The 46,769-nt window shown below is 68.2% G+C and carries 44 protein-coding genes and 1 pseudogene; 16 read left to right on the top strand and 29 right to left on the bottom strand.

Annotated elements, in window-relative coordinates; genetic code table 11:
* Window positions 1–119: 119 nt before the first annotated feature.
* From ACFWF2_RS19310 to ACFWF2_RS19325, 4 genes are read right to left on the bottom strand one after another with little or no spacing between them, the layout of a single operon-like run.
* Window positions 120–611, bottom strand: a complete 492-nt coding sequence (locus ACFWF2_RS19310; protein WP_379308799.1) for a DNA-directed RNA polymerase subunit beta — start codon at window positions 609–611, stop codon at window positions 120–122.
* Window positions 612–615: 4 nt separating this feature from the next.
* Window positions 616–1,338 carry a class I SAM-dependent methyltransferase gene (locus ACFWF2_RS19315; RefSeq protein ID WP_379308800.1) on the bottom strand — a complete coding sequence of 241 codons (723 nt, stop codon included), beginning with the start codon at window positions 1,336–1,338 and terminating at the stop codon, window positions 616–618.
* A complete protein-coding gene (locus ACFWF2_RS19320; protein WP_379308801.1) occupies window positions 1,335–2,015 on the bottom strand; it encodes a B3/4 domain-containing protein in 681 nt (226 codons plus the stop codon). The genes ACFWF2_RS19315 and ACFWF2_RS19320 overlap by 4 nt, the downstream gene beginning before the upstream one ends.
* A gap of 43 nt (window positions 2,016–2,058) precedes the next feature.
* Window positions 2,059–2,550, bottom strand: coding sequence for a hypothetical protein (locus ACFWF2_RS19325; protein WP_379308802.1), 492 nt, complete (start codon window positions 2,548–2,550; stop codon window positions 2,059–2,061).
* A 193-nt stretch (window positions 2,551–2,743) separates the two neighbouring features.
* Here ACFWF2_RS19325 and ACFWF2_RS19330 point away from each other — a divergent pair, with 193 nt between their 5' ends.
* From ACFWF2_RS19330 to ACFWF2_RS19340, 3 genes and pseudogenes are all read left to right on the top strand, one after another.
* Window positions 2,744–4,018 (top strand): XRE family transcriptional regulator, encoded by a 1,275-nt coding sequence (locus ACFWF2_RS19330; protein WP_379308803.1) that lies wholly within the window; start codon window positions 2,744–2,746, stop codon window positions 4,016–4,018.
* A gap of 45 nt (window positions 4,019–4,063) precedes the next feature.
* Window positions 4,064–4,640 (top strand): annotated as a pseudogene (locus ACFWF2_RS19335) (transposase).
* Between the two features lie 33 nt (window positions 4,641–4,673).
* Window positions 4,674–5,801: a DUF4365 domain-containing protein gene (locus ACFWF2_RS19340; RefSeq protein ID WP_379308804.1), complete on the top strand. Its 1,128-nt coding sequence runs from the start codon at window positions 4,674–4,676 to the stop codon at window positions 5,799–5,801.
* 224 nt (window positions 5,802–6,025) lie between these two features.
* On the opposite strand, the gene ACFWF2_RS19345 is transcribed toward ACFWF2_RS19340, so the two are convergent.
* The 3 genes from ACFWF2_RS19345 to mobF form a co-directional block, all read right to left on the bottom strand.
* Window positions 6,026–6,673, bottom strand: coding sequence for an HAD family hydrolase (locus ACFWF2_RS19345; protein ID WP_379308805.1), 648 nt, complete (start codon window positions 6,671–6,673; stop codon window positions 6,026–6,028).
* Window positions 6,674–6,975: 302 nt separating this feature from the next.
* Entirely contained in the window at window positions 6,976–7,509 is a 534-nt protein-coding gene (locus tag ACFWF2_RS19350) for a hypothetical protein (RefSeq protein WP_379308806.1), read from the bottom strand.
* Between the two features lie 230 nt (window positions 7,510–7,739).
* Window positions 7,740–11,852 carry a MobF family relaxase gene (gene mobF, locus ACFWF2_RS19355; RefSeq protein ID WP_379308807.1) on the bottom strand — a complete coding sequence of 1,371 codons (4,113 nt, stop codon included), beginning with the start codon at window positions 11,850–11,852 and terminating at the stop codon, window positions 7,740–7,742.
* Window positions 11,853–12,266: 414 nt separating this feature from the next.
* Between mobF and ACFWF2_RS19360 the strand changes: the two genes are divergently transcribed.
* Window positions 12,267–12,830, top strand: coding sequence for a GNAT family N-acetyltransferase (locus ACFWF2_RS19360; RefSeq protein WP_379308808.1), 564 nt, complete (start codon window positions 12,267–12,269; stop codon window positions 12,828–12,830).
* 142 nt (window positions 12,831–12,972) lie between these two features.
* Here ACFWF2_RS19360 and ACFWF2_RS19365 read toward each other — a convergent pair whose 3' ends face one another.
* Window positions 12,973–13,548 (bottom strand): ferredoxin, encoded by a 576-nt coding sequence (locus ACFWF2_RS19365; RefSeq protein WP_379308809.1) that lies wholly within the window; start codon window positions 13,546–13,548, stop codon window positions 12,973–12,975.
* 576 nt (window positions 13,549–14,124) lie between these two features.
* Window positions 14,125–15,681, bottom strand: coding sequence for a recombinase family protein (locus tag ACFWF2_RS19370; protein WP_379308810.1), 1,557 nt, complete (start codon window positions 15,679–15,681; stop codon window positions 14,125–14,127).
* Between the two features lie 210 nt (window positions 15,682–15,891).
* Here ACFWF2_RS19370 and ACFWF2_RS19375 point away from each other — a divergent pair, with 210 nt between their 5' ends.
* Complete coding sequence (locus tag ACFWF2_RS19375; RefSeq protein WP_379308811.1) at window positions 15,892–16,809, top strand: hypothetical protein; 918 nt, start codon at window positions 15,892–15,894, stop codon at window positions 16,807–16,809.
* A 4-nt stretch (window positions 16,810–16,813) separates the two neighbouring features.
* On the opposite strand, the gene ACFWF2_RS19380 is transcribed toward ACFWF2_RS19375, so the two are convergent.
* Window positions 16,814–18,034, bottom strand: a complete 1,221-nt coding sequence (locus tag ACFWF2_RS19380) for a cytochrome P450 (protein ID WP_379308812.1) — start codon at window positions 18,032–18,034, stop codon at window positions 16,814–16,816.
* 153 nt (window positions 18,035–18,187) lie between these two features.
* Between ACFWF2_RS19380 and ACFWF2_RS19385 the strand changes: the two genes are divergently transcribed.
* Window positions 18,188–18,649 carry a PaaI family thioesterase gene (locus ACFWF2_RS19385; protein ID WP_189023235.1) on the top strand — a complete coding sequence of 154 codons (462 nt, stop codon included), beginning with the start codon at window positions 18,188–18,190 and terminating at the stop codon, window positions 18,647–18,649.
* A gap of 58 nt (window positions 18,650–18,707) precedes the next feature.
* On the opposite strand, the gene ACFWF2_RS19390 is transcribed toward ACFWF2_RS19385, so the two are convergent.
* Genes ACFWF2_RS19390 through ACFWF2_RS19415 form a run of 6 tightly spaced genes read right to left on the bottom strand, consistent with a single transcriptional unit; the run spans window position 18,708 to window position 23,677 of the window.
* The gene (locus ACFWF2_RS19390) at window positions 18,708–19,550 is read right to left on the bottom strand and encodes an acyl-ACP desaturase (protein ID WP_379308813.1); all 843 of its coding nucleotides are present in this window, start codon (window positions 19,548–19,550) and stop codon (window positions 18,708–18,710) included.
* 3 nt (window positions 19,551–19,553) lie between these two features.
* Window positions 19,554–20,387 (bottom strand): SAM-dependent methyltransferase, encoded by an 834-nt coding sequence (locus tag ACFWF2_RS19395; RefSeq protein WP_379308814.1) that lies wholly within the window; start codon window positions 20,385–20,387, stop codon window positions 19,554–19,556.
* Window positions 20,384–20,647, bottom strand: coding sequence for an acyl carrier protein (locus ACFWF2_RS19400; RefSeq protein WP_379308815.1), 264 nt, complete (start codon window positions 20,645–20,647; stop codon window positions 20,384–20,386). The genes ACFWF2_RS19395 and ACFWF2_RS19400 overlap by 4 nt, the downstream gene beginning before the upstream one ends.
* Window positions 20,644–21,189: a PaaI family thioesterase gene (locus ACFWF2_RS19405; RefSeq protein WP_379308816.1), complete on the bottom strand. Its 546-nt coding sequence runs from the start codon at window positions 21,187–21,189 to the stop codon at window positions 20,644–20,646. The genes ACFWF2_RS19400 and ACFWF2_RS19405 overlap by 4 nt, the downstream gene beginning before the upstream one ends.
* A complete protein-coding gene (locus ACFWF2_RS19410; RefSeq protein ID WP_379308817.1) occupies window positions 21,189–21,977 on the bottom strand; it encodes a ferritin-like domain-containing protein in 789 nt (262 codons plus the stop codon). The genes ACFWF2_RS19405 and ACFWF2_RS19410 overlap by 1 nt, the downstream gene beginning before the upstream one ends.
* Window positions 21,977–23,677, bottom strand: a complete 1,701-nt coding sequence (locus ACFWF2_RS19415; protein WP_379308818.1) for an AMP-binding protein — start codon at window positions 23,675–23,677, stop codon at window positions 21,977–21,979. Before ACFWF2_RS19415 ends, ACFWF2_RS19410 begins: the two co-directional genes overlap by 1 nt.
* Before the next feature lie 212 nt (window positions 23,678–23,889).
* Here ACFWF2_RS19415 and ACFWF2_RS19420 point away from each other — a divergent pair, with 212 nt between their 5' ends.
* The 4 genes from ACFWF2_RS19420 to ACFWF2_RS19435 are packed head-to-tail and all read left to right on the top strand — an operon-like array spanning window position 23,890 to window position 28,932.
* Complete coding sequence (locus ACFWF2_RS19420) at window positions 23,890–25,128, top strand: cytochrome P450 (protein WP_379308819.1); 1,239 nt, start codon at window positions 23,890–23,892, stop codon at window positions 25,126–25,128.
* Window positions 25,125–26,348, top strand: a complete 1,224-nt coding sequence (locus ACFWF2_RS19425) for a cytochrome P450 (protein ID WP_379308820.1) — start codon at window positions 25,125–25,127, stop codon at window positions 26,346–26,348. Before ACFWF2_RS19420 ends, ACFWF2_RS19425 begins: the two co-directional genes overlap by 4 nt.
* Window positions 26,345–27,643 (top strand): FAD-dependent oxidoreductase, encoded by a 1,299-nt coding sequence (locus ACFWF2_RS19430; RefSeq protein ID WP_379308821.1) that lies wholly within the window; start codon window positions 26,345–26,347, stop codon window positions 27,641–27,643. Before ACFWF2_RS19425 ends, ACFWF2_RS19430 begins: the two co-directional genes overlap by 4 nt.
* A 32-nt stretch (window positions 27,644–27,675) precedes the next feature.
* Window positions 27,676–28,932: a cytochrome P450 gene (locus ACFWF2_RS19435; protein WP_379308822.1), complete on the top strand. Its 1,257-nt coding sequence runs from the start codon at window positions 27,676–27,678 to the stop codon at window positions 28,930–28,932.
* Window positions 28,933–28,974: 42 nt separating this feature from the next.
* Here the strand turns inward: ACFWF2_RS19435 and ACFWF2_RS19440 are convergent, their stop codons facing one another.
* Entirely contained in the window at window positions 28,975–29,856 is an 882-nt protein-coding gene (locus ACFWF2_RS19440; protein WP_379308823.1) for a LysR family transcriptional regulator, read from the bottom strand.
* A 166-nt stretch (window positions 29,857–30,022) separates the two neighbouring features.
* On the opposite strand from ACFWF2_RS19440, the gene ACFWF2_RS19445 reads away from it, so the two are divergent.
* Window positions 30,023–30,964, top strand: coding sequence for an SMP-30/gluconolactonase/LRE family protein (locus ACFWF2_RS19445; protein WP_379308824.1), 942 nt, complete (start codon window positions 30,023–30,025; stop codon window positions 30,962–30,964).
* Window positions 30,965–31,048: 84 nt separating this feature from the next.
* Here the strand turns inward: ACFWF2_RS19445 and ACFWF2_RS19450 are convergent, their stop codons facing one another.
* From ACFWF2_RS19450 to ACFWF2_RS19485, 8 genes are all read right to left on the bottom strand, one after another.
* Window positions 31,049–31,492 (bottom strand): PaaI family thioesterase, encoded by a 444-nt coding sequence (locus ACFWF2_RS19450; protein WP_379308825.1) that lies wholly within the window; start codon window positions 31,490–31,492, stop codon window positions 31,049–31,051.
* Window positions 31,489–33,207 carry a fatty acyl-AMP ligase gene (locus tag ACFWF2_RS19455; RefSeq protein ID WP_379308826.1) on the bottom strand — a complete coding sequence of 573 codons (1,719 nt, stop codon included), beginning with the start codon at window positions 33,205–33,207 and terminating at the stop codon, window positions 31,489–31,491. Before ACFWF2_RS19455 ends, ACFWF2_RS19450 begins: the two co-directional genes overlap by 4 nt.
* Window positions 33,204–34,433, bottom strand: a complete 1,230-nt coding sequence (locus ACFWF2_RS19460; RefSeq protein ID WP_379308827.1) for a cytochrome P450 — start codon at window positions 34,431–34,433, stop codon at window positions 33,204–33,206. Before ACFWF2_RS19460 ends, ACFWF2_RS19455 begins: the two co-directional genes overlap by 4 nt.
* The gene (locus ACFWF2_RS19465; RefSeq protein ID WP_379308828.1) at window positions 34,430–35,320 is read right to left on the bottom strand and encodes a class I SAM-dependent methyltransferase; all 891 of its coding nucleotides are present in this window, start codon (window positions 35,318–35,320) and stop codon (window positions 34,430–34,432) included. Before ACFWF2_RS19465 ends, ACFWF2_RS19460 begins: the two co-directional genes overlap by 4 nt.
* Window positions 35,317–35,580, bottom strand: a complete 264-nt coding sequence (locus tag ACFWF2_RS19470; protein ID WP_379308829.1) for an acyl carrier protein — start codon at window positions 35,578–35,580, stop codon at window positions 35,317–35,319. The genes ACFWF2_RS19465 and ACFWF2_RS19470 overlap by 4 nt, the downstream gene beginning before the upstream one ends.
* An 8-nt stretch (window positions 35,581–35,588) precedes the next feature.
* Window positions 35,589–36,515: an acyl-CoA desaturase gene (locus ACFWF2_RS19475; protein ID WP_379308830.1), complete on the bottom strand. Its 927-nt coding sequence runs from the start codon at window positions 36,513–36,515 to the stop codon at window positions 35,589–35,591.
* Between the two features lie 119 nt (window positions 36,516–36,634).
* Window positions 36,635–37,618, bottom strand: a complete 984-nt coding sequence (locus ACFWF2_RS19480; protein ID WP_379308831.1) for an alcohol dehydrogenase catalytic domain-containing protein — start codon at window positions 37,616–37,618, stop codon at window positions 36,635–36,637.
* A gap of 73 nt (window positions 37,619–37,691) precedes the next feature.
* On the bottom strand, window positions 37,692–38,087 hold the full coding sequence (locus ACFWF2_RS19485) for a hypothetical protein (protein ID WP_379308832.1): 396 nt from the start codon (window positions 38,085–38,087) through the stop codon (window positions 37,692–37,694).
* Between the two features lie 147 nt (window positions 38,088–38,234).
* Between ACFWF2_RS19485 and ACFWF2_RS19490 the strand changes: the two genes are divergently transcribed.
* Complete coding sequence (locus ACFWF2_RS19490) at window positions 38,235–39,455, top strand: DUF418 domain-containing protein (protein ID WP_379308833.1); 1,221 nt, start codon at window positions 38,235–38,237, stop codon at window positions 39,453–39,455.
* Window positions 39,456–39,529: 74 nt separating this feature from the next.
* Here ACFWF2_RS19490 and ACFWF2_RS19495 read toward each other — a convergent pair whose 3' ends face one another.
* The 3 genes from ACFWF2_RS19495 to ACFWF2_RS19505 all read right to left on the bottom strand — a co-directional run bounded on the left by ACFWF2_RS19495 (window position 39,530) and on the right by ACFWF2_RS19505 (window position 42,054).
* Window positions 39,530–40,207: a class I SAM-dependent methyltransferase gene (locus ACFWF2_RS19495; RefSeq protein WP_379308834.1), complete on the bottom strand. Its 678-nt coding sequence runs from the start codon at window positions 40,205–40,207 to the stop codon at window positions 39,530–39,532.
* Window positions 40,208–40,281: 74 nt separating this feature from the next.
* Entirely contained in the window at window positions 40,282–41,262 is a 981-nt protein-coding gene (locus tag ACFWF2_RS19500; RefSeq protein ID WP_379308835.1) for a zinc-binding dehydrogenase, read from the bottom strand.
* Between the two features lie 90 nt (window positions 41,263–41,352).
* Window positions 41,353–42,054, bottom strand: a complete 702-nt coding sequence (locus tag ACFWF2_RS19505; RefSeq protein WP_379308836.1) for a TetR/AcrR family transcriptional regulator — start codon at window positions 42,052–42,054, stop codon at window positions 41,353–41,355.
* A 91-nt stretch (window positions 42,055–42,145) separates the two neighbouring features.
* On the opposite strand from ACFWF2_RS19505, the gene ACFWF2_RS19510 reads away from it, so the two are divergent.
* From ACFWF2_RS19510 to ACFWF2_RS19525, 4 genes are all read left to right on the top strand, one after another.
* On the top strand, window positions 42,146–43,615 hold the full coding sequence (locus ACFWF2_RS19510; RefSeq protein WP_379308837.1) for an MFS transporter: 1,470 nt from the start codon (window positions 42,146–42,148) through the stop codon (window positions 43,613–43,615).
* A 61-nt stretch (window positions 43,616–43,676) separates the two neighbouring features.
* Window positions 43,677–44,327 (top strand): urease accessory protein UreF, encoded by a 651-nt coding sequence (locus ACFWF2_RS19515; RefSeq protein ID WP_379308838.1) that lies wholly within the window; start codon window positions 43,677–43,679, stop codon window positions 44,325–44,327.
* Window positions 44,328–44,364: 37 nt separating this feature from the next.
* A complete protein-coding gene (gene ureG / locus ACFWF2_RS19520) occupies window positions 44,365–45,072 on the top strand; it encodes an urease accessory protein UreG (protein WP_379308839.1) in 708 nt (235 codons plus the stop codon).
* Window positions 45,062–45,739: an urease accessory protein UreD gene (locus ACFWF2_RS19525; RefSeq protein WP_379308840.1), complete on the top strand. Its 678-nt coding sequence runs from the start codon at window positions 45,062–45,064 to the stop codon at window positions 45,737–45,739. Before ureG ends, ACFWF2_RS19525 begins: the two co-directional genes overlap by 11 nt.
* A 60-nt stretch (window positions 45,740–45,799) precedes the next feature.
* On the opposite strand, the gene ACFWF2_RS19530 is transcribed toward ACFWF2_RS19525, so the two are convergent.
* Entirely contained in the window at window positions 45,800–46,609 is an 810-nt protein-coding gene (locus tag ACFWF2_RS19530; protein ID WP_379308841.1) for a hypothetical protein, read from the bottom strand.
* Window positions 46,610–46,769: the final 160 nt, after the last annotated feature.

A 46,769-nucleotide genomic window follows, 5' to 3' on the forward strand; every position in this document is an offset into this window, starting at 1 on the left:
GCTGCGACCTCCGGGGGAACCTCCCCACCCTCGAGGCCGATCGGCCTCGAGGGTGGGATCGCTGACGGCCTCGAGGTATTCGGGTGGTTTCGGTGACCGGGGGTGCGGTCAGGTGTCGGTCAGTAGGGGCCGTGGTTTCGGGGCTTGGCCGCGTCCAATAGTTCGCGCACGCAGGCCAGCAGGGTCGTACCGGAGGGACGGAACGGGGTGGTGGCGGCCACGACCCAGGTCCGGGCGAGCTGGTGGCCCGGCTCCGGGGACGGCAACGTGATGTCGCCGTCGCGGACCACGACCACGTGCGCACGCCACAGTTGAGCCACCACGGCCGGGTCACCGATCGGCTCCATGTCCGCGCGGACGAGGTAGGACCATGTTCCGGCACGTGGGTGGCCGATGATCGGGCACGGCCCCACGTTGCGGCGGTGCAATTCGATCTTGACCCGCTGGGCGAGGTCGGCGGGCATCATGACCGCGCCGGTTGATCCGGCCGACATCATGATCCGGCCCGTTGTCGGGTCGACGAAGGTCGGCAGGCCACAGACCTTGCGGTAGAACAGGCTGCGTGACTGCGGCGAGTCCCCGATGTCGGCTGCCGTGTGTGCGTGCGTCACGAACTCACTCCTGCGAGGTGTGGCCGGGGATCGCGGTGGCGAGGGCGACGATGCGGTGGATGTCGGTGACTTCGCAGCCGAACTCGGCGGCCTCTAGTAGGTCGGTGAGTTCACCGATGGTCAGCGGCCATTCGCCGTAGGTCGACAACAGACCGACCGCTTCGGCGTGGGGTAGGTGCGGGTAGAACGTTTCGGCCACGGCCGCCCGCATCGCCTCGACCGACAGAGGCGGATCGGGCTGGACCTGGTCGGCCAGGATCAACCGGCCGTTCGCGGTGAGCACACGCCGGAACTCGGCCAGCACCGCCAACTGCTGGGTGGGTGGGACGTGGTGGAGGGTGAACGTCGACACGACAAGATCGAACGCGCCGTCGTCGAACGGCAACGCGCACAGGTCGGCGTAGACGAACGACAACGCTCCCCGCGGCTTGCGGGGTGCGTGCAGGCGCGCTTGGTGCAGCATCGCCGGTGACAGGTCGCAGCCGACGATCTCGGACTCGGGGTGCAGGCCCTGGATCAGTCGTGCCATCGTCCGGCCGCTGCCTGTGCCCGCGTCCAGTGCGACGCATCGGCCGGTGGGCAGCTGCCGCGATATCTGGTCGAGTACCTGTTCCCGCACGGGTGCCTGGGTGAAGTCGGAATCGAACCCGTCCGCCCGGCGGTCCCAGTGTGCTTCGCGCGCTTCGATTCCCGGGTCCTCGGTGGTGGTGTCGTATTCGGTACTCATGCCAGGGCCTCGAGGTCGATCGACGATCGCGCGCCGAGGTGTTCGCTCAACAGCGCGGCCAACCTGTCGCGCGCGTCGGTCAGGTCGCCGGGTTCGCGGCCGGGGCCCGCGTGGACGATGAACAAGGCGTCGGTGGTCGCCGAGGTGGCTTTGGACTTCTCGCACTGACGGACCTCGAGGCGACACAACACGTCGGTGTCATCGAGGTAGGCGTACTCCCCGGCGGGCACCGGTACCGGTTCGGTCGCGCCGAGGGGCACGAACCGTTCGGTGCCGGTCGTCATCGCCAACCGCACATCTCCGGTGATCGTCGTCAGGTCGTGTGCGCCGAACGCCAATCGGGTCTGTGCCGAGATCAGGTTGTAGATGTCGACGAGGGGGTTGATGCGGGGCAGCCGTCCGGCGCGGTGCATCAACCGGTGCAGAGTTTCCGGTGCGGCGACTTCGCTTTTCGCGGCTTTGCCGACCAGTGCGTGTACGGTTCGGAAGGCTTTGAACTCGGGTTCGGTCTTGAGGGTCTTCGGATCGGTCGCGGCCAGCAATGCCTTTTCGGCGGTCTCGATGGTGTGGTTGAGTTCGGGGCTGGACTCTTCGGGAACGGTGATGCCGCCGACGACGAACGCGATGGCGTGGATGCCGAGGTCGCTGACCTGTTGATCGATGCTGAACGCGGTCACTACATCTCCTGACTGGGTTGGACGAATCGGTGAAGGGGCTTGATCAGGCTCGGGCGATCCGGCCAGTTCGCGAGTTCCGCGTCAGCCGGTACAGGCGGGCCAGCATCGAATGTTGTTGCGGTGCAGTAGTTGTGATGGCGAGACATGGTGGTAGCAAGGCGGAGGCCGCAGCGCGGGGCGATGGTTCGTCGAACCTGTCGTCGTGGTCACCGGTGCCGGGAGACGATTCATCCCGGCACCGGGACGGTTGTGCGGCCCACTCGCGGACGGCGGCGGCAACCCGGGACAACTGCGGCACCGGAGCGCCGATGTAGTCGGTTGGGGCGGGGCCGAAACCGGCGAGGTGGCGGCCGGGATTGCGCTGCGGCAGCGGGTCTGAATGGATCAGGCCGAGATCCTCGAGGCTCTCCAGCAACTCGGCAAGCTCGCGACTGCCTTCGCCCTGGGCGGACGCGGATTCGATAGAAGGCGAAGGACCCAGCGGCCCAGTCCGGACCGTGTTGGTCTGACATGCTGACGGGTCGGGCTCGTTCATCGTTCCTCCGTGTCATCCATCTCGGATGTCCGTTTTTGTGACGAGGCGGGCTGCTGGGGAAGCTCAGCGGAACCGCGAGACCAACATTGACCGATTGCAACGGTCGAAAGAAGGACAAACAAGAGGACATATAGCGGCCGTGGAGAAAACTATCACTCGTCAAATGTCCTGGTAGCGGACTACTCTCGCTCGCATGGCAAACAATGGGAATGCAGCTCTGCGCGCAGCCCGCCAGGCGCTGGGGTACCGATCCCAAGCGTCTTTGGCCGACGCGTTGACCGACGCTGCACGCGCGATCGGACTCCGCATCGAGGTAGCCGCCCGCACCGTACGCCGCTGGGAGTCAACAGACCCACCGTGGCCGCATCCAGAACACGCCGCCGCCCTGGAAGCGTTGTTCAAACGCCCAATAACTGAACTTGGATTCACGCCACCGTGGCCGAACGGCGCAGAGGGGCGAGGGTTCCGAGAATCATTGGGCACCAACGGAAATCAGAAGCCAGGACGCTATCGGCGCGTCATGGGCGGCACGGAGCTGCCAGCGACAGTCGCGAAGAACTACGTGGCGATCACGGTTGCTCATCGCGGGATGTACTGGTCACTGCCAGCGAAGCAGTTGCAACGGTCCGTCTCCGATCATGCTCGGCTGGGGGCCGATCTCATCCCACAGATTGACGTACGCGCAACGACCTCCCTGGCCAGAGCCGTGTCAGAATCGGCGCTGCTCGCGGGCCGCCTCGAGTTCTTCGACCTCCAGCAACCCGAGGAAGCACAAACAAGTTTTGTTCTCGCCCTCCAGGCTGCCCATGAAGCGGCCGATGCCTTGCTGGGCTGTGCGGTGCTCGCGCACATGGCTTTTATCCCCGCATTCTCCGGGGAAGCCAAGCGAGCCGAGGAAGCAAGGGAGCGCGTTCGTGCGGCCCGAGCATTCGCACGGCGGGGCGACGGAAACCACGAACTGACGGCCTGGCTCGATGCGGTTGAGGCCGAAGTCGAGACGCGTTTCGGCAACACTCGCCAGGCACTGAGCCTGATCCGACACGCCGAACAGTCCTACGCCCAGCACGATCCGCAGGATCGGCCGTCGCCGGAATGGCTGGATTGGTTCTCCCCGACGCGGCTCGCAGGCTTCAAGGCCAACACCCTGATATCGGCGGGTGATGGCCGCCAGGCCCTGGAAACGTTGCGGCAAGTGCTCGACGAACTTCCTGCCGAATCGGTGAAACAGCGGTCGGTCTACCTCGCCGATGCCGCCGCTGCGTGTGTGTTGGACAAGCTTCCCGAGCAAGCATGCCGCTTCCTCGAGCATGCGTTGGACGGGATCGGCGAGTACTGGTACGCAACGACTTTGGACCGAATCAAAGTGGTCCGGCAGGACTTGCGAAAGTGGGACTCCCTGCCCGAGGTGAGGGCGCTTGATGAGCGGTTGTACGACTGGCACACAACCGTCAACTCGCTGTCCGGCTAGGTCGTGTCTCCTAATCGGAGGTGAGGTGTCTGACGGTCGGGCATCATGAACCGTCGTGGCGGCCGGAACCGGGTTCTGACGGATGCGCAGTGGGAGTTGCTGGAGCTGCTGCTGCCGAGTTCTGATGGGCGGGCGGGGCGTCCGTTCGCGAACAATCGCCTGGTGGTCGAGGGGATGCTGTATCGGTTGCGGACCGGGGTGCTGTGGCGGGATCTGTCGGAGGTGTTCGGTCCGTGGCAGACGGTGTGGAAGCGGCATCGCCGGTATGCCGGTGACGGTACCTGGGATCGGGTGCTGGTCGCGTTGACCGCTCTGGCCGATTCGGGGCGTACTCCTCAGCCGCGAATCGGGCATTGTTGCGGCGCAGACGGATCCGCACCGTCATACCCGAACGCGCCGACCCGGTCGCCAACCGTCGCCGGCGAGGCTCTTCCGGTGGCCGGGGCCCGCCTTCGACTGTGCCGCCTACAAGCGCCGGAACGTGGTCGAACGGGCCTTCAACAAGGCCAAACACTGGCGCGGGGTCGCCACTCGCTACGACAAGCTCGCCCTCACCTACCGCGCTGGGATCGTCATGGCGCTCGCCGTCGAATGGCTCAAACTATTAGGAGACGCGGACTAGACCAGTCACGAAGCCCCGTGCAACGATGTGCGCGTGCAGAGACTTGGCTCAGCTACTACAGGTAGGGCGGGCGTACATCAGGTGGGTTTCACCATCGAAAGCGACCTGAACTGGATCTTCCGTGAGCAGTCGATCGAGGACTACGGAATCGATGCGCACATCGAGATCGTCGCAGGCGAATCGCCCACCGGAAAGCTACTCGCAATCCAAATCAAGAGTGGCGCAAGCGCATTCGGCAGTCCAACTGGTTCCGGTTGGTGGTACTACCTCAAGCCCGAGCACGTCGAGTACTGGATGAAGCATTCGCTCCCTGTCGCGATCGTTCTTGCCGACGTCGACAACCGCTCAGCATACTGGGAGTTGGTGGACTCCGACTCACTTCAACGAACGAGCGGGAAGGGCTGGAAGATCCTCGTCCCACGCTCGAACGTCCTCGACACCGATTCGCGATTGCGACTTGCAGAAGCGGCAAAGGCGGATGCGACGTGGCTGCTAAGCGGCGAGAAGTCCGAGATTGGCGCACTTCCCAAGGTGCCGGCAACAGACGCAGAGCTCCACTTGCTCTTGCGTGACCGTCCAAACGGTTGGGAGATACTCGCATTTGCTGGGGTCATCAGACTAGGACGCGCGAAACTTGCCAGCGAACGCCGGGACCACCGGCTCGGCTACGCCCGCGCGAACGGCACACGGCTGGACAGCCAGCAGGCTCTTGCGCGAATACGCGAACTTGATCGCGACGTTGGACGAATCGAAAAGTCATTCGCGAAGGTGCTCGATCCCGCAGCTACGCGCGCTGCGTTCGGCGAACCGCCCGGCGAGGAAAGCGCACCGGTGCCGGGCGATGCGGACAGCATCGTGCACATCGGCGAGAGATTGGTAGACGTTTACAGTCAGCTCCTCGAAGTCGCCGCTGAACTCCGCGGGCTGAGCGTTCCGTCCGAGCTGGACAATACATTCGAGATCGCCGCCAGGCTCACCGACAAACCACTGGACAACCTCGATAGCTTCATCGATTCATACATCGCCACTGCTGAATCCATTCCAGCGAAAATCGCGACTGGCGAAAATGTCAACATCGAGATGGTCGCACCTCTGCATTTCTCAGACGAAGTGCTCGGCGAGTTGGTAGCTGAGCTCCGCAGAGTCGGTGTCTTGGATTAACTCTCACCCAAATACTGGCGGTGCATGGCACCACGGCAGCCTCGAGCGATTCTTGCACGTCTGATGCCGCGGCCAGGCGCACCACGAGCATGCAGGGCAACAGCAGCTCCAGCAACTCCCACTGCGCATCCGTCAGAACCCGGTACCGATCACCCGACAACACCGCCACAACGGTTCATGATGCCCGACCATCAGGCACCTCACCTCCGATTAGGAGACATGATCTAGCGCTCAGCCTTCACGATGTCGGGGAGCTCGGACAGGCTGTCGATTCGCCAGTCCGAAAGCTCCTTGACATCCTGGCGGTCCCGGTGGATCCATCCCCAAGGTCCGCGCTGGATGTAGGCGGTCCGCATGCCCACCTTCACAGCGGGAGTGATGTCGTTGTCGATGCGGTCACCGACGTAGATGATCTGTTCGGCTGGGCATCCGGCGACCTCGACGACCTTCTCGAAAAACGCGACATCGGGTTTAGCCACACCCCAGTCATCGGAGGTCGCGATGAAGTCGGTCGGCAGATCGAGCCCACGCAGCAGGCCGCCAGCGCGCACAGTCTGGTTCCCGACGATGCCCACCCAGACTCCCATCTCACGGAGTTTCGACAGGGCGGGGCGGACATCCGGGTAGAGGTCGTCCTCTCCGAACCACTCGGGTTTACCCGCATCCGCGCGCGCCTGGCGCTGCTGATCCAAATCGAAACCGGGCTTGAACACCTGGAACGTCTCCCGGTAGTCGAGCCCCTGGGCGATCACCGCGCCGAATACCGAGACAAAGGTGTGGCGCGGAACGCCCAACCAGTCAGCCCAGGTGCCGTACTCCCTGGTCTCGTCTACAAGGGTCTCGCCGACGTCGAACACCACAGCCCGGATCACCACAACTCCTACCTCGACCGCCAATCGCGCGGCACCGACCTTGCCCGAGCCAGTGTAGGGCGCTCAGGAGGGACGAGTGTGCCCCGATCTACGCCCGTTGTCGCCGGGCCTAGAGAGCCGACCGCGAGATAGGTGGAGAACTCGTGCCCTGCACTGCCTGCCTGTGCCTGCGTTCTTGTCGAATGTCGAGCCGCTCGTCTCGACCAGTGGATCGACGGTGCAACTCCCTGAGCTGATCGGGCAGGGAGCTGGTACAGGCATCTATTGTTTGGTCGGCCCTCAGCGAGGGGTAAGCCAAGTCGCTATCCGCTCGACGGCGGCAACCGCGTGGGTGATCTGATCAAGTAGATCGCCCCGGAGTAGACCTCGTCGCGGGCGATCTCGATCTCGCTTCGGTAGTATCGGACGAACGCCGAATCGACCGGAATATCGACGACACTTCGCGGATCGAACGGGTACCGGTGGTCCTCGTCTCGGTCCGACCATTCGCCAAAACTCCTGGCAGGGAGAAGGTAGAGGCCGGGCGATTCGTCCCGATGGAGATACGCTCGGAGATAGTCGATGCCTGCGGCCACGGACTTCGGCGAAGGCAGAGTCGAAGTCACCTCTAGCGGGAGTACCAGGCACGCAGCGATACCAGGACGATTCGGCCAGTCGACGCCCCTGCAAAGCGCATCAAAGGCACTCGAGCTGCTTTCAAGCAACCTGGAAGGGTCTCGCATGATCTCCGCGTCCAGCCCGAAGTCATGAATATGGCGGGAGAACAGGCGCTGAATCGCTGCGGCGGAAACCTTTTCGGCCCACTGCTCGATCGCGTCCAGATCGAGATCTACCAACAACCCACCGTCCGTTCTGCTCCAGCACCGCGCTGGATCATGCCATCGCTGGTAGTGGTGGTCGACCTGATTTCGTTCCGCCCGACTGATTGCTAAGTGCGGGGTGGGCTGACCGCCCGCCACGACGCACCCGATGCGGTGGAGATTGAAGATGTACAGGGCAGGTCTGGCCTCGACCAACCGTCTCGTTCCATAGCAAGTTCGTTCGTCCTCGCTGGGCTCTGCGGCGGCTACCAGTCCAGGTCGTAGCCCGCTCCACGCTGATAACGCTGATCGTTTCCGGGCTCGAAATCGGTCCCGAAATCGGCATCGGTTGCGCTCACGCCATCACTGAACGTGGCGTTGACCGCAGCGTCGATGGCTGCGCCGGGTGCTTCAGTGGGGGTGGTTTCGCTGGGTTCCAGGCTGGAGGGATCGATGTCTAGGCGGGTCCAGAGTGCGGCGGCGGGCATCTCGTCGGGCAAGGGTTGGGTCCGGCCGGCCTCGGTGAGCTGGTGTTCGATGTCGATTCCTGCCTGGGCGGCGGCGTCGATGTGGGTGGCGATGACAGGCCAGGTCGGGTCGGTGCTGATGCGGGGGTCGATGCGGTCGACGGTGGCGGCCCATCGGTGTTGCGGTAGGCGGGTGTTGCCGTCGGCCTCGAGGATGCGGCGTTGCAACCGTTGTTGGTGAGCGCGTTCGATCGCGCTGTGTCGGGTGGGTCCGGTCGGCCGGTGGTCGGCCTCGGAGACGTGTAACCCGGCGCGCCAGATGGCGAGGTCTGCGAGGAGTTCGGGGTCGCGGCCGATCAACGGTCGCGCCCACTTGGGGGCCGTCCCGGGAGTCCATGCACGGGCAGCGTTGCTGACCTGTTGGGCGAGTTCGGCAACGATCCGTTCCCGAGCGTGTACCGGTGCGAGGGTGGCAGGGTCTGTGGTTTCGGTCGCGGTGGTGGGTAGTCCGGGTGTCCACGCCAACGGGCCGGGCCCGGCCGAGTGGTTGCCGGAGGTGTCGAGTCGCCAGTCCAGGACGGCAGCGGGGTCGGTCACGGTGTCGAGTTCGCGCGCGGTGATCGCGGTGCGGAGTTCGGTGATCGGATCGGCCCCGGACAGTGCAAGCATCGCCAAGTGTTGGCGTAGTACCGAGTACGCGGGACTGTCGGTCAGGCCCGGAACCAGTCCTTCGGCGATGCGGTCGATGGTCTCGAGTCGCCGTATGCCGATGACGTTTTCGGCGGTCATACCGAGGGTGTCTAGGTAGATGTCGACCGCGCGGCCGATCCTGCGGGCGGGGTCCAGGGCGTCGCGAAGCTCGGTGTGGGCGGATTTACGCGTCCCGTCACGGTCGAGCACATGGGTCAGATGTTCGACAGCGGTGCGGGGATAGTGGGCGTCCACTGTGTAGATGTCGCCTTCGGCGCCGTCGAGCGCGGTGGCGATATAGGCGTGATTGGTCTGGCGCCCGCGCGTCATCGCGACATAGAACTGTTGGCGCGACTCGCGCCCGGACAGGGCGACATGGCAGGAATCCGCGGTGATGCCTTGCGCGGAATCGATCGTGGCGGCGTATCCGAGGTGAAGGTGGTCACGCACATATTCACCCGGCAGGCGCACGATGTCGGCGGTGTCGCGGCCGTGTTCGCGCCGGATGACGGTCACCGATTCGTCGGAGTGAACCTCGCGGATGGTCCATGTGTAGCCGTTGCGTACCCAGTCGTGGTCGCTCAACCGGAGCCGGGGATCGTTGCGGCGGGTGCGCACGGTGTCACCGACTGAGGCCACCAACCCGTCACCGAGGAACACATGAGCGTCGATAGCGGGGCGCGTTCGCGGGTCGCTGTGGGCAATCCGGTGCGCGCGGGCACGCACGTTCAACGCGCTCACGATGTCGTGTGTAGGTGCGAGCATGACCGCATCCGATCCGTTGGCGGTGTCAGCCGCCCATGCTTGGTAGGTGTCGTCGTAGACGCTGCCCATGTGCCCGGCGTGAATTCGGCCGTTGTCCAGGTACCACGCGAGTGCGGTCGGGTCGCCTTCGCGGAGTCCTTTCGATGCCAACGCTTCGCCGCGATGAGCGAAGCGGACGACTTCGGTCAGGGTCGTTTCCGGGGCCGGTGAGGCGTGGGCCATGTCGGCATGGACGCCTCCGGCGTCGATCGCTGAGAGTTGCTGGTCGTCGCCGATGCATCGCACTGTCGCGCCCCGCCCGGTCAGGTACCGCAGTAGTTGGAGGCGTTTGGCGGTGGGCACGGTGACGTGTTCGTCGACGATGACCAACGTGGTGTGGTCGATGTCGAGTACCCATTGCGGCAGGAACGGCAGATGCTCACCGGTCATCGCGGCGGGCCGGTGGGCGTCGATGACGTGCAGTAGCTTGTCCACGGTCTCGGCGCGTGTGCCGATCGAATCACCTAAGACGGCTGCTGCGGCGGCGGTGGGTGCCATGCCGAGCACGGTTCCGCCGCTGGACTGCCACGCTGTGGTGAGCACGGCCATGGCGGTGGTCTTGCCGGTTCCGGCCGGGGCGTTGGCGGTGTGCACGAACAGTCCGGCGGTCGCGAAGGATTCGATGACGCGGATTTGGCCGGGGTTCAGGGGCTCGTCGGGGTGGGCGTTGTTGTAGGCGTCGACGGCGTTGAGGATGTGGGCGGGGTTCAGGATGCGTCCGCTGGTTTCGACCGAGAGCGCGATGAGTTCTGCTTCGTCGGCCAGCACCGATTCGGTGGTGTAGATCTGGGAGTTCGCGCGGGTGTGCATCGGGGTGCCGTCGTGGCGGCGTAGCCAGGTCGGGACTGCGCGTAGGCCGGGTTCCTCGGTTACGTCCGGGTCACCGCGCGCGACCGCCGAGTTCGGTGAAAGTGCTTGCATGACAACTTGATCAGCGACGCATGACCAGTCTTCGGGAGCGACGGTGCCGCGAATCTGGCGTTCGACTTCGGCGCGGAGGTTGAACTCACGCCAGGTCGCGCGCCGCTCGGAAACCGCTGCCAGTACCTGGTCGGTGACGTGGGTGATGAACGCCTGATCCGGGACCGGACGCGCCGGGGCGGGCGCGGCAAGCACACGCGGGAGTATGGCGTCTACCGCGTCAGAGCCACCCAATAGTTCTTCGGCTTCGGCGCGCCAGGCGGCGAATTGCTCGGCACGTGAACCCGGAGCATGTTTCTTCGGTCGGGTTTCCAGGGTCGCGCGCTGGGCTAGATCGTGCACTTGGCCGGGGCCGGGTTCGTGCCCGAACTTGGCTTGCCACTGGGCGGTGAGGGTGTCGAGTCGGTCGGTGATCGCGGCTGCGCGCTGTGACCAATGCTGGATTAGCTCGAGGGGAACGCCGACGATATCGCGGACTCGGACTTGGTCAGGGGTGCGGTCGGGGCGGGTTTCGAACCGCATTCCCAACGCGACTTCCAGGTGATGCTCTACCCGGGTGTCGAAGATTTCCGAGGCCGTGACCGTACCTTCGTAGAGGATTTTGCCGTCGATGGTGCGCCACTTGCCGTCCGAGGTCAGCACCCGATTACTGATCAGGACATGGATATGGAAGTCGGGGTCACCTGCGCGGGAGTCGCGATGTTCGAACGTGGCCGCGATCATGCCTTGCACGTCGACTTGCCGGACACCGTTACGGCCCAGACGGGTGAACAACGCGTTGTCCTCCAACCAGGTCAACGCCTCGTTGAGCGCATGGCGGATCGCGCCCTCGATAATTGCCCGAATCTCCGGTGTCCCGATCGCCCACAGCACTGCAACGCTCTTCACGGCACTGAACGTGAAGTCGAACCCGGCGACCGCTGTGCGGTCCGGGCGTGTGTTCTTGGCGATCCATCCCGAGAGTTCGCGCGCGTCCAGCGGTGGCCGTTTGTACTCGGTGGTGAACATGGTCTTGGCTGCCTCGGTGCGGATGCGGGCTCGGATGTCGTCGGGGATGTGGGCGGTGACGCACGCGCCTGCCCCGATGTTGTAGTCGCGGTATGCCTGCCCTTTGGCCCGCCGGTAGTCGGAAACCGTTGTGTAGACGGCGTATCGGTTGCCTAGTTTGGTGGCCTTCTCGGCGCGGCGGGCTGCTTCGGCCGGCCGGATTCCGGCGTTGAGGTGCTGGGTTTCGACGCGTTCGCGGACCTGTTCGGCGTTGGGGTGCATGCCCGCTCCGAACAGGTTGCGCATCTGGTCTTCGGAGACTTCGGAGCCCTCGGTGATGCCGAGCGCGGAAAGTCCGGTGCCGTGCCAGGTTCCGGGGGCTTCGCCGTGTTCGTTGTAGTAGTCGGCCAGCGAGGCGCGCCCGCGCGCGGTTCTGTCGTTGGCGGCGGTTTTTCGCAGGTAGTACTCGTAGCCGTTGCCCGCGGCGACCTTGTGCACAGTCGCGACCATGCCTCCATGAAGCAGCCGTCAATTCGCCTGCCGCAAGGTCGAATTGATGCGACCCAGGTCACATTTAGCCGTGATGGGCAACTTTCGACAACTTTGGACAACTTTCGACTCAGGCGTGACCGAATTGTGTCTTGCTCCCGGTCCGAGAAGCGTTGGAAATCCGACCCATTCGAACAGTTCCAGCGGGTATGCTGCGGTCACTTTTCCGCTCACAGTGCGGGGTTAGCCCTGAGATGCAAGATGTCTGCTCGTGTATGAGGGGAGCATGGGGGTGGGGTATGGGTGGGCTGTGTGCTCGGGTGCAGGTTGCGGTGTTCGGGGTAGGTTGCGGATGGTGTTGCGGAGTTCGGATGTAGTTCGCGGGTTTTGAAACGCGTGATCTGATGGATCAACGCCAAGCAAGGGGAGGGCAACATGAACCAGTTGCCGACGCTGTCCGCTGTCCAGATCGCCGCGGAGCGGGTCCTGCTGCGCAAGGCGCGCGACTCTGATCGGGAAGGGCTCATCGAGCTACAGACTGACCCGGAGGTCTGGGCCTACATCGGAGTCCCGCGGCTGCGGGAGGACGCCGAGCAGCGCCTCGACGCGATCGGCGGCGCAGCCTACGCGACCGCCACTGCCGGCCACTTCATCATCGCCGATAAGGCCACCGACAACCTGATCGGAACATTCGAGCTCAAACGGCGGGCCGCCGACGAACCCGGCCACGTGACCGACGGCGGCGAGGAACTGGAACTGGGTTACCTGATGCGGCGCGAGGCTTGGGGCGCAGGACTGGCGTTCGAGGCCGCCACCGCCGCGTTGCGCGCAGCCGCAGACGAGCTCCCAGACCAGCCGGTCCTCATCGTGACCCGGACCGCCAACAAACGCTCGCTCGGACTCGCAGCACGCCTAGGATTCCAGCCGGTCAGCACCTTCGAATGGTTCGACGCCGGGCAGACCCTCTGCCTAGCCAGCCTGCACTCGTTCAAAGCCTGAATGGCAGGTGACGTCACCCTGGCCCTCCGCAAGATTGGTCCGAACACCCACGCCGCCGAACTGTTCGGCCAACCTTTCGGATCGCGGGTCGGCCTTCGCGCGATCCGAAAGGTCCACGTAGTTGGCGGTGGAACCGGATAAGTCAGCTGCTCAGACTCGGCAGCGCCTCGTGTGGTTGCGCGGTGCGGCGGTTATCGAGCCAGAACGCATAGTTCTGCAAAGAGGTTTCGAGTCCGTTGTGCAGGTAGCTTGAGTAGGCGCGTAACCCCTGTGCGGCTTCGCGCTCCTGGTCGCGGTCGTGGACAGACCATTCGCGTTCGAGCTCGCTGAGCCATTCAGCCAGCCTCGCGCGGTCGGCCCACCAGTCACGGATCAGTTCGAGGGTCCAGTGGTCGTCGCCGTTGTAAGCGTATCCGCAGTAGGGGTCGGCCCACGCGGCGGACAACAGCAGGCGAGTTTCACGAGCATTGCGTGGTTGACGGAACACTACTTCGCTGCCGTAGCCGTCCTCGTAGACGATGTGGTCCGGGGCGATCAATCGGCCTACACAGCAGTTGTCGGTATTGGCGCCGTAGAAGGGGCCGGGTACGTTGCGCCAGTCGCGTTCTTCCCACCGACCACGAAGGTAGTCGTCAGGATTGCCCAGCGTTCGGTGCTCGGGGCCGATCACTGGTAGCTCTGCTGAAGCGACGGCTGTCGGCATCGGATCCCAATACATCTCGTGACCATAGCTGGCCCGCTGCGGGAAGTAACTCGGCAACTTGTCTGCGAGACTCCTCCTACTGGCCAGCAGCGGCCCTGCAAATTCGCAAGATGGGTCCGAACACCCGCCGCCGAACTGTTCGGCCTACCTTCGGATCGCAGGTCGGTCTGCGCGCGATCTGTGGTGATTCAGCTCGCTGACGTCTTGGTGTCGGTATCGGCGTGCACACTGGAGTAGGAAGAGCCGCTGGCCGTTGGGGCACGAAAGGAAATGAAGATGCCCAACGAGAACCGGCTCTTGCCATGCGCGCAGACCGTTCCTGCCCAGCCGTCACAGGCGGAGGGGCAGCTATGAATGAGCCAGAACGTCCGCCGCGCCAGTGGACGGCTGAACAGCTCGCCTATATCGCGATCGTGGTCGAACGACTACGCACGGCGGGGCCACTGTCGGGGTACCAACTTGTGGTGCTGCGCAAGTGGTGGAACGGCGGCTTCGCCGAGCACAGCGCCGACGAGATCGTTTCCAGTACCTACGACTCTGCCCCCGGTACCGACAGCAGTACCGGGGGCAGTCACGACGAAGGTGAACCCGCTAGGCCACCAGACGTTGAATCTCGATCGTCTCGACGCTCGCCCCGACGCCGAACCCCGCCCGTCGGCCCGCCGGGTGAATCGTGATCTCCAGCAAGGAACGGATGATGGCGCGCTTGGCCTTCAACGGTGTCACTACCGGGTCGCGCCACTTGGTGCGGGCGTCTGGGCCAGCGGCTTTCACCACGTGAGGCATCGGCAGCGACGCATTCGCGCGTACCTCGGCAGCTTTCACAGCGGGTTCGTGAGACTGCTTGTACTGCCGGATCTCCGAAGGCGACAAGCCTTCGGAGATCGCGTCATTGATCCACTGGTCGAACTTCGCGCGAAGCACCTTCGCCTGTTCGCTCGCCGCCTCCGCCTCCTCGTCGGTGCGGGCGAGGGCGGCGAGCAACGACGGGTCCTCCAACCACTGCAACACCGCTTCTTCCACCAGATCGTCAACCAGATCGGCATCCCGCGATACGCAGAACCGCTCGCAGTCGTAGCGGCGCTTGCGATTGGGACGACCGAGCTTGTTGATGATCCGACCGTATTCGCACTTGCCGCATCGAGGGATACCCGACAGCAGCCAGCGCGGCTCGACACCGCGATGGTTTTCACGTCGGCGCGGGTCGGCGAACTTCGCCGTGATCTGCTCGTGTTGCTCATCGGTGATCAGCCGCTCCCACGTCGCGGGCGTCGTGGCCGTGACACCGGTCCGCCGGTCGGTGTGTGCTCGCAACCCCGCAATGGTCGGGTTGCACACGACCTTGCGCACCGTCGTGTGATCCCAATCTGTGCGCCAGGTCTGCGGGCACGGGCACGAACGACGGTCCACCGCCTTGAGCACTCTGCGGCCAACCGTCTCCGAGCACCGGCGGCACGGTAGCCGCAACTCCGCTGCCGGAGTGGCGATTCCGGCATCACGTAGCCACCGCGCGACCGATGCCGCTGACTCGCCGGTCAACAGCCGGTCCACCATCTCCTGAACGATCGGCGCGGTGGTCTCATCCGGCAGCCGGTCTACTGCTTTTCCGCGCACGTAGACGATCCGGTACCCGTACGCCTCGCGGCTGTGTGGCCGCCCATCCAGAAAGTTCTGATTGAGCTGCGCCATCGAGTCCAACCGGTTCTGCTCCGGCGCGAACTCGTTGTCGACTGCCTCGTGCGACAAGAACCGGCGATCATGCGGATTGTCCAAGTCGAACAGGCTGCCGTTGGTGTACCACAGCACGCCGAGGCTTCCGCACTGGTCGCGCAACTCAGCGAACTCACCCAACTGGCGGTTGGCGCGTGAGGACGAACGCACCAGCAACACCCAACGCTTTCCGTCCGGCGCGGGCTGCGACAGTCCCGCGACCAACTCCTTGTAACCCGGACGTTCCTTCGGTGCCCACCGCGTCGCGCTGATGTCCTCGTCGATGGTCACCCGGGGGTCGAGCCAGCCATGCAAGTCGGCCTGTGCACGCCCCCACTTCAACTGGGCGGGCACCGACATGTGCTTGGCCTTGTCCTCGGAGTTGCGCCCGTAGATCCACGGCGCGAGATCGGGAAAGTCCTTGGGGTTCAGGGGCATAACACCAGCGTAAGACAGTGATGTTGGTATGGGTACTTCACCACCATCAACCAGCCGATGCCCAACAAGTAGGTGGTGGGAGAAGACCCGGTATAGAGCGACCGGGGGACACCCGACCCCGTCCGATCACCCGATCGGGCGGGGTCTTTCCCTTTCGGGGAGCGGTCCGGCGGTGCCGGGGACGCCGGTCGCTTTGGGTAGATTCGAGCGATGAGCTCGACCCGCGCCGCCCTGTACTGCGGAACCCGATGGGATGAACAGGGGCGATGGTCCTACGAACTGCTCCGTGCGGACGGCACGACCGAACTGCTGCCGGGAATCGGCACCCGGCTCGCGTTCCGCGTCCGCGACGGCGGCCGATTCTGCCTCGGGTACCACGGGTTCGGCGCGGGCCGCCGGGGTCGGCAGGCGTGCCCGCGACGCGCGCGGGTCGACAGCGGGAAGCAGTGCGCGCAGTGCCGGATCACCGAAGGGTGGTCGGTGGTGCACAGTCATCGCGGTCCGCTCACGACGCTGCCCGAGCAGGTCCGTGACTATGTCGCGCAGCCACATCATCTATATGTCGCGTACTTCGGCGACGGGATGGCGAAGGTCGGCACGGCCTCGGCCGCACGCCGTCACCGCCGCCTCTTCGAGCAGGGCGCGCTGGTAGCGCGATTCATCACCGATTCTCCCGACGGGTTGCACGTGCGGGAGCTCGAGCGGGTGGTGTCGGAGCGGGCCGGGCTCCGGCAGGCGGTCGCCGGTGTCACGAAGACCCGGATCCTGACCAAACCGCTGCGGCCGTGGTCGGCCCTGGAGTCAGCCGTCGCCGACGCGGCCGAGCAGGCGGCCGGCACGCTGCCCGCCGAGATCACCCGCACCGACACCGCGTGGTCCGGCGGCCGGGAGTTCTATGCCACCATCCTCGCGCGCGGCCGTTTCCCGACCGCCACCGAATTCACCGAGGAATCCGGCGAATACGTCATCGACGCGGTCACCGCGCACGGCCACACCATCGCCTGCACGGACGCGGCCGAGACCGGTGAACTGGTGCTGGTCAACGACTCCCGGCTCATCGGCCGCCGGATCGAACTCGACGCATCGATCACCGCGGCACCACAGGCGGCCCAGACCAGCCTGTTCTGATTGTTCAGCGCACGCGGACCGGGAGTTCGAGCAGGCCGCGGATGAGGGTGCTGGTCTGCCAGCGGACGGTGGTGGCGGATTCGGCCAGGCGCAGGCCGGGGAAGCGGCGGAGCAGGGCGGTGAAGGCGATCTCGGCTTCGAGGCGAGCCAGGGGAGCTCCGACGCAGAAGTGGATGCCGTGGCCGAAGGCGAGGTGGCCGGTGGGATGGCCGTCGACGGCGAGGGCGTCGGGGTCGGTGAAGCGGGCGGGGTCGCGGTTGGCGGCGGCCAGCGCCACGTAGACGATTTCGCCTGCGGGAATCTCGGTGCCGCCCAACGCGATCGGCTCAGCGGTGTAGCGCACCGTGGCCATGTCGACGGGACCGTCGAAGCGGAGGAACTCCTCGATCGCGGCGGGCACCCCGGCGGGGTCGGCGCACAGGGCCTGCCATTGATCCGGGCTGCGCAGCAGGGCGTTGACGCCGTTGCCGATCAGGTTGACGGTGGTCTCGTGGCCGGCGACCAGCAGCAGGAACGCCATCGCCACCAGTTCGGGATCGGTGAGCCGGTCGCCGTCGTCGTCGGCGAGCACCAGCTCCGACAGCAGGTCGTCGGCGGGCTTGGTCTGCTTGGCGCGCACCAGCTCCGAGAGGTACTTGGCCATCGCGGCCGCGGCGGCGGGCCGGTGCTCCTCTTCGCCGACGACACCGACCAGGGCCCTGGTCCAGGCCTGGAAGTCGTCGCGATCGTCGAACGGGACGCCGAGCAGTTCGCAGATCACCGTCACCGGAAGCGGATTGGCGAAGGCCTCCATCAGGTCGACGTCGTCGGCGCCCGCCATCGCGTCGAGCAGTTCCTCGGTGATCTGCTCGATCCGGGGGCGCAGGGCGGCGACCTGGCGGGTGGTGAACGCCTTGTTCACCAGTTTGCGCAGGCGGGTATGGCCGGGCGGGTCGGTGCTGAGCATGTGGGTGAGCAGCGCGACGGCATTCGGATCGGTCGGGATGGTGCGGCGCTTGTCGTGCAGGATCGCGGTGGCGGTGGCGATGTCCTTGCTCAGCCGCGGGTCGGCCAATGCCAGCCTGGCTTCGGCGTAGCCGACGACCACCCAGCGGACGACGTCGTCGGGGAAACGGACCCGATGGACCGGGCCTGTGGCGCGCCAGCGCCGGTAGTGGGCGTGCGGATCGTCGAAGAAGTCGGCGCCGATGGACTCGACGCGGGCAGCAGCGGTGGTGTCGGCCATCTGACCGACGGTACCCGCGCGCGGTGAACAACACACTCACGACGCGTGATCCCGATCAGCCGATCGGAGCTCGAGATGGAATCCCCTGTGGCAACGCGGAATTCACCCTGCGCTGATCGAATGCCGGAGGAATCGTCCGCAGGGAGGAAAACCATGACAAGTACCGAAATCGACGCGACCGCCGACCGGCGGGTCGCCGAATTGACCGCGGTATTCGAACGCGGGCTGCAGGAAAAGCTGGGCGTCGGCGATTCGCTGGGAATTCGGCTGGACAGCGCGTCGAAGGGGCGCACACGGTACTACCTCGACCCGAATCCGGCGACCATCAACGCGATGTTCACGGTGCACGGCGGAGTGCTGGCCACCCTCATGGACACCGCCATGGGCAGCGCGGTGTTCACCGAACTCGGTGACGGTGTCGCGTACACGACGCTCGAACTGAAGGTGAATTTCATCCGCGCGGTGACGCTCGACGGCAGCAGACTCACCTGCGACGCCACCGCCGTGCACGTCGGCAGGCGCACCGCCACCGCCGAGGGCCGCATCACCGATGCCGCGGGGAAGCTGATCGCCCACGGCACCACCACGATTCTCGTGCTGGCTCAGGGCAACTGACACAACGGCACCGGCCCCCTCTCCGTGGACTTCGCGGAGAAGGGGCCGGTCTCGTGTGTCAGGCCAGTGTGCGGCAGCTGTCGACGAAGGCGACCAGCTCGTCGACGGGCTCGCTGCGGGCGTCGACCGCCCGGTCGATCACCTTCACCAGGTGTTCGTAGGCGGCGGTGTGGTCGTAGTCGGCGACATCGGCGATCCGCAACGCCCACCGCCAGTAGCCGCGCAGCGTATCCGACAGCGGCATCCGGAAATTGGCGACGACATCGCGGATCGGCGCCACCACCGCGTCACCGTCGTGGCGCAGGTACCGGGTCACCACGTCGGCCATGAAGCTGAAATGCCGGGCCTCGTCGCGCGACAACCGGGTCAGCACCGCCGCCAGCACCGGATCGGTGACCACGTCGCGCAGCTGCTGGTAGTACATCTGGGTGGCCTTCTCCTGCACCAGGGCGTAGGCGAAGAACTGGACCGGGTGGTCGTAGGGCAGATCGAACGGCTTGTGGCCCTCGACCGCGAGTTCCGACCGCAGCGTGTCGCGGTCGGTGATGCCCGCTGCCTCCTGATAGCGGGCCAGTGCCCTGGCGTGGGTGTCCTCCTCGAGCGCCCAGCGCACGGTGAAGTGGTAGAGCTCCCGATTGTGTTCGAAGGTCGGCAGATCCACGCTGTCGTCGACGGGGAAGTACCGGTGGTAGACGTCGAAGTAGCCGGGCAGGTGGTCCTCGATGAGGGTGACGAACTGGACGGCGGAGCGCTGCCCCTCGGTGAGCCTGCCCGCGTCGGCGGCGGCCCAGTCGAAGGCGGTCTCCACGTCCCAGGCGCGGGTCGCGGGGGAGGCGGCGAGGAAACCGTCGACCGCCGCGACCACGTCACCGACGGGCAGCAGCCCCGGAGTGGTGATCATGTCCTACCTGGCATTCCGGCAGACCAGCGCGTAGTGCTTGGTGGTGTAACCCCAGCCGGCGTTGGCGATCTCGAGATAGTGGCGCAGCTTGTCGGCCAGGCCGGGACCGTGCGCGTCGATGCGCTCGGCGGCGGTGTCGACATTGCCGATCCAATCCTCGATCGTGCGCCGGTAGTGCTCGGTCAGGTCGTCGACCGAGATCACCGAGAAGCCGGCGTTCTCGGCGGCGGCGATCAGTTCCGAGAGCGGACGCAGCTCACCGAAACCGAAGATGTCCTCGCGGACGTACCCGGTGCCGTCGCGATCGTCGAACGCGGTACGGGTGGCCGTATTCCGGAAGCAGCTCTCCGACACGTAGAGCGTGCCGCCGCGGCGCAGGACGGCCCGCGCACGGCGGAACACCTCGTCGGGGTCGGGCATGTGCACGATCGAACCCAGCAGCGTGACGGCATCGAAGCTGCGGGCGGGCAGATCCAGCTGCTCGAAATGCCCGACCCGGGTGCTGACCAGGTCGGCCACGCCGCGCGCCGCCGCCTGCTCGGCGATGTAGTCGTGCTGGCGCGGCGCCGGGCTGACACCGAGTGTCCGGCACCCCAGCTCAGCGGCCATGTACAGGATCAGCGAACCCCAGCCGCAGCCCACATCGAGCAGTTGCTCGCCGCCACGCAGCCCGAGCCGCTCGGCGACGAACCGCAGCTTGTTGCGCTGTGCCAGTTCCAGTGTGTCGCTGTCGGATTCGTAGAGCGCCGAGCTGTACTTGCGCAGCGGGTCGAGGAACTGCCCGAAGATGTCGGGGTCGAGGTCGTAGTGCTGATTGGTATCCGCGACGACGGTCATGCTGTTTCCTCACGCACGGACCGCTCCACGACAGCGGTCACCTCGGCCAGCGTCGACATCCCGAAAACGTCGGAGTCCTCGAGTTCGATGTCGAAGGTGCGCTCGATGCGGGCGATCATCCGCAGCACCCGCACCGAGTCGACGCCTGCCATGGCGCGCAGGTCGGCGTCGGGGGTCAGGTCGGCGGCGGTCAGGCCGGTCTCGGTGATCGCGATCTCGGTGACCGTGCGCAGGATGGTGTCGGCGGAAGTGGTGGTCATGGCCGGGCTCCGTTCGGGGAGAGGGTGTTCGCCGTGGACAGGGCGTGGTCGAGCAGGGCGACTTCGTCGTCGTCGAGGGTCAGCTGGTCGCGGACGGCGTGCAGGTCGAACGGCTGATACGTCGCCGTCGACGACGCGCACACCGCGTCGTCGGCATCGAGGATCTCGGCGTGCGCCGGGATCGGCCCGTGCTCGCGTGCGGGCGGCAGCGTTGCCACACAGCGGTATTCGCGGTCGATCAGCAGCGGGGTGAGGAAGCGCGTGCGCTGGGAGACGGTGAAGGCGGGGACATGGCGGGCCAGCACGATCAGGTTGCCCATCACCTCGTCGCACACGACGCCGATCAGGCCGCCGTGCACCACACCGGGATAGGACTCGAACGCGCGCCCGAGCCGGAACGCGGCCACCAGCGCACCGTCGGCACGCGGGGTGAACCGCAGGCGCAGGCCGGTGGCATTGTGCGGGGAACAGCCGAAGCAGTGGTAGTCGGGAATCACCGACCACGGCACCTCGACGGCGCCCGGCTGTTCGACGGCCGTCATCAGGCGATGGCGTCGGCGAGGGCGCGGCGCACCTTCGCGTTGCTGGACAGGTCGAGCCCGGTGATGCCGGCGAAGGTGCGGCGCACCTTGTCGTGCAGCACGTCCAACTCGCCCTCGGCGGCGACCTGCTCGAGGAACAGCTCGAATCCGGTATCGATGGTCTCGTGGTCGCTCAGCTCGGCGATGCCCGCCTTGAAGGTGCTCACCGGGTGCTTGATCTTGGCTTCGGAGCTGTAGACGTAGAGCGTCTCGAGCACCGACGGCAGTTCTTCGGGCCGCTTCTTCAGCCGCTCGGTGGTGTAGTGGATGAACTCGCGCGCGTGCCCGGCCTCGTCGCGGCTGGCGTTGAGCAGCAGCTCTTTCAGCACCGGTTCGCCGACCCAGCTCGACACCGCGCGGTAGACGTGATTGACGGTGAGCTCGGAGATGATGTTGGTGGCCAGCGTCGCCGAGGGCGTGCTGCCCGGCGCGTAGGGCTCGCGCATCGCGTCGACCGCGCGATCCTCGACGTCCTCGCCGACAGCACCCAGCCAGGAGCGGAAAGCGTAGTGGTGCTGCACTTCCTGATAGCCCCACACGACCGCGAAGGTGGAGAAGTCGTAGTCGTCGACGAACTCGTCGAGGAACCCGTGCACGGCCGCGATGACATTGGACTCGCCCATCGCGGCGCTCTTGGCGAGGGTGATGTACTCCGGGCGGACCAGGGCCGGGTCGACGGCGGCCAGGTCGAGGTCGCTCAGTTTCCAGTGCAGGCGTTCGTAGTGGCGGAAGACGTCAAAGCTGTGCACTAGGCACTCCCATTCGATCGCAGGGGCGAGCGGTGCGGCGTCGTCGCCACACCGATCAGGTCGCGGGCGGCCAGCCGCTGGAGCTTGCCGCTGCTGGTGCGGGGGATGCTGCGGGGCGCGACCAGATGCACCTGCACCGCCGTGAGCCCGAGGTGGGCGGTGACGGCGGCGCCGATGGCCGCGGCCAGGGCGTCGGCCTCGGCGCCGGTGCGTTCGGTCTCGGCGATCAGCGCGATCACGTCGGCACCGTCGGGGTCGACGGCCGCGGTGCAGCGGCCCTTGTGGATGCCGTCGAGATCGCGGACCGCGGCCTCGACGTCCTGGGCGTAGTAGTTGACGCCGCGCACGGTGATCATGTCCTTGCAGCGGCCGGTGACGAACAGTTCGCCGTCGCGGCGGTAGCCGAGGTCGCCGGTGCGCAGCCAGCCGTCGGTGAACCGGTCGGCGACCGCGGCGGGGTCGCCGGTGAGATAGCCGTCGGTGACGGGCGCGCCCTGGATGAGAATCTCGCCGACCCGGCCGTCGGGCAGGTCGCTGTCGGTGTCGGTGTCGGTGTCGACGATCCTGATCGCGATCCCCTCGACCGCGGAGCCGACCGCGGCGACGGCCCTGGCGCCGTCCTCGAAGCGCGAAACCGGCTCGGCCACCGCGGATTCCGAGAGCCGCGCGCGGTCGACCCACTCGAAGACCGGCTCGCGCAGCAGCGGCGGGAAGGCGACGGCCAGGGTGGCCTCGGCCATGCCGTAGACGCCGAACATCGTCGACGGTGCGAAGCCCGCGGGCCGGAACCGCTCGCAGAAGGCGGTGACCACCGATTCCGAGATCGGTTCGGCGCCGTTGAACGCGATCCGCCAGTGGCTCAGGTCGTAGCCGGGGACCTGCTCGGGGGCGATGGCGCCCAGCAGCGCCTCGTAGCCGAAGTTCGGCATGGCGGTGATCGTGGTCCCGGTGGTGGCGAACTCGCTCAGCCAGCGGGCCGGGTCCTTCACGAAGGCCAGCGGCGACCAGACATGGGCGGGGATACCGCGCAGCACCGCCGACAGCGTCCCGAACAGGCCCATGTCGTGGAACAGCGGCAGCCAGAAACCACCCTGGTCGTCGAGCCCGAGGTCGATGCCGCCGCGGATCGCGGCCAGCCCGCTCACCACATTGGCGTGGGTCAGGCGCACGCCCTTGGGCAGCGCGGTGCTGCCGGAGGTGAACTGCACGATCGCCAGATCGTCGGGACCGTGCTCGGGCAGGGCGTCCAGGTCCGCGGTGACCTCGGCGACAAGTTCGGTGGTGTCGACGAATTCCACGCCGATATCGCCGATGAGCGGAATCATCGAGGCGAACCGCGGCGACACCAGCACGGTGCGCATCCCGGCGGCCGCGGTGATCGCGGCGAGCTTGGCCGGGTAGGCCGCCGTCGCGCGCGCGCCTGCGGGCAGCGGCAGGGGAGTGGCCGCCCCGCCCGCCGCGGCGATACCGAAGAGGGAGACCAGGAATTCCGGCGCGTTCGGGCACAGGATGCCGACCGGCTCACCGCGCCCGATTCCGCGCCGGACCAGTGCGGTCGCCGTGGTGTGGGAGCGCCGTCGCAGCTCGGCGTAGCCGACCCGTTCCGACACCGACCAGAATGTCGCGGGCACCTGCGGATGCGCGGCGGCGACACCGGCCAGCAGCGTGGTGAGCGTGTCGCTCGGACGCGAGGAATTCATGACCGAAACGACAACAGTGCCATATGAAATCGCGCTGAACGAATTCCGAAATACGCGCGCCGATAATCACAGTCGATCGTCCAATTGCGCTGCCCGATAAAGATATTCGGCTATCGCCCGATCGGAGCAGGCAATACTGCACGAATTCGCGGCGCGTCGGCGGTGACGATGAGCGGCGAAATCCCCGCACCGATATCGCCCAGGAGCTGCCGGTGACTTCCGATCATGTCGCGGTCGACGACCCGACCCCGGTGCAGATCGCGGTGCTGGAGAGCGTCGCACCGCACTGCCGCCACGACCCGTATCCGAGCTATGCGACCCTGCGCGCGGCCGGTCCGTTCGTCCCTGGCCCTCGCGACACCCACCTGGTGCCGCGGCACGCCGAAGCTCAGGCGATCCTGAGCGACCCGCGCTGGAGCCACGCGGAGGAGCCGGAGCTGCTGCACGGTGACAGCGAGGTCGAACTGCCCGGTTCCTTCCTCTGGATGGAGCCGCCGGACCACACCCGGCTGCGTGGCCTGGTCGGCAAGGCGTTCACCGCGCGCACCGTGGCCGGACTGCACGAGCGGGCCGAGCAGCTGGTCGACGGACTGCTCACGGCGATGCTGGCCGACGGCGAGACCGATGTTCTGGAGGCGCTGGCCTACCCCGTGCCGTTGACGCTGATCTGCGAACTGCTCGGCGTCCCCGCCGAATCCCACGCCCACGTCCGCGAGATCTCGGCGCACATCGCCCGCGGCCTCGACCCGGACACCCTGCTCAGCCCGGCGGAACTGGCCGCGCGCACCACCGCCGTGCACGCGTTCACCGACTTCTTCGGCGACCTCATCGCCCAGCGCCGCCGCGACCCGCGCGCGGACCTGATCACCGCGCTGGTGCAGGCCGAGGACGCCGGCGTGCGGCTGACCAGAACCGAACTCATCGGCACCCTGCTGATCCTGGTCGTGGCCGGACACGAGACCACGGTCAACCTCATCGGCAACGGACTGCTGGCGCTGATCCGCCACCCCGGCCAGTTCCAGCTGCTGCGTGAGGACCCGGCGCTGTGTGGCCCCGCGGTCGACGAAGTGCTGCGCTACGACCCCCCCGTGCACCTGACCACCCGCACCGCCCGCCACGAGATCGAGCTCGCCGGAAAGACTTTCGTCCCCGGCGACGCGGTGATCGTGCTGATCGGCTCGGCCGCCCGCGACCCCGAGGCCTTCCCGGACGCCGACCGTTTCGACCTCGGCCGTTACCTGCCGGGCCGGCGACCCGAGCGGCACCTGTCGTTCGGGCTCGGTCTGCACTACTGCCTCGGCGCGCCGCTGGCCCGCCTGGAGATGCAGACGGTGCTGCGGGCCGTCGCCACCCGTGTCGAGCGGATGCATCTGCTCGCCGAACCGCCGTATCGCCCGAACGTGGTCGTGCGCGGCATGTCCGAACTGCGAATCAGCCTGGAGGGCCGATGAGTACCGCTGTCCCCGCCGACCTCACCTTCGACGCGTTCGCGCCCGACCACCGCGCCGACCCGTACCCCGCCTACCATCGCGTCCGCGAGGCGACACCGCTGTTCCCCTACGCACTCGGCGACGTCCCGGTGACGCTGGTGACCCGCTACGAGGAATGCGCCGCGGTCCTCACCGGAAACGAGTGGGGCCACGGCTATTCGGCGGGCATCAGCCCGTTCCGCGACACCACCGCCGCCATCCCCGGTTCCTTCGTCCGGATGGACCCGCCCGAGCACGGCCGCTACCGCAAGCTGGTGGCGAAAGCGTTCACCCCCAAGCTGATCGGCGAGATGGCGCCGGTCGCGGGCACGGTGGTCGACGGACTGGTCGACGCGGCCCTGGAGCGCGGTGAACTCGACGTGCTCGAGGATCTGGCGGTGCCGCTGGCCGTCGCGATGGTCGCGGTGCGCCTGCTCGGCGCCGACGCGGCCGACGGAAACAGCTTCCGCGCCTGGCAATTGGCGATCGCGCGGGGCAGCGACCCGGACTCGCTGCTCGGTCCCGACGACATCAGCGCCCGCACCGACGCCGCCATCGCCTGCATGGGGCACTTCGCGCGGCTCATCGGCGAGAAGAAGCAGCAGCCGGGCGCCGACCTGCTCAGCGAACTGGTCGCGGCCAGCGTGGACGGTGATTTCCTCACCGAACCCGAGGTGATCGGGATGTCGCTGCTGCTGCTCGTCGCCGGTATGGAGACCTCGATCAACCTGATCGGCAACGGGCTGCTCGCCCTGCTGCGCCACCCCGGCCAGCTGGCGCTGCTGCGCACCCACCCCGAACTGATCGGGCCCGCGATCGACGAGATGCTGCGCTACGACGCGCCGACCCAGTTCACGATCCGGGTCGCGCTCGACGACACCCAGGTCGGTGCGCACACCTTCCGCCGCGGCGACGGCGTCGTCGTCCTCACCGGCTCGGCCAATCGCGACGAGCGGGTCTACCGCGACGCCGACACCTTCGACATCACCCGTTTCACCGGAAACCGGCCCCCGCGTAAGCATCTCGGGTTCAGCCTCGGCATCCACTACTGTGTCGGCGCGCCGCTGGCCCGGATCGAGGCGGAGGCGGCCATCCGCACCCTGCTGGACCGCGCACCCGACCTGGCACTGGCCGACGAGCCGATCGAATACCGCCCCAGCCTGATCCACCGCGGCATCCGGCACCTTCCGGTGACACTGTGACCGCGCCAGGCGGGCACGCGATCGTCATCGGCGCCGGGGTCGCCGGGCTGCTGGCCGCGCGGGTACTCGCCGACACCTTCGAACGGGTCACCGTCGTGGAGCGCGACGAGCTGGACGCGAAAGAGACTGTGCGTCGCGGTGTTCCGCAGGCCTGGCATCTGCACGGCCTGCTCGATCGCGGCCGCCGGATCATGGAGGAGCTGTATCCGGGCTTCACCGAACAGGCGGTGTCGGACGGCGCGACCGTCGCCGAAGTGCTGATCGGCACCCGGTGGTATGTGGGCGGTTCCCGGCTCGCGGCCGGCTCGACGGGTCTGACCTCGGTGATCGCGACGCGGTCGCTGCTCGAGACGGTATTGCGCAGGCGCACGCTGCGCTTGCGCGGTATCGAGTTGCTGACCCGCACGACAGTGCAGGGCCTGGTCGGTGACGCGCAGCGGGTCCGCGCGGTGACGGTGCTCGGTCCGGCAGGCACGCAGACGCTCGGCGCCGACCTGATCGTCGACGCGGGCGGTCGCGGCTCACGGATCACGCAGTGGCTCACCGAGATCGGCGCCGAGACCCCCGAGGAAGAGCGACTCGACGTCGATCTCGGCTACACGTCACGGTTCTTCCGGCACCAGCCGGGTCAGCTCGGCGGGCAGGCCTCGGTGATCGTCTCGACCGGCGCCAACGGGCGCGGTGGTGGCGCGGTCCGGGTGGAGGGTGACCGGTGGCATGTCACCCTCGCCGGGATGCTCGGTGATCATCCGCCGGTCGACGACCAGGGCTTCCGCGACTACGCCGCGTCGCTGTCGGCCCCCGACATCCACGCCATCATCGTGGATTCCGAGCCGCTCGGCGACGCGGTGCCCTACCGCTTCCGGACCGCGGTGCGGCGCCGCTTCGACCGCCAGAGCTCGCCGCCGAGCGGGCTGCTCGTGCTCGGTGACGCGCTGTGCGCCTTCAATCCCCTCTATGCCCAGGGCATGACAGTCGCCGCCTTGCAGGCCGCAGCGCTGCGGGAATGCCTGAGCGCGGGAGCGGCCGATCTACCCGCGCGCTACTACGCGGCCGCCGCCGACGCGCTCGCGGTGGCCTGGCAGCTGGCCGCCGGATCGGACCTGCGCCACCCCGGCGTCGAGGGCAAGCGCACGCTGCGGACCCGGCTCACCACTGTCTTCGTCACCCGGGTGCACAGTGTCGCCCACCACGACCCCCGCGTGGCCAGGACCTTCCTGCGGGTCGCCCACCTGGTCGACCCGCCCGCCGCGCTCACCGCGCCGGGCACGCTGCGCCGAATCCTCCTTTCCTGACCCACCCACCGGAGAACACAGGAGACCCACCCATGACCTCCACGACTTCCCCGATCGATGCCCAGGCAGTCCAGACCGCACTGGTCCAGCTGTTCGGGCCGGACGGCCGCGCCGATCCGTATGCCCCCGCCCGCGTGCTGCGCGAAGCGGGTCCCATCCACCAGACCCCGCTCGGCCACCATGTGCTGACCCGGTACGAGGACTGCGCCGCGGTGCTGTCCACCACCGCGTGGAGCCACGCCGAAGAAGCGGCGATGATGCACCCGACGGTGTCGCCGGAGAACGCGGCCGAGGAACTGCCCACCTCGTTCCTGTGGATGGAGCCGCCGGACCACACCCGCCTGCGCAACCTCGTCACCAAGGGGTTCACCCCGCGCATGGTGACCCGGCTGCGCCCGCGGATCGAGCAGCTGTGCGAGCAACTCGTCGACGACGCTTTGGCCGCGGGCGAATTCGACCTCGTCGAGATGATCGCCTACCCGCTGCCGCTGATCATCGCCTGCGAACTCATCGGTGTGCCCGAGGACGCCTACGACCAGGTCCACCGGTGGTCCCAGGACCTGGCCCGCGGCTTCGACCACGACTACACGCTGCCCGAGGAATGCCTGAGCGCCCGCAGCGCCGCCTCGCGCGGATTCATGGGCTACTTCCGCGAACTGCTCAACGAACGGCGCGTCACCCCGCGCGACGACCTGCTCAGCGTGCTGTCCCAGGTCGAGGACCGCGGCGATGTGCTCACCGAGCAGGAACTCCTCGCGACCTGCATCACGACCTTCGTGGCGGGCCACGAGACCACGGCCAACCTGATCGGCACCGGCATGTTGCGCCTGCTGCGCAACCCCGACCAGGTCCAGCTGCTGCGCGACCGTCCCGAACTGCTCGCCGTCGCCCCCGACGAACTGCTGCGGCTCGACCCGTCGGTGCAGATCACCACGCGCGCCGCGACCCGCCCGATCACCGTCGCCGGGCACGAGTTCGAGAAAGGCGAAGGCGTTGTGGTGCTGATCAACTCGGCCAACCACGATCCGGCTGCCTACCCCGATCCCGACCGGGTCGACCTGACCCGGTACTCCGATCCGATGAACCCGGCCAAGAAGCACCTCGGGTTCAGCCTCGGCATCCATTACTGCCTCGGCGCCCCGCTGGCGCTGCTGGAGATGGAGATCCTGCTCGACGTGCTGCTGCGCAAGGTCGGCACGTTCGAATTGCGGTCGGAGAACCCGCCGTTCAAGCCGAATGTCGTCATCCGCGGTCTGGAATCGTTGCAGGTCGCGGTCACCCCGGCCTGATCCGTGTTCGCTACAGCCCCGTCGGTTCCACCGGCGGGGCTGTCAGTGCTGATCTGCCGGGATATCCAGGGCCGCGAGGAAAGCCGTCGCCGCCGGGCTGCGGTCGGTGCGGTTCCACACGATGTACTCGATGCGGGTCGGCGCGTCGGTGACCTCGACGGTGCGCACGCCGGTGAGCTGCGGCGCGTGGGCGGCGGGCATCATGGCCACGCACAGGTCTTGCCCGACGAGGCGGGCGATGTAGTCCGCGGTCGTCACTTCGAAGGCGACGTCGCGGGTCAGGCCCGCCGCGGCGAACGCGAGATCCGATTGGATCCGTCCCGCCGTGCCCGCGGGCAGGTCGACGAAGACCTCGGTCGAGAGCCTGCGCAGGTCGACCGCCGGCTCGGTCGCGAGTGGATGGTTCGGTGCGACCACCGCGACGAGTCTGTCGCGGGCGAGTTCGTGGACCGCGACGCCGCGCGGTCGCACGGTGGTCGGCAGGCCGAGGAAGGCGACATCGAGCAAGCCCTGCTCGACCTGGTCGGCGAGGTCCTCACTGGCACCCACCCGCAGGCTGATCCGCACGTGCGGATACCGCGCGCGGAAATCGCGCAGCGCGGCGGGCAGGTCGACGGCGGCGACCGTCGGGATCAGGCCGACAGCGAGCCTGCCCCGCACCTCGCCGACGGCGGCCGCGACCTCCGCCGCCGCCCGCTCGGCCGCGTCGAGGCATTGGCGGGCAGCGGGCAGGAAGGCCACCCCCGCCGCGGTGAGCCGCACCCGTCGGCTCGTGCGCTCGAACAGCTTCGCGCCCAATTCCCGTTCCAGCCGGGCGATCTGGTGGCTCAGCGCGGACTGCACGACCAGGCAGCGTTCGGCGGCCCGGGTGAAGCTGTTCGTCTCGGCGACGGCGAGGACATACCGCATCTGCTGGAGCTCCATGGATCCATCGTGAATCACGATCGGTGCGGTGACAAACATGTGTTGGATTCATCGATCGGCGCGGGGTGAGATGGAGTCCATGAAAATATCAGTGGCTCAGCCGGTTTCCACCGATGCGGGCCGCGGCGGCAGGCTCGCGCGCACCGTGCCCAGAGAGAAGGATGAGATGAAGCGAGTTCTCGCGACCGCGGCCGCGCTGGTCGGTGTCGCCGCTACCGTGCTGATGCCATCGCACCGGGCGGCCGCAGAAGACCCACTGTTCCCCACCACTATCGCGCTGCCCGCCGGGTTCCAGGCGGAGGGCGTCGCGATCGGATCGCTCCCGATCGCCTATTTCGGCTCCATGGCAGACGGTTCCATCTACCGAGCGAACCTGGTGACCGGGCACGGCGACCTGCTGACCCGTGGCCCCGGCACCCAGGCACTGGGCCTGCGACTGGACGACCGCGGCCGGCTGTTCGTCGCGGGCGGCACCGGCGGCGACTTCCGCGTCGTCGACGCCTGGACCGGCGCGGTACTGGCGACCTACCACTTCGCCACCGGACCACAGACATTCGTCAACGACATGGTCCTCACCCCGGAGGGCGCGTGGGTCACCGACTCGTTCGCCCCCGTCCTGTACCACCTGCCGATCGGTCCCGACGGTGCGCTCCCACCACCCGACGCGGTGGTCCGAATCCCCCTCACCGGCGACATCGACTACGTCCCAGGAGCTTTCAACGCCAACGGCATCGTCCGCACCCCGGACGGCACCGGACTCCTGATCGTCCAGTCGGTCACCGGTCAGCTGTTCCGGGTCGACCCGACCACCGGCCTCGCGCGCCGAGTCGATCTCGGCGGCGAATCGCTCACCGACGGTGACGGATTGCTCCTCCAGGACACCACCCTGTTCGCAGTCCAGAACCGCCGCAACGCGATCGCGATGATCACCCTCGACCCCGCGGGCACCGTCGGCACACTCGACCGCCGAATCACCGACCCGCGCTTCGACGTTCCGGCCACCATCGCCGCCTACGGTGACCGCCTGTACCTCCCGAACGCCCGCTTCGGCACGGCCCCCACCCCGACCACTCCCTACTCGGCCGTGGCTGTCGACCGGCCACGATGATTCGAAGCGCTGCACGGCGACGCGAGGACCATCAGGCGGCGTCGACAGCCGAGGTGCCTCGGGGCAGGCATCGAGATCGCGACCTCACGGTGTGGCGATGCGGACGTTGCGCATCGTGACCAGGGCTGTCGCACAGAGGGTTTCGCCGGTGTCGTCGACGGAGAACACGTCGGCGGCGGCGATGGTGAGCAGCGCGCCGGGCTTGATCACCCGGCCGCGCGCGATCACCGTAGCGCCCTTGGCAGGTGCGAGGATCTTCACCGTGTAATCGATGGTCATGTTGACCCAGCCGATCGGCAGCAGGGTGCCCGCGGCCGAGCCGGCGGCGAAGTCGGCGAGTGAGCCGAGGACGCCACCCTGGAAGTAGCCGTCGTGCTGGGTGAGTTCGGGGCGGTGGGGTTGGACGATCTCGACCTCGCCGGGTTCGATCCGGCCGAAGTGGAAGCCCAGGTGGGCGGCGGCGGGCATGGACAGCACCGCGGCGGGGACCACCTGGGCGAAATCGGGGTTCGGGGCCTGCGTCGTCATCGGGTCCGGCTCCTCTGTTCGGGGGTGTGCGGCCATGCCGCGAATCCTGCCGCCGCGTACCGCGCGCGGGCGGCTGATCGCATGATCTTGCCACTGCTCGTCTTGGCCAGCTGGTCCGGCAGCGTCAGCACCAGGTCGCCGACGGCGAGTTCGTGTTCGCGGATCACCGCGGCTCTGATGGCGCCGATCACCTCGGCGGGGTCGGCGTCGAGCCGGTCTCGGCGCAGCTCTTGCACGACGACGAGGCGCTCGCCCGCGTCGCCGGGATAGGCGAAGGCCGCCGAACTCCCATGCCGGAGCGCGGGGTGTGCGGATTGCACGGTGTCCTCGATGTCGTGCGGGTAGTGGTTGCGGCCACGGATGATCACCATGTCCTTGGTGCGGCCGACGACATACAGTTCGCCGTCCACCAGCAGCCCGACATCGCCGGTGCGCAGCCACGCGGTGCGCGGATCGTCGGCCGTGCGCGCTCGCAACAGTTCCTCGGTCGCCTCGGGTCGCTGCCAATACCCCTGCGCCACATGGTCACCGGCCACCCAGATCTCCCCGGTGCGGCCGGGCGGGCACGGCCGCAGCGTGGCGGTGTCGACGATCCGCAGCCGTTCACCGGTCAGCACCCGGCCCGAACTCACCAGCGTGCGTGCCTTGCCGGGCCGGGCGGGCAGGTAGCGGCCCGCGCCGAGCGCCTCGGTGTCGACCGTCAGGGTGCGCGGCCCGCGACCCTTGTCGCTGCCCGTGACCAGCAGCGTCGCCTCGGCGAGTCCGTAGCACGGATACAGCGATGTGGCCCGGAATCCGTGTGGGGCGAAGGTTTCGGTGAACCGGGCCAGGGTGTTCGGGCGGATCGGCTCCGCGCCGTTGAACGCGACCTGCCAGCTGGTGAGATCGAGGTCGGGCAGCGGTTCGACGGCGGCCCTGGCGACGCAGGCGTCGAAGGCGAAGTTCGGTCCACCGCTGGAATGCGCGCGGTACTCGCTGATCGCCGACAACCACAGCAGCGGCCGCCGCACGAAGGTGGCGGGCGACATCAGCACGCCGGTCGCGCCCACCCAGAGTGGTTGCAGCACATTGCCGATCAGTCCCTGATCGTGGAACAGCGGCGCCCAGCCGACCACAGTGGATCCACTGTCGTGCCCGAACGCCTGCCGGATCATCTCCTGATTCGCGGCGAGATTGCGGTGCGAGACCATGACTCCCTTCGGCGTGGACGTGGAGCCGGAGGTGTATTGCAGGAAAGCCACCGCGTCAGGCTCGAGTGGCTCGGCGGCGAACTCGGCACGGCCGACGGTATCCACCGTGACCCAGTGTGCTTGCGGCAGTAGCGGTCCCAGCGTGGTGCGCAGCGGGTGCAGTGTCGCGCTGACGGTGAGGACCGCCGCGGGCGCGCAGTCCTGCCCGATCGATCGGGTGGCGTGCGGGACGTGGTCACGGCGCGGCGGATTCACCGGAACCGCGATCACCCGCGCGTACAGGCAGCCGAAGTACGCGGCGAGGAAATCCAGCCCCGGCGGGAAGACCAGCAGCGCGCGCTCGCCCGGCTTACACACCGAACGCAACTGCGCCGCGACGGCGGACGCTCGCGCGTGCAAGGCAGCGTAGGTGAGCCGGTCGGCCTCGGCGCCGGTGTCGTCGAGGAAGCGGTAGGCGACCCGGTCCGGATCGGTGTGGGCGCGCTCGCGCAGGACATCGGGCAGCAACGTGACGGGCCGGGTCATCTGCTCGCCCCGAACGACATCGGGAGACTGTCGAGACCGCGGAGCAGGAAACTGTGCTCCTGCCAGCGGAATCCGGCGCTCGGCGTGGTGAGCCGCGGATGCCTGCGGAGCAAGGCGTCCAGTGCGATGCGGGTCTGCAGCTCGGCCAGCGCGCCGCCGAGGCAGCCGTGCATGCCGTGCCCGAAGGCGAGGTGCGCGCCGGGGGTGCGGGTGATGTCGAATTCGTCGGGACGAGCGAAGACCTCGGGGTCCCGGTTCGCCGCGCCCAAGCACACCAGGACGTGATCGCCCGCGCGGATCGTCTCCCCGCCGATCACCACGTCCCGGGTCGCCTGCCGCTTGGTCAACTGCAGCGGCGTGTCGTAGCGCAAGGCCTCTGTGACGGCCGCGCCGAGCCGTTCGGGGGACCGGCGCACCATGGCGGCCTGATCCGGGTGCCGCAGCAGGGCCAGCGTCGCGGTGCCGATCAGCGACTTGGTGGTCTCGGTGCCCGCGACGAAACACATGATGCAGACGAAGATCAGTTCCTCGTCGGTGAGGTGGTCGCCGCCTGCGGTGCGCGCGGCGAGCAACCGGCTGATCAGATCGTCACCAGGCCGGGCGCGGCGTTCGGCGAGCACCTCCGCCAGCGCGTCGGCGAACAGCTCGACCACCGTGCGCACCCGCGCCAGATCCGCTGCCTTCATGAGTCCGGGTTCGAGGAGGAAACGGATGTCGTTGGTCCAGCCGCCGACCCAGGCGTGCAGGGCCGTCGGCAGCGCCATCCACTCGCACAGCACCGCCACCGGGAGCGGCGCGGCCAGGTCGGCGACCGCGTCGACGCCGCCCGCCGCGACCGCCGGACGCAGCAGCCGTTCGGCGACCGCGGCGACCACAGGTTCGAGCGCCGCGATCGTGCGCGCGGTGAACACCTTGTTCACCAATCCGCGCAGCCGCGCGTGCTCGGGATTGTCGGTGAACACCAGCGAGGCGCGGCCGAGCCGGTCGATCCGCGCCACCTCCGGCTGACCGAGCCTGCGCGCCTGCTCGGTGACCAGCTTCGGGATCAGGCCCGCGCTGAACGACTTGTCGTGCAGGACAGCGCGCGCGTCCGGATGACGGGTCAGCACCCACATGCCGAGTGTCTTGTGCACCGGCCTGGTTTCCCGCAGCGCGCGGTACACGGGGTAGGGGTCGCGGCGGAACTCGGTGCTGAACGGGTTGAACCGGGCCTGCGAGAGCGTCATCGCCGACTCCGGAAGAAGGCGTCGGGGTACGGCCGGGCGACGATCCGCAGCAGTCCCAGCTTGCCCATCCGGAACCCGAGCGCCGACAACTTCAGATAGCGCTCGTACCGGGCGACGGTCTCCGCGCCGACCAATTCGACCGCCTCGGCCCGGTGCTCGCGCAGCCGTCGCGCCCACTGTTCGCAGGTCCAGGCGTAGTCGAGCCGGTCGTCGGTGAGCGTGGCGATCTCGAACAGGCCGTCGGCGGCCGCGGTGATCTCGGCGAGCGTCGGCAGATCGGCGTCGGGGAAGATCTCCTGCTGCATGAACGCGCTGGCCTGGTCGCGGCGCATATTGCCGTAGGCGATCGTCTGCAGCGACAAGGTGCCGTCGGTGGTCAGCCAGTCCCGGCAGCGGGTGAAGAACTCCCGGTAGACCGCGATCTTCGCGGCAGGCGGGTCGTCGGGTCGCGCGAAATGCTCGAACGCGCCGATCGAGATGATGCCGTCGAACCGGGAACCGGGTTCGAAGTGCACCCAGCTCTGGGCGCGGACCTCGACACCGGGCAACGCCAACGCACGCACATGAGCTGCCTGCTCGTCGCTGAGCGTCAAGCCGACCAGATGCGGAACGCCGTGCTCCCTGCTGCCCCGCGCCAGGACCGCACCCCACCCGCAGCCGATGTCGAGCACCGACTCCGCCTGATCGGCGCCGACCGCGCTCAGGTGATGCCGGAGCTTGCGTTCCTGCGCCGATTCGAGTGTGTCACTCGGGCATTCGGGCATGGCGCACGAGTAGCTGAGCGACTCGTCGAGCCACAGGCGGTAGAAGTCGTTGCCGATGTCGTAGTGGTGCCGGATCGCCGCGGCCGCCGCCTCGGCGCGGGCGGTGTCGGCCACCTCGGTCACGAGTGCGTGGCGGGGGCGGTCAGCTGCTCGTGCAGATGACCCGCGACCGCGTCGAGCGTCGGGTTCTCGTAGAGATCGTCGGGCGACAGATCCACGCCGAACCGCTCCTCCACCTCGATGAGCAGGGCGACCGCCAGCGCGGAATCGACACCGAGACGGTCGAAGTCGGCGAGCGGGTCGATCGAGGCCGCCGGTACCTCGAGCAGTTGCCCGAGATACTCCTGGCACCACGTGACAATGGCTTCTCTGCTGGTGTCCATGTCAGCTCCTATGCGCGTTTGGCGGCCAGCCGGTCGGCCGACGGGATCTTGAGATCCCAGGCCAGACCGAAGGTTTCGAGCGTCCAGATCAGCCAGTAGCCGGGATCGAGCCGGTACCAGTGCAATCCGAACGACGGTGACTCGGGAAAGGCGTGATGGTTGTTGTGCCAGGACTCACCGAGGGTGATCAGCGCGAACACACCGCCGTTGCGGCTGTTCTCCCTGGACCGGTACGGGCGGGTGCCGACCCTGTGCAGGAACGAGTTGATCGCCCAGACGATGTGCTCGAGCAGGAAGATCCGCACGAACCCACCCCACAGCAGCCCGCTGACGGCGCCCGTCCAGCTCAGGGTGAGCAGTCCACCCAGCACGGTCGGGATCAGCAGGCCGAGACCCACCCACCAGTAGTACAACCGGGTGACCCGCATCAGCGAGCGATCCTTGATCAGGTCGGGTGCGTAGTGGACGACATTCGGGTACTCGTGGTGGCGCATCCACAGGAAATGCGAATGTGCCAGCCCGCGCAGCACGCCGCGCACGCCGTCACCGGAGAGGTTGGGGGAGTGCGGATCTCCCGCTCGATCGCTGTACTCGTGATGCCGCCGATGCAACGCCACCCACGACACCACCGGCCCCTGACCCGCCATCGACCCCAGCACCGCCAGCACGGCGGCGACCGCGGTGGTCGTGTGGAAGGTGCGGTGGGTGAACAGCCGGTGATAGCCGACCGTGATGCCGAGTCCGGTCGCCAGCCACATGCCGAACAGCAGCGCGAACTCGACGACACCGAACGGCCGCACGAACAGGAAACCCAGTGCGGCAACGGTTCCGGCGATCGGCGCGACATCGAACAGCAGGAAGTGCCTGCGCTGCAGCCGGTGGATGTAGGGGTTGCTGATCGTCTTCTTCCGCGGCACGGTGTCGTCGCGCGTCATCTCACCCTCGTCAGCTCGAAATCCGCCAGCCGGACAGTCGGACCGTAACAACGGGCGAAGCCCACGGCGTGCGCTCGCCGTGGGCTTCGATCGTCGGATCGGACTTGTGTATGGCGGTGTCACCGCGCGCCGGCGCGCAACACCACCTTGCCGTTGCGACCGGGGGTTTCCGACAGGACGGCCGCGTCGGCGGCGCCGTCGAGCGGGAACTCCGCCTGCACCTCCAGGCGGAGCGTGCCGTCGGCGGCGCGGCCGACGAGTTCGTGCACGAGGCGGACATAGTCGGCGTGGTCGATCTCGGCGCTGCGCTGCTGCCCCCAGAAGCCTTTGACCACAGCCTGTTTGAAGATGACGGCGCCGGTGTCGATGATCAGCGGCTGACCCGACAGCGCACCGAAGGAGACCAGTTCGCCGCGCGGGGCGAGCAGCGACATCAGTGCGCCCGCCGCCTGCCCGCTGACCTGGTCGACGGCCCGCACGATCGGCTCGCCGTTGGTGACCGAGGCCGCCCTGGCCGCCCAGCCCTCGACCTCGGTGTCGATCACCGGCCCGTAGCCGATCTGCTCCATCGCCCGCACCGAGCCGGGGCCGCGAACCAGGCTCAGCACGTGCACGCCCCGTTGCTGCGCGAACAGATTCACCAGGCGGCCGACCGCGCCGTTGGCGGCGTTCACCGTGATCCACTGTCCCGGCTGCACCCGCAGATCGTCGAGCAGCATCAGCGAACTGAGTGGCATGGCCAGCAGCTGGCAGGCGGTCTCGTCGGACACCGTCGGCGGCATCGGGACCACCTGCTCGGCACGGGCGAGGAAGTACTCCGCCCACGTCGCGCGGGCGCCCGCGACGGCGACCCGCTGCCCGACCTGGATCCCGGCGCCCGGCCCGACCGCGTCGACGACGCCGACCGCCTCGGTGCCGGGGATCGCGGGCAGCGGGGGCCGGTAGCCGTAGACGCCGCGGATGATGGCGAGATCATGGTTGTGGATCGGTGACAGCGTCATCGCGATCCGCACCTCACCCGGCCCCGGCGCGGGCGGCGGCACCTCTTGCGCGGTGAGCACGTCCTTCGGTTCGCCGAACCGGTCGATGACAACTGCCTGCATGTCCGCCTCCGTGGTGGTTGCGAGTTCTGCACGAGCCTTGTCCCATTGTGGCACCGCGGCCGAGCCGGGCCGGTCAGGCCAGGGGCGTCTCGTGGACCGTGCGCCAGCGCAGTCCGCCTTGGCCGTCGGTGACGAGGACGGCGGTGACCCGGCGGGCGGTGACGATGCCGCCGACGAGGTGGCGTTCGAGGAAGCGGATCACCACCGTGGTGCCGTCGTCGAGGACGGTCTCGATGTCGGTGATCTCTATCGTCAGGCCAGGTTGCGCGTTGTGGGCCGCGCGCAGGCCGGTCAGCAGGTCATCCCTGGCGACCACCTCGCCCGCGGTGGTGACCATGGTGAATGCCGGATGCTGGGCGGCGGCGAAGCGGTCGAAGACCTCGTCGGGGGCGGCCGTGCCCAGCCACCGCGCCAGGTCGGCATGCAGGGATTCGACGGCGGCGGGCACATCAGGGGTGGGGTGGGACACGCCCGAAGTCTAGGTGGCAGGCGCCGAGGCAGCGCGGGGACGGGAAGTCAATACGCCGCAGGGTTGATGAGCGTGGGCGGCGGTGTCGTCCGGAAATCGCCCGCGCGGCGGACGAAGTCGACCTGCCGGTAGGCCTACGCTCACCCCATGGCAGAGGCACTCGGAACACGTTCGCCCGCAGCGGCTTCCGGTCGGCGGATCGCCGAGGTCGACATCCTGCGCGGGTTCGCCCTGTTCGGGATCCTGATCACCAACGTGATCGTGGCGACGACCCTGTGGTCGGCGGTCGGTACCAAGGAAAAGCCGGTGCCGCTGTTCGACGGCACCGTCGACCACCTGGTGCGCGCCACGGTCGACGCGCTGTTCACCGGACGGTTCTACCTGCTGTTCGCGTTCCTGTTCGGATACTCGTTCACCCTCCAGATCGCGGCCGCGCAGCGGGCGGGCGCCGCACCGGCCCGGCGGTTGCTGCGCCGCTGTGCCGCGCTGATGGCGATCGGGCTCGTGCACGTGTATCTGCTGTGGATCGGCGACATCCTCACCCTGTACGCGTTCCTGTGCCTGCACCTGATCCTGCTGCGCAAGCTGCGGCCGCGCACCGCGGTGATCACCGCCGTCGTGCTGTACCTGGTGTGGTCGGTGTGGAGCTTCCTGCCGGGTGAGACGAGCATTCTGGCGCTGGGCGAGTTCCTCGACCTGCCGAAACTGTCCGCCGACTACACGGGCAGCTTCGCGAGCACGTTCGCCGCGCAGACGTCCATCGCGCCGGTGTTCCTGCTGCTGATCTGGTTCGGTCAGGGCATCCCCAGCCTGGCCATGTTCCTGCTCGGCATGGCGGCGGGCAAGCGGAACCTGTTCGAGGATCGAGACATCCAGCGCCGCTGGTCCACCCGTGCGATGGTCCTCGGTTTCGGGCTCGGCCTGCCGATCTCCGCGCTGACCTTCGCCGACATCATGAACTGGTGGAACGCGCCTGCCCTGATCCACGGCCTGCAGTACCTCGTCGCCCCGGCCATGACCTTCGCCTACGTCGCTGTCGTCGTCCGGCTCGCCCAGTCGGCCCGCACCGGCCGCTTCGCCGCTCTGCTCGCCCCGGCGGGCCGGATGGCGGCCTCGAACTACATCGGCCAGTCGATCGTGCTCATGGTCGTCTACACCGGCTACGGGTTCGCCCTGGCCGACAAGGTCCCGCCGCTCGGTGTCGTCGCCATCGCGCTGGTCACCTTCGCCGCCCAGCTCGCGATCAGTGCGTGGTGGTTGCGCGGGCATCCGTACGGCCCCGTGGAGTGGGTACTGCGCGCGGCGACCTACCTGCAGCTCCCGGCGTGGCGGCGGCCTGCCGACATGGCGGCGGCACAACCCCGGTGAGTGCTGGTCGCGGTACCGGGCCCGGGTGCCACACCTTCGCGGTAGGGAATCCGGAGTGTGGGTGAGGTAGTCGGTCAGGCAGGGGTGTCGGCAGCCGGCGGGCGGTGGAGTTCGGCGCGCCAGCGGTGGCGACCGGGCGCGTCGGGGCGGGGGAGGCGTTCGATGCGGACCGGGATGAGGTCGGGGGCGGCGAAGGCGTCGATGTCGGCGGCGGTGAGCGGCCAGGGCGGGCCGAGGGCCGGGGCGGTGGCGATATCGGCGATGACCAGGAGGGTGGCGTCCGGGGCGAGGAGGTGTTGGATGCTGGTGATAGCGGATTCCCGGACCTCGGGTGGCAGCGATTGGACCGTGATCGACTCGATCACCAGGTCGAACGCGCCGAGCCACGCGGCGGGCGGGTGCAGCAGGTCGGCGACCTTGTAGGTGACCGGAGACTGTGGGAAGCGGGCTCGGGCACCGCGGATCGCGGTGGGGGAAATGTCGAAAGCGGTGGTTCGAATGCCCTGGGCGGCAATGAATTCGGCGTCGGTGCCGTACCCGCAGCCGATGACGAGGCCGCGGGCGCCCTGGGGGATCGATCTGGCGGTCAGCCAGTCGACCAGGAGCGGATTGGGTTCGGCGCGGTCCCACGGAACGACCGTGCCGCCCGCCGCTGCCTCGGCGTAGAGCGGTTCGAACCATCCGGTCGGATCGTTCGCCGCCAAGGCCTGGGCGGCGAGACGACGATCGGCGGACGACTGCGCGTCGGTCATGCCCTCAGTCTTCACCACCGCGCTGCCGCACGCCGCACGCCATACCGTGGTCTACGGCAAGAGCATCGCCCTGATCAGGGGATCAGAACGACTTTTCCTGTCGTGGAACGATTTTCGAGAGACTCGTGGGCCAGAGCGGCCTCGGCGAGGGAGAACTCGGTGATCGCCGGGGTGAGCAGGCCCTCGGCCGCCGCGGTCAGCGCACGCCGGGACAGGGTGAGTAGGTCACCGCCGGCGCGTTCGATCATCGGCGGACCGAGCACGGAGCGCGAGGTGATGCCACGGGACGCGAGCGCGGCCGGATCGACGACGGTCGGTGTGCCGGCGGACCAGCCGAAGATCAGATGCGTGCCGCCGGGGCCGAGCAGGTCGACCGCGGCGGACCCGACCGCCCCACCGACGCCGTCGAACACTACGGTCGCCGCCCTGCCGCCGAGCTGGGCGCGCACCTTCTCCGGCCAGTCCTCGACGGTGTAGTCGACCGCGATGTCGGCGCCGTTCGCCGCCACCTGGCGCACCTTCGCCGGGCCGCCTGCCACACCGATCACGGTCGCTCCCGCCGCGCGGGCGTATTGCACGAGCAGGGTCCCGATGCCGCCCGCCGCCGCGGTCACCACGGCGACGCTGTCCGCGTCGAGATCGGTGAACAGCGCGATGCCCAGGGTGGTGCGGCCGGTTCCGAGCATCGCGACCGCGGTGGCGGCCGAGACTCCGTCCGGGATGGTCAGCAGCCGGTCGGCGTCGGCCGTCGCGAATTCCGCGTAACCGCCGGGCGCGGCGCCCAGATGGGTGACCACCGGGGTGCCGAGCAGGCCGGGGTCGACACCCTCGCCCACGCGATCGACGGTCCCGGCGACCTCGCGGCCCGGCACCGTCGGCAGGGTGGGGACGGGGAAGGGACCGGGTTCGCCGCGACGCAGTGCCGTGTCGACCAGATGGACACCGCTCGCCGCCACCGCGATGCGCACCTGGCCGGGCGCTGGTTCGGGATCGGGGACGGACTCGTAGACGAGATTGCCGGCCGGACCGAAGTCGTGCAGTCGGATTGCGTGCATGGGACCACTGTTCAACCTGAACAGTGCTCGAGGTCAAGTCATCGGCTCAGCAGGTGAGCCGAGGTCGGCCATCCGAGGCGCGGCCGAGCGCTAGTTCCGTTCGTTCCCCGAGACCGTCGCACCGGCGCGGCGTTCGGCGCGGGCGGCGAAACCGTCGCAGAGGGCGTCGAGGCCGAGGAACAGCAGATCCTCCGAGGTGAGTTCACTCACGCCGGCGCCGTTCAGCTCCGCCAGCGCGGGCGGCACGGGGAACGACGGTGTGCCGTCGAGGAGGTCGCGCAAGCCGTTCGCGTCGTCGGTCGCCGTGCGCTTCTCCGCCAGCAGCGCACCACCGACCACCGGCAGGCTCGCGCCGGAGATGTAGTTCCAGACGGTGAACGCCATGGTGGTGGCCTCGCGGGCCGAGACGTCGAGCGCGCGCAGGCCCTCGACCAGCCAGGCCAGGCTGGTCAGGCCCTGCGGGCCGAAGCTGTAGCGGGGGACGGCGAAGGTGAGCAGCACCCAGGGATGCTGCTGGTAGAGGTCCCAATCGATCTCCGCGGCGATGCGGACCCGGTCGCGCCAGGTCCAGCCCTGTCCCGTCGGATCCGGGTAGGGATGCCGGGCGCCGATCTCGTCGGTCATGGCCGCGATCAACTCGTCCTTGTTCGCCACGTGCCGGTACAGCGACATGGTGCCGACCTCGAGCCGTTCGGCGATGCGGCGCATCGACACCGCGTCCAATCCGTCGGCGTCGGCGAGGGTGATCGCGGCGTCGACGATCGCGGTCCGAGTGAGTTTCGCTTCAGTCATCCCATGACTCACTTTCGATTTTGCCCGTGCGTGCGTACACTGTACCCGTTCCCCGCGTACGGTGTACGCAAACCCCTGGAAGGATGTCGGAATGACGAAGCTGGAACCGGCGGTGCCCACCGCAGTCGCCGGTGGACGCCGCGCATGGCTCGGATTGGGCGTGCTGCTGCTGTCGGTGCTGCTGGTGTCGATGGACATCTCGGTGCTGTTCCTCGCCATGCCGACCCTCACGGCCGACCTGGATCCCAGTGCCTCCCAGCAGCTCTGGATCCTCGACATCTACGGCTTCATGCTGGCGGGCCTGCTCATCACCATGGGCAACCTCGGTGACCGGATCGGCAGGCGCAACATCCTGCTCGTCGGCGCCACCGTCTTCGGCCTCGCCTCCGTGCTCGCCGCGTTCGCGCCCACCGCCGCGATCCTCATCGCCGCGCGCGTGCTGATGGGCATCGGCGGCGCGACCCTGCTGCCGTCGAGCCTCGCGCTGATCTCGAGCCTGTTCCCCGATGCCCGCGAGCGCGCGACCGCGATCGGCGTCTGGACCGCGTTCTTCGCCGGTGGCTCGGCCGTCGGGCCGATCATCGGCGGACTGCTGCTGCACCACTTCTGGTGGGGTTCGGTGTTCCTGATCAACATCCCGGTGCTGGCGATCCTGCTGATCTTCGGGCCGATTCTGCTGCCCGAGCACCGATCGGCCGCGCTCGGCCCGCTCGATCTGCCCAGCGTCGCGCTGTCGATCGGCGGCATCCTGCCGGTGATCTACGGGATCAAGCACATCGCCGCCGAGGGCTTCGACCTGACCTCGCTGGGGATCGCCGCGATCGGTGTCGTCGTGCTGGTGGCGTTCGTGCGCAGGCAGCGGCACCTGGACGAGCCGCTGCTCGACCTCGGCCTGTTCACCCGGCCGCTGTTCCGGGTGGCGATCGGGGCGAGCCTGGTCGGCATGATGTCGCTGGCCGCGCTGAGCTACCTGACCAGCATCTACCTGCAGTCGGTGACCGGCCGCGATCCGTTGCAGGCCGCGCTGCTGGGTATTCCGATGGCGGTCGCGGTCTTTGTGTTCTCGATGAGTGGCGCGCGGGTCGGACGCGGGCTCGGTGTGCGGGCGACGTTCACGCTCGCCCTGGTGATGTCGGCGGTCGGCAATCTGATGCTGCTCGGCGTCGGTGTCGACGGCGGCTTGGTCTGGTACATCCTGGGTTCGATGATCGCCGGTATCGGTTACGGCATCTCGTTCACGCTCGTGTCGGATGTGGCGGTGTCGGCCGTCCCCGCCGAACGGGCCGGCTCGGCGGTCGGTATTTCCGAGACCAGTTTCGAGCTGGGCAATGCGCTCGGTCTGGCGCTGTTCGGCTCGGTCGCCGCACTCGTCTTCCGGTCCGGCGGCGACTTCGGCGACACGCTCGGTGAGACACTCACCCACGCGAACGGCGACACCGGCCTGATCGATGCCGCGCGCGAATCCTTCGTCAGCGGTATGCATGTCGCGACCGCGGGCGGCGCGTTGCTGCTGATCGCGATGGCGGTGCTGGCCTGGCGCTCGGCGCGCGACACCCGCTGAGCGAGGACCGCCGGTCGCCCTCATCGGGCGGATGTCCAGGTTCGTTGCATAGGATCGGCGGATGCGGAACGAGGGTGCGGCCGGCCTGGCGACATTGCTCGCGCTGGCCGATTCGCGCCTGCCGATCGGCGGGCACGTGCACTCCGGCGGCGTCGAGGAGGCGGTGTCGTCGGGACTGGTGCGCGACAACGCGACTGTCGAGCTGTACCTGCGCAGGCGGATCGCGACCTCAGGGCTCGTCGCCGCCTCGCTCGCTGCGGCGGTCTGCGCTGCGACGCTGACCCCGGAACGCGCCGAACTCGAAGCCGACGCCCGCACCCCGTCGCCTGCCGCCCGCGCCGCCTCGCGCGCCCAGGGCCGCGGTCTGCTGCGGCTGGCCAAACAATTGTGGCCGCATCATGATTGGGCTCCCGCCGGGGCCCGGCCGCATCTGTCGACGGTGTTCGGCATGGTCGGCGCCGCCTGCGCGGCCTGCCCCGAACAGCTCGCGGGCGTGGTCGTCTACACGACGCTCACCGGCGCGGCCACCGCCGCCCAGCGCCTGCTCGCCCTCGATCCCGCCGCCATCGCCGCGGGCACGATGCGGCTCGCGCCGCTGTGCGACCGGATCGCCGCCGAAGCCGCCACCGGTCTGGCCGCACTGTCGGATCCGGTGCAGGACGCGCTCGCCGAACGTCATCTGCACCGCGACATGCCGCTGTTCGCGTCCTAGCCGCACCGAATCCCCGTCCCAACGAGAAGGAGTTCCCATGCCTCCCCATCTGATCGATGGCGAACCGCACGATCACAGCCACGACCGCCCCAAGCGTCACCGCGCGCCGGGTGAGGCGCTGCGCATCGGCATCGGCGGCCCGGTCGGCTCCGGCAAGACCGCGCTGGTCGCCGCCCTGTGCAGGCAGCTGCGCGAGGAACTGTCCCTGGCCGTGCTGACCAACGACATCTACACCACCGAGGACGCGGACTTCCTGCGCAGGCACGCCGTGCTGCCCGACGAGCGGATCACCGCCGTGCAGACCGGCGGCTGCCCGCACACCGCCATCCGCGACGACATCACCGCCAACCTCGACGCGATCGACGACCTGGTGGCGGCCAACCCGCCGCTGGATCTGATCCTGGTGGAGTCCGGGGGCGACAATCTCACCGCGACGTTCTCCTCCGGCCTGATCGACGTGCAGATCTTCGTCGTCGACGTGGCGGGCGGGGACAAGGTGCCGCGCAAGGGTGGCCCCGGCGTCACCTTCTCCGACCTGCTGGTGGTGAACAAGACCGACCTCGCTCCGCTGGTCGGCGCGGATCTCGGTGTCATGGAACGCGACGCGGCCAAGGTGCGCGATGGCCGCCCCACCGCCCTGGTATCGCTGACCGACGACCCGGCCGCCACCCCGGTGCTGGCCTGGGTGCGCGAACAGCTGCGGGTCGCCGCCGAGCAGGACGCGGCCACCGGCGTTGCGCACTGAGCTGAGCATCGTCGCCGCACCGGGCAGGCTGCCCCGCATCGAGGCGGTGGGCGGCCTGGCCGGGCGGTACACCGGTGCCGACACCGTGCATCTGATCGGCACGGCGGCGACCCCGCTCGGCGGGGACGAACTCGACATCGGCATCGTGGTGCTGCCCGGTGCGCGGCTGGTCGTCCGGTCGGTGGCGGCGACGATCGCGCTGCCGAGCACTCGCACCCCGCTGTCGGTGGCGCACTGGCGCTTCGAGATCGGGGCCGGCGCCGAACTGGACTTCGACCCGGAGCCGACGATCGTGGCAGGCGGCGCGCACCATCACACGGTGACCATGGTCCAGCTGGCGTCCGATGCCCGGCTACGGCTGCGCGAACGCGTGCAGGTGGGGCGCAGCGGGGAGGACAGCGGCGGATGGCGTGGTGACCTGGTGGCCGACCTCGGTGAGATCCCGTTGCTGCGGCACCGCCTCGAGCTCGGGGCAGGAGCGTCCACCGACGACCGGCTGCGTGCGCCGCGTGCGCTCGACAGCGAACTGCTCTATCCGGACGATCGAGCCGCCTGGGCGGGAAGCATCGACGCGGTTCGGTTGCCGCTTGCCGCCGGCGGTTCACTCGCGACCCGCACGAGTGCTCGGCTGAGTGCCGGCATGCCGGTCGCGGCGGCCGTCAGGTAGCGCACGAAAGAACAGTGGGAGCCGGAGGGATATCCGGCTCCCACTGCTGTTTCCCGAGGATCAGGCGCTGACCATCTCCGCTTCGTCGGCGATCGAATCCGGCTCCGCCGCTCGCGGCGGAGCGAGGAAACCGCTCACCGCACCCACCGCGGCGCCGACTCCGGCGCCGACGATCGTGAACGGCACCGACACTGCCGTGTAGGCGGCCATCCCGCCCAGGATCGGGCCCGCGACCAGGCCGATCGGCAAGAAGACGACACCGGTGACGAGGCCGGCCACCGCGCCCGCCGTGCTCGCCGCCATGGCGAAGGGTGTGGCCACGGTCGACCCGACCGCAGCGCCGCGCGCCGCGGAGCCGAGGGTCGACGAGGCGATCCGGTCCGAACGGCTGCGCTCGAGCCCGACCGAGTCGAGGAACGTCGCGAGATTGGCCTCGGTGTTGGCCGAGGCGTCGTTGATCTGGATCGAGGTGTCGACCGGAACGAAGTCCGGCACCGGAACCAGCTGGTCACCGAAGCGGAACTGCCCCGGCGGCGGCAGGATCGGCGGCACCGGCGCGACCGGGGCCGGCGCGTGCAGCGTGCCCACCGGAGACAGGTAACCCGTTTCCGGGCCGGTCCGCGACCACTGCAGCGAGCTGCGCGTATTCTCCGGCATCTGCTGGCCCACATACGGAGTGGTGTTGGGCGCCACCGCGTCGAACACCGGTCCGGCCGGGTGCTCGGGCTGGGTCACCGCCGCCTGCGTGGGGTCGGCATTCGCGGTGCCCGTGCCGATCAGGGCCATGACCAGGGGGACCGCTCCGGCCGCGACGACCGAACCTACCTTTTGTCGCTGCGGGCTCGGTGCCCTGTGTTTCCCCGTCGCCATAGATCACCTTTCATCCTGGGGATTGGTCTCACATATGACCTCCGACATTCGGACCGGTGCCGGACCCGGATGGGTCCGAAACAATGGCACCCCGGAATGCCGGTGTGCGCAAAGGCAACTGGAACGACGCAGGCCGGGTGGTTCGGGGAACCACCCGGCC

Source organism: Nocardia sp. NPDC060259 (assembly GCF_042728775.1).
Taxonomy (GTDB): Bacteria; Actinomycetota; Actinomycetes; order Mycobacteriales; family Mycobacteriaceae; genus Nocardia.

Excerpts from the sequence above, each read along its gene's own strand:
- ACFWF2_RS19515 (WP_379308838.1), top strand. The coding sequence starts at position 43,677 with ATGCGGAACGAGGGTGCGGCCGGCCTGGCGACATTGCTCGCGCTGGCC.
- ACFWF2_RS19330 (WP_379308803.1), top strand. The coding sequence starts at position 2,744 with ATGGCAAACAATGGGAATGCAGCTCTGCGCGCAGCCCGCCAGGCGCTG.
- ACFWF2_RS19395 (WP_379308814.1), bottom strand. The coding sequence starts at position 20,387 with ATGACCGTCGTCGCGGATACCAATCAGCACTACGACCTCGACCCCGAC.
- ACFWF2_RS19500 (WP_379308835.1), bottom strand. The coding sequence starts at position 41,262 with ATGCACGCAATCCGACTGCACGACTTCGGTCCGGCCGGCAATCTCGTC.
- ACFWF2_RS19480 (WP_379308831.1), bottom strand. The coding sequence starts at position 37,618 with ATGCAGGCAGTTGTCATCGACCGGTTCGGCGAACCGAAGGACGTGCTC.
- ACFWF2_RS19435 (WP_379308822.1), top strand. The coding sequence starts at position 27,676 with ATGACCTCCACGACTTCCCCGATCGATGCCCAGGCAGTCCAGACCGCA.
- ACFWF2_RS19425 (WP_379308820.1), top strand. The coding sequence starts at position 25,125 with ATGAGTACCGCTGTCCCCGCCGACCTCACCTTCGACGCGTTCGCGCCC.
- ACFWF2_RS19370 (WP_379308810.1), bottom strand. The coding sequence starts at position 15,681 with ATGCCCCTGAACCCCAAGGACTTTCCCGATCTCGCGCCGTGGATCTAC.
- ACFWF2_RS19475 (WP_379308830.1), bottom strand. The coding sequence starts at position 36,515 with ATGACGCGCGACGACACCGTGCCGCGGAAGAAGACGATCAGCAACCCC.
- ACFWF2_RS19450 (WP_379308825.1), bottom strand. The coding sequence starts at position 31,492 with ATGACGACGCAGGCCCCGAACCCCGATTTCGCCCAGGTGGTCCCCGCC.
- ACFWF2_RS19530 (WP_379308841.1), bottom strand. The coding sequence starts at position 46,609 with ATGGCGACGGGGAAACACAGGGCACCGAGCCCGCAGCGACAAAAGGTA.
- ACFWF2_RS19440 (WP_379308823.1), bottom strand. The coding sequence starts at position 29,856 with ATGGAGCTCCAGCAGATGCGGTATGTCCTCGCCGTCGCCGAGACGAAC.
- ACFWF2_RS19385 (WP_189023235.1), top strand. The coding sequence starts at position 18,188 with ATGACAAGTACCGAAATCGACGCGACCGCCGACCGGCGGGTCGCCGAA.
- ACFWF2_RS19490 (WP_379308833.1), top strand. The coding sequence starts at position 38,235 with ATGGCAGAGGCACTCGGAACACGTTCGCCCGCAGCGGCTTCCGGTCGG.
- ureG (WP_379308839.1), top strand. The coding sequence starts at position 44,365 with ATGCCTCCCCATCTGATCGATGGCGAACCGCACGATCACAGCCACGAC.
- ACFWF2_RS19365 (WP_379308809.1), bottom strand. The coding sequence starts at position 13,548 with ATGTATTGGGATCCGATGCCGACAGCCGTCGCTTCAGCAGAGCTACCA.
- ACFWF2_RS19460 (WP_379308827.1), bottom strand. The coding sequence starts at position 34,433 with ATGACGCTCTCGCAGGCCCGGTTCAACCCGTTCAGCACCGAGTTCCGC.
- ACFWF2_RS19455 (WP_379308826.1), bottom strand. The coding sequence starts at position 33,207 with ATGACCCGGCCCGTCACGTTGCTGCCCGATGTCCTGCGCGAGCGCGCC.
- ACFWF2_RS19390 (WP_379308813.1), bottom strand. The coding sequence starts at position 19,550 with ATGATCACCACTCCGGGGCTGCTGCCCGTCGGTGACGTGGTCGCGGCG.
- ACFWF2_RS19470 (WP_379308829.1), bottom strand. The coding sequence starts at position 35,580 with ATGGACACCAGCAGAGAAGCCATTGTCACGTGGTGCCAGGAGTATCTC.
- ACFWF2_RS19375 (WP_379308811.1), top strand. The coding sequence starts at position 15,892 with ATGAGCTCGACCCGCGCCGCCCTGTACTGCGGAACCCGATGGGATGAA.
- ACFWF2_RS19495 (WP_379308834.1), bottom strand. The coding sequence starts at position 40,207 with ATGACCGACGCGCAGTCGTCCGCCGATCGTCGTCTCGCCGCCCAGGCC.
- ACFWF2_RS19315 (WP_379308800.1), bottom strand. The coding sequence starts at position 1,338 with ATGAGTACCGAATACGACACCACCACCGAGGACCCGGGAATCGAAGCG.
- ACFWF2_RS19325 (WP_379308802.1), bottom strand. The coding sequence starts at position 2,550 with ATGAACGAGCCCGACCCGTCAGCATGTCAGACCAACACGGTCCGGACT.
- ACFWF2_RS19360 (WP_379308808.1), top strand. The coding sequence starts at position 12,267 with ATGAACCAGTTGCCGACGCTGTCCGCTGTCCAGATCGCCGCGGAGCGG.
- ACFWF2_RS19445 (WP_379308824.1), top strand. The coding sequence starts at position 30,023 with ATGAAGCGAGTTCTCGCGACCGCGGCCGCGCTGGTCGGTGTCGCCGCT.
- ACFWF2_RS19415 (WP_379308818.1), bottom strand. The coding sequence starts at position 23,677 with ATGAATTCCTCGCGTCCGAGCGACACGCTCACCACGCTGCTGGCCGGT.
- ACFWF2_RS19405 (WP_379308816.1), bottom strand. The coding sequence starts at position 21,189 with ATGACGGCCGTCGAACAGCCGGGCGCCGTCGAGGTGCCGTGGTCGGTG.
- ACFWF2_RS19510 (WP_379308837.1), top strand. The coding sequence starts at position 42,146 with ATGACGAAGCTGGAACCGGCGGTGCCCACCGCAGTCGCCGGTGGACGC.
- ACFWF2_RS19400 (WP_379308815.1), bottom strand. The coding sequence starts at position 20,647 with ATGACCACCACTTCCGCCGACACCATCCTGCGCACGGTCACCGAGATC.
- mobF (WP_379308807.1), bottom strand. The coding sequence starts at position 11,852 with ATGGTCGCGACTGTGCACAAGGTCGCCGCGGGCAACGGCTACGAGTAC.
- ACFWF2_RS19380 (WP_379308812.1), bottom strand. The coding sequence starts at position 18,034 with ATGGCCGACACCACCGCTGCTGCCCGCGTCGAGTCCATCGGCGCCGAC.
- ACFWF2_RS19505 (WP_379308836.1), bottom strand. The coding sequence starts at position 42,054 with ATGACTGAAGCGAAACTCACTCGGACCGCGATCGTCGACGCCGCGATC.